At 30.8% G+C, this 57,671-nt stretch carries 61 protein-coding genes, 15 tRNA genes and 1 riboswitch (1 of these 77 running past the window's edge); of the genes, 60 read left to right on the top strand and 16 right to left on the bottom strand.

Annotated elements, in window-relative coordinates; genetic code table 11:
- The 4 genes from ACJDU8_RS01380 to ACJDU8_RS01365 form a co-directional block, all read left to right on the top strand.
- Window positions 1-63, top strand: partial view of a glycyl radical protein gene (locus ACJDU8_RS01380; protein ID WP_406790346.1) — the end only. 2,307 nt of this gene lie to the left of the window's left edge; the window shows 63 of its 2,370 coding nt (coding positions 2,308-2,370); the start codon falls outside the window, past its left edge; its stop codon occupies window positions 61-63.
- A gap of 69 nt (window positions 64-132) precedes the next feature.
- Window positions 133-1,038, top strand: coding sequence for a glycyl-radical enzyme activating protein (locus ACJDU8_RS01375; RefSeq protein WP_406790345.1), 906 nt, complete (start codon window positions 133-135; stop codon window positions 1,036-1,038).
- Between the two features lie 247 nt (window positions 1,039-1,285).
- Window positions 1,286-1,375, top strand: a riboswitch (cyclic di-GMP riboswitch).
- A gap of 105 nt (window positions 1,376-1,480) precedes the next feature.
- Window positions 1,481-1,813 carry a hypothetical protein gene (locus tag ACJDU8_RS01370; RefSeq protein WP_406790344.1) on the top strand — a complete coding sequence of 111 codons (333 nt, stop codon included), beginning with the start codon at window positions 1,481-1,483 and terminating at the stop codon, window positions 1,811-1,813.
- Window positions 1,814-1,872: 59 nt separating this feature from the next.
- On the top strand, window positions 1,873-2,859 hold the full coding sequence (locus ACJDU8_RS01365) for a 3-oxoacyl-[acyl-carrier-protein] synthase III C-terminal domain-containing protein (protein WP_406790343.1): 987 nt from the start codon (window positions 1,873-1,875) through the stop codon (window positions 2,857-2,859).
- 96 nt (window positions 2,860-2,955) lie between these two features.
- Here ACJDU8_RS01365 and ACJDU8_RS01360 read toward each other — a convergent pair whose 3' ends face one another.
- Genes ACJDU8_RS01360 through ACJDU8_RS01345 form a run of 4 tightly spaced genes read right to left on the bottom strand, consistent with a single transcriptional unit; the run spans window position 2,956 to window position 6,708 of the window.
- The gene (locus ACJDU8_RS01360; RefSeq protein ID WP_406790342.1) at window positions 2,956-4,089 is read right to left on the bottom strand and encodes an ABC transporter permease; all 1,134 of its coding nucleotides are present in this window, start codon (window positions 4,087-4,089) and stop codon (window positions 2,956-2,958) included.
- 2 nt (window positions 4,090-4,091) lie between these two features.
- A complete protein-coding gene (locus ACJDU8_RS01355; RefSeq protein ID WP_406790341.1) occupies window positions 4,092-4,883 on the bottom strand; it encodes an ABC transporter ATP-binding protein in 792 nt (263 codons plus the stop codon).
- 12 nt (window positions 4,884-4,895) lie between these two features.
- Window positions 4,896-6,014 (bottom strand): HlyD family secretion protein, encoded by a 1,119-nt coding sequence (locus ACJDU8_RS01350; protein ID WP_406790340.1) that lies wholly within the window; start codon window positions 6,012-6,014, stop codon window positions 4,896-4,898.
- A gap of 16 nt (window positions 6,015-6,030) precedes the next feature.
- Window positions 6,031-6,708 carry a TetR/AcrR family transcriptional regulator gene (locus tag ACJDU8_RS01345; RefSeq protein ID WP_406790339.1) on the bottom strand — a complete coding sequence of 226 codons (678 nt, stop codon included), beginning with the start codon at window positions 6,706-6,708 and terminating at the stop codon, window positions 6,031-6,033.
- 538 nt (window positions 6,709-7,246) lie between these two features.
- Here ACJDU8_RS01345 and ACJDU8_RS01340 point away from each other — a divergent pair.
- Entirely contained in the window at window positions 7,247-7,900 is a 654-nt protein-coding gene (locus tag ACJDU8_RS01340; RefSeq protein ID WP_406790338.1) for a TMEM165/GDT1 family protein, read from the top strand.
- A gap of 191 nt (window positions 7,901-8,091) precedes the next feature.
- Here ACJDU8_RS01340 and ACJDU8_RS01335 read toward each other — a convergent pair whose 3' ends face one another.
- Together ACJDU8_RS01335 and ACJDU8_RS01330 are read right to left on the bottom strand one after the other, a co-directional pair.
- Entirely contained in the window at window positions 8,092-10,188 is a 2,097-nt protein-coding gene (locus ACJDU8_RS01335; RefSeq protein ID WP_406790337.1) for a DUF5301 domain-containing protein, read from the bottom strand.
- A 2-nt stretch (window positions 10,189-10,190) separates the two neighbouring features.
- Window positions 10,191-10,553 carry a BlaI/MecI/CopY family transcriptional regulator gene (locus tag ACJDU8_RS01330; protein WP_406790336.1) on the bottom strand — a complete coding sequence of 121 codons (363 nt, stop codon included), beginning with the start codon at window positions 10,551-10,553 and terminating at the stop codon, window positions 10,191-10,193.
- A gap of 204 nt (window positions 10,554-10,757) precedes the next feature.
- On the opposite strand from ACJDU8_RS01330, the gene ACJDU8_RS01325 reads away from it, so the two are divergent.
- Together ACJDU8_RS01325 and ACJDU8_RS01320 are read left to right on the top strand one after the other, a co-directional pair.
- Entirely contained in the window at window positions 10,758-10,985 is a 228-nt protein-coding gene (locus ACJDU8_RS01325) for a hypothetical protein (RefSeq protein ID WP_406790335.1), read from the top strand.
- A 51-nt stretch (window positions 10,986-11,036) separates the two neighbouring features.
- Complete coding sequence (locus tag ACJDU8_RS01320) at window positions 11,037-11,678, top strand: YidC/Oxa1 family membrane protein insertase (protein WP_406790334.1); 642 nt, start codon at window positions 11,037-11,039, stop codon at window positions 11,676-11,678.
- A gap of 79 nt (window positions 11,679-11,757) precedes the next feature.
- On the opposite strand, the gene ACJDU8_RS01315 is transcribed toward ACJDU8_RS01320, so the two are convergent.
- Window positions 11,758-12,183: a DUF3842 family protein gene (locus ACJDU8_RS01315; RefSeq protein WP_406790333.1), complete on the bottom strand. Its 426-nt coding sequence runs from the start codon at window positions 12,181-12,183 to the stop codon at window positions 11,758-11,760.
- Window positions 12,184-12,527: 344 nt separating this feature from the next.
- On the opposite strand from ACJDU8_RS01315, the gene cbiM reads away from it, so the two are divergent.
- From cbiM to ACJDU8_RS01300, 3 genes are read left to right on the top strand one after another with little or no spacing between them, the layout of a single operon-like run.
- Entirely contained in the window at window positions 12,528-13,526 is a 999-nt protein-coding gene (gene cbiM, locus ACJDU8_RS01310; protein ID WP_406790332.1) for a cobalt transporter CbiM, read from the top strand.
- 26 nt (window positions 13,527-13,552) lie between these two features.
- Entirely contained in the window at window positions 13,553-14,347 is a 795-nt protein-coding gene (locus ACJDU8_RS01305; protein WP_406790331.1) for an energy-coupling factor transporter transmembrane component T family protein, read from the top strand.
- Window positions 14,348-14,351: 4 nt separating this feature from the next.
- Entirely contained in the window at window positions 14,352-15,080 is a 729-nt protein-coding gene (locus ACJDU8_RS01300) for an energy-coupling factor ABC transporter ATP-binding protein (RefSeq protein ID WP_406790330.1), read from the top strand.
- 105 nt (window positions 15,081-15,185) lie between these two features.
- On the opposite strand, the gene ACJDU8_RS01295 is transcribed toward ACJDU8_RS01300, so the two are convergent.
- Window positions 15,186-15,800 (bottom strand): MerR family transcriptional regulator, encoded by a 615-nt coding sequence (locus tag ACJDU8_RS01295; RefSeq protein ID WP_406790329.1) that lies wholly within the window; start codon window positions 15,798-15,800, stop codon window positions 15,186-15,188.
- 209 nt (window positions 15,801-16,009) lie between these two features.
- On the opposite strand from ACJDU8_RS01295, the gene ACJDU8_RS01290 reads away from it, so the two are divergent.
- Complete coding sequence (locus ACJDU8_RS01290) at window positions 16,010-17,362, top strand: glucose-6-phosphate isomerase (RefSeq protein WP_406790328.1); 1,353 nt, start codon at window positions 16,010-16,012, stop codon at window positions 17,360-17,362.
- A 229-nt stretch (window positions 17,363-17,591) separates the two neighbouring features.
- On the top strand, window positions 17,592-18,050 hold the full coding sequence (locus tag ACJDU8_RS01285; protein ID WP_406790364.1) for a YaiI/YqxD family protein: 459 nt from the start codon (window positions 17,592-17,594) through the stop codon (window positions 18,048-18,050).
- Window positions 18,051-18,057: 7 nt separating this feature from the next.
- On the opposite strand, the gene pulA is transcribed toward ACJDU8_RS01285, so the two are convergent.
- A complete protein-coding gene (gene pulA, locus ACJDU8_RS01280) occupies window positions 18,058-20,181 on the bottom strand; it encodes a type I pullulanase (RefSeq protein ID WP_406790327.1) in 2,124 nt (707 codons plus the stop codon).
- A gap of 137 nt (window positions 20,182-20,318) precedes the next feature.
- Here pulA and ACJDU8_RS01275 point away from each other — a divergent pair, with 137 nt between their 5' ends.
- The 10 genes from ACJDU8_RS01275 to gatB all read left to right on the top strand — a co-directional run bounded on the left by ACJDU8_RS01275 (window position 20,319) and on the right by gatB (window position 33,031).
- The gene (locus ACJDU8_RS01275; protein WP_406790326.1) at window positions 20,319-22,325 is read left to right on the top strand and encodes a triple tyrosine motif-containing protein; all 2,007 of its coding nucleotides are present in this window, start codon (window positions 20,319-20,321) and stop codon (window positions 22,323-22,325) included.
- A 71-nt stretch (window positions 22,326-22,396) separates the two neighbouring features.
- A complete protein-coding gene (locus tag ACJDU8_RS01270) occupies window positions 22,397-23,071 on the top strand; it encodes a lytic transglycosylase domain-containing protein (protein WP_406790325.1) in 675 nt (224 codons plus the stop codon).
- Between the two features lie 201 nt (window positions 23,072-23,272).
- A complete protein-coding gene (locus tag ACJDU8_RS01265; protein WP_406790324.1) occupies window positions 23,273-23,989 on the top strand; it encodes a pseudouridine synthase in 717 nt (238 codons plus the stop codon).
- A gap of 422 nt (window positions 23,990-24,411) precedes the next feature.
- Window positions 24,412-24,714: a YerC/YecD family TrpR-related protein gene (locus tag ACJDU8_RS01260; RefSeq protein ID WP_406790323.1), complete on the top strand. Its 303-nt coding sequence runs from the start codon at window positions 24,412-24,414 to the stop codon at window positions 24,712-24,714.
- Window positions 24,715-24,937: 223 nt separating this feature from the next.
- Window positions 24,938-27,175, top strand: a complete 2,238-nt coding sequence (pcrA, locus tag ACJDU8_RS01255; RefSeq protein WP_406790322.1) for a DNA helicase PcrA — start codon at window positions 24,938-24,940, stop codon at window positions 27,173-27,175.
- A 76-nt stretch (window positions 27,176-27,251) separates the two neighbouring features.
- Entirely contained in the window at window positions 27,252-29,243 is a 1,992-nt protein-coding gene (gene ligA / locus ACJDU8_RS01250; RefSeq protein ID WP_406790321.1) for an NAD-dependent DNA ligase LigA, read from the top strand.
- A 225-nt stretch (window positions 29,244-29,468) separates the two neighbouring features.
- Window positions 29,469-29,738: a hypothetical protein gene (locus ACJDU8_RS01245; RefSeq protein ID WP_406790320.1), complete on the top strand. Its 270-nt coding sequence runs from the start codon at window positions 29,469-29,471 to the stop codon at window positions 29,736-29,738.
- A 64-nt stretch (window positions 29,739-29,802) separates the two neighbouring features.
- Entirely contained in the window at window positions 29,803-30,090 is a 288-nt protein-coding gene (gatC, locus tag ACJDU8_RS01240) for an Asp-tRNA(Asn)/Glu-tRNA(Gln) amidotransferase subunit GatC (RefSeq protein WP_406790363.1), read from the top strand.
- Between the two features lie 32 nt (window positions 30,091-30,122).
- Complete coding sequence (gatA, locus tag ACJDU8_RS01235; protein ID WP_406790319.1) at window positions 30,123-31,586, top strand: Asp-tRNA(Asn)/Glu-tRNA(Gln) amidotransferase subunit GatA; 1,464 nt, start codon at window positions 30,123-30,125, stop codon at window positions 31,584-31,586.
- A gap of 14 nt (window positions 31,587-31,600) precedes the next feature.
- Entirely contained in the window at window positions 31,601-33,031 is a 1,431-nt protein-coding gene (gatB, locus tag ACJDU8_RS01230) for an Asp-tRNA(Asn)/Glu-tRNA(Gln) amidotransferase subunit GatB (protein ID WP_406790318.1), read from the top strand.
- 24 nt (window positions 33,032-33,055) lie between these two features.
- Here the strand turns inward: gatB and ACJDU8_RS01225 are convergent, their stop codons facing one another.
- Window positions 33,056-33,262, bottom strand: a complete 207-nt coding sequence (locus ACJDU8_RS01225; RefSeq protein ID WP_406790317.1) for a hypothetical protein — start codon at window positions 33,260-33,262, stop codon at window positions 33,056-33,058.
- A gap of 173 nt (window positions 33,263-33,435) precedes the next feature.
- Here ACJDU8_RS01225 and ACJDU8_RS01220 point away from each other — a divergent pair, with 173 nt between their 5' ends.
- A complete protein-coding gene (locus tag ACJDU8_RS01220) occupies window positions 33,436-35,052 on the top strand; it encodes a peptide ABC transporter substrate-binding protein (RefSeq protein WP_406790316.1) in 1,617 nt (538 codons plus the stop codon).
- Window positions 35,053-35,174: 122 nt separating this feature from the next.
- Here ACJDU8_RS01220 and ACJDU8_RS01215 read toward each other — a convergent pair whose 3' ends face one another.
- Both ACJDU8_RS01215 and ACJDU8_RS01210 read right to left on the bottom strand, forming a co-directional pair.
- On the bottom strand, window positions 35,175-35,333 hold the full coding sequence (locus ACJDU8_RS01215) for a hydroxymyristoyl-ACP dehydratase (protein WP_406790315.1): 159 nt from the start codon (window positions 35,331-35,333) through the stop codon (window positions 35,175-35,177).
- A gap of 181 nt (window positions 35,334-35,514) precedes the next feature.
- Complete coding sequence (locus ACJDU8_RS01210) at window positions 35,515-36,924, bottom strand: hypothetical protein (protein WP_406790314.1); 1,410 nt, start codon at window positions 36,922-36,924, stop codon at window positions 35,515-35,517.
- A 95-nt stretch (window positions 36,925-37,019) separates the two neighbouring features.
- On the opposite strand from ACJDU8_RS01210, the gene ACJDU8_RS01205 reads away from it, so the two are divergent.
- The 19 genes from ACJDU8_RS01205 to ACJDU8_RS01115 all read left to right on the top strand — a co-directional run bounded on the left by ACJDU8_RS01205 (window position 37,020) and on the right by ACJDU8_RS01115 (window position 41,457).
- Window positions 37,020-38,009, top strand: a complete 990-nt coding sequence (locus tag ACJDU8_RS01205) for an AIR synthase family protein (RefSeq protein ID WP_406790313.1) — start codon at window positions 37,020-37,022, stop codon at window positions 38,007-38,009.
- A 52-nt stretch (window positions 38,010-38,061) separates the two neighbouring features.
- The gene (gene rph, locus ACJDU8_RS01200; protein WP_406790312.1) at window positions 38,062-38,808 is read left to right on the top strand and encodes a ribonuclease PH; all 747 of its coding nucleotides are present in this window, start codon (window positions 38,062-38,064) and stop codon (window positions 38,806-38,808) included.
- Window positions 38,808-39,416: an XTP/dITP diphosphatase gene (locus tag ACJDU8_RS01195; RefSeq protein ID WP_406790311.1), complete on the top strand. Its 609-nt coding sequence runs from the start codon at window positions 38,808-38,810 to the stop codon at window positions 39,414-39,416. The genes rph and ACJDU8_RS01195 overlap by 1 nt, the downstream gene beginning before the upstream one ends.
- 3 nt (window positions 39,417-39,419) lie before the next feature.
- Window positions 39,420-39,890, top strand: coding sequence for a metallophosphoesterase (locus tag ACJDU8_RS01190; RefSeq protein ID WP_406790310.1), 471 nt, complete (start codon window positions 39,420-39,422; stop codon window positions 39,888-39,890).
- A gap of 118 nt (window positions 39,891-40,008) precedes the next feature.
- Window positions 40,009-40,084: transfer RNA gene (locus ACJDU8_RS01185), tRNA-Pro, on the top strand.
- A 64-nt stretch (window positions 40,085-40,148) separates the two neighbouring features.
- A tRNA-Gly gene (locus ACJDU8_RS01180) sits at window positions 40,149-40,222 on the top strand.
- Between the two features lie 5 nt (window positions 40,223-40,227).
- Window positions 40,228-40,304 (top strand) — tRNA-Arg (locus ACJDU8_RS01175).
- A gap of 6 nt (window positions 40,305-40,310) precedes the next feature.
- Window positions 40,311-40,386: transfer RNA gene (locus ACJDU8_RS01170), tRNA-Lys, on the top strand.
- Between the two features lie 8 nt (window positions 40,387-40,394).
- A tRNA-His gene (locus tag ACJDU8_RS01165) sits at window positions 40,395-40,470 on the top strand.
- Window positions 40,471-40,479: 9 nt separating this feature from the next.
- Window positions 40,480-40,554: transfer RNA gene (locus ACJDU8_RS01160), tRNA-Gln, on the top strand.
- A gap of 2 nt (window positions 40,555-40,556) precedes the next feature.
- Window positions 40,557-40,632 (top strand) — tRNA-Lys (locus ACJDU8_RS01155).
- Between the two features lie 42 nt (window positions 40,633-40,674).
- Window positions 40,675-40,757 (top strand) — tRNA-Leu (locus ACJDU8_RS01150).
- Between the two features lie 31 nt (window positions 40,758-40,788).
- Window positions 40,789-40,863, top strand: a tRNA-Gly gene (locus ACJDU8_RS01145).
- A gap of 9 nt (window positions 40,864-40,872) precedes the next feature.
- Window positions 40,873-40,946: transfer RNA gene (locus tag ACJDU8_RS01140), tRNA-Gly, on the top strand.
- A gap of 9 nt (window positions 40,947-40,955) precedes the next feature.
- Window positions 40,956-41,032, top strand: a tRNA-Arg gene (locus tag ACJDU8_RS01135).
- 5 nt (window positions 41,033-41,037) lie between these two features.
- Window positions 41,038-41,113 (top strand) — tRNA-Lys (locus ACJDU8_RS01130).
- Window positions 41,114-41,122: 9 nt separating this feature from the next.
- Window positions 41,123-41,198 (top strand) — tRNA-Pro (locus ACJDU8_RS01125).
- Window positions 41,199-41,284: 86 nt separating this feature from the next.
- Window positions 41,285-41,358, top strand: a tRNA-Gly gene (locus ACJDU8_RS01120).
- A gap of 22 nt (window positions 41,359-41,380) precedes the next feature.
- Window positions 41,381-41,457, top strand: a tRNA-Arg gene (locus tag ACJDU8_RS01115).
- Between the two features lie 103 nt (window positions 41,458-41,560).
- On the opposite strand, the gene ACJDU8_RS01110 is transcribed toward ACJDU8_RS01115, so the two are convergent.
- The 3 genes from ACJDU8_RS01110 to ACJDU8_RS01100 form a co-directional block, all read right to left on the bottom strand.
- Window positions 41,561-42,730 carry a tyrosine-type recombinase/integrase gene (locus ACJDU8_RS01110; RefSeq protein ID WP_406790309.1) on the bottom strand — a complete coding sequence of 390 codons (1,170 nt, stop codon included), beginning with the start codon at window positions 42,728-42,730 and terminating at the stop codon, window positions 41,561-41,563.
- 279 nt (window positions 42,731-43,009) lie between these two features.
- Entirely contained in the window at window positions 43,010-43,585 is a 576-nt protein-coding gene (locus ACJDU8_RS01105; RefSeq protein ID WP_406790308.1) for a Uma2 family endonuclease, read from the bottom strand.
- A gap of 76 nt (window positions 43,586-43,661) precedes the next feature.
- A complete protein-coding gene (locus ACJDU8_RS01100) occupies window positions 43,662-44,207 on the bottom strand; it encodes a helix-turn-helix domain-containing protein (RefSeq protein ID WP_406790307.1) in 546 nt (181 codons plus the stop codon).
- A gap of 150 nt (window positions 44,208-44,357) precedes the next feature.
- On the opposite strand from ACJDU8_RS01100, the gene ACJDU8_RS01095 reads away from it, so the two are divergent.
- The 15 genes from ACJDU8_RS01095 (at window position 44,358) to ACJDU8_RS01025 (ending at window position 54,038) form a co-directional block, all read left to right on the top strand.
- A complete protein-coding gene (locus ACJDU8_RS01095) occupies window positions 44,358-44,567 on the top strand; it encodes a helix-turn-helix transcriptional regulator (protein ID WP_406790306.1) in 210 nt (69 codons plus the stop codon).
- 4 nt (window positions 44,568-44,571) lie between these two features.
- Entirely contained in the window at window positions 44,572-45,264 is a 693-nt protein-coding gene (locus tag ACJDU8_RS01090) for a Rha family transcriptional regulator (RefSeq protein ID WP_406790305.1), read from the top strand.
- 27 nt (window positions 45,265-45,291) lie between these two features.
- Window positions 45,292-45,513: a helix-turn-helix domain-containing protein gene (locus ACJDU8_RS01085; protein ID WP_406790304.1), complete on the top strand. Its 222-nt coding sequence runs from the start codon at window positions 45,292-45,294 to the stop codon at window positions 45,511-45,513.
- 15 nt (window positions 45,514-45,528) lie between these two features.
- The gene (locus ACJDU8_RS01080; protein WP_406790303.1) at window positions 45,529-47,934 is read left to right on the top strand and encodes a virulence-associated E family protein; all 2,406 of its coding nucleotides are present in this window, start codon (window positions 45,529-45,531) and stop codon (window positions 47,932-47,934) included.
- 309 nt (window positions 47,935-48,243) lie between these two features.
- Complete coding sequence (locus tag ACJDU8_RS01075; RefSeq protein ID WP_406790302.1) at window positions 48,244-48,576, top strand: hypothetical protein; 333 nt, start codon at window positions 48,244-48,246, stop codon at window positions 48,574-48,576.
- Between the two features lie 36 nt (window positions 48,577-48,612).
- Window positions 48,613-48,789: a hypothetical protein gene (locus ACJDU8_RS01070; protein ID WP_406790301.1), complete on the top strand. Its 177-nt coding sequence runs from the start codon at window positions 48,613-48,615 to the stop codon at window positions 48,787-48,789.
- A 131-nt stretch (window positions 48,790-48,920) separates the two neighbouring features.
- Complete coding sequence (locus ACJDU8_RS01065) at window positions 48,921-49,103, top strand: hypothetical protein (protein ID WP_406790300.1); 183 nt, start codon at window positions 48,921-48,923, stop codon at window positions 49,101-49,103.
- A gap of 220 nt (window positions 49,104-49,323) precedes the next feature.
- Window positions 49,324-49,551 (top strand): hypothetical protein, encoded by a 228-nt coding sequence (locus ACJDU8_RS01060; protein ID WP_406790299.1) that lies wholly within the window; start codon window positions 49,324-49,326, stop codon window positions 49,549-49,551.
- Window positions 49,552-49,903: 352 nt separating this feature from the next.
- Window positions 49,904-50,176, top strand: coding sequence for a hypothetical protein (locus ACJDU8_RS01055; protein ID WP_406790298.1), 273 nt, complete (start codon window positions 49,904-49,906; stop codon window positions 50,174-50,176).
- A gap of 17 nt (window positions 50,177-50,193) precedes the next feature.
- Window positions 50,194-50,427: a hypothetical protein gene (locus ACJDU8_RS01050; protein ID WP_406790297.1), complete on the top strand. Its 234-nt coding sequence runs from the start codon at window positions 50,194-50,196 to the stop codon at window positions 50,425-50,427.
- A gap of 12 nt (window positions 50,428-50,439) precedes the next feature.
- Window positions 50,440-50,568 (top strand): hypothetical protein, encoded by a 129-nt coding sequence (locus ACJDU8_RS01045; protein WP_406790296.1) that lies wholly within the window; start codon window positions 50,440-50,442, stop codon window positions 50,566-50,568.
- A 109-nt stretch (window positions 50,569-50,677) separates the two neighbouring features.
- Window positions 50,678-50,887, top strand: a complete 210-nt coding sequence (locus ACJDU8_RS01040) for a hypothetical protein (RefSeq protein ID WP_406790295.1) — start codon at window positions 50,678-50,680, stop codon at window positions 50,885-50,887.
- 12 nt (window positions 50,888-50,899) lie between these two features.
- Window positions 50,900-51,238, top strand: coding sequence for a hypothetical protein (locus ACJDU8_RS01035; protein WP_406790294.1), 339 nt, complete (start codon window positions 50,900-50,902; stop codon window positions 51,236-51,238).
- Between the two features lie 273 nt (window positions 51,239-51,511).
- Window positions 51,512-51,985: a transposase gene (locus ACJDU8_RS01030; RefSeq protein WP_406790293.1), complete on the top strand. Its 474-nt coding sequence runs from the start codon at window positions 51,512-51,514 to the stop codon at window positions 51,983-51,985.
- A gap of 1,093 nt (window positions 51,986-53,078) precedes the next feature.
- Window positions 53,079-54,038: an HNH endonuclease gene (locus ACJDU8_RS01025; RefSeq protein WP_406790292.1), complete on the top strand. Its 960-nt coding sequence runs from the start codon at window positions 53,079-53,081 to the stop codon at window positions 54,036-54,038.
- A gap of 196 nt (window positions 54,039-54,234) precedes the next feature.
- Here the strand turns inward: ACJDU8_RS01025 and ACJDU8_RS01020 are convergent, their stop codons facing one another.
- Entirely contained in the window at window positions 54,235-55,137 is a 903-nt protein-coding gene (locus ACJDU8_RS01020; RefSeq protein ID WP_406790291.1) for an AbiTii domain-containing protein, read from the bottom strand.
- A 695-nt stretch (window positions 55,138-55,832) separates the two neighbouring features.
- On the opposite strand from ACJDU8_RS01020, the gene ACJDU8_RS01015 reads away from it, so the two are divergent.
- The 3 genes from ACJDU8_RS01015 to ACJDU8_RS01005 are packed head-to-tail and all read left to right on the top strand — an operon-like array spanning window position 55,833 to window position 57,584.
- Entirely contained in the window at window positions 55,833-56,393 is a 561-nt protein-coding gene (locus ACJDU8_RS01015; RefSeq protein ID WP_406790290.1) for a hypothetical protein, read from the top strand.
- Window positions 56,394-56,395: 2 nt separating this feature from the next.
- Entirely contained in the window at window positions 56,396-56,821 is a 426-nt protein-coding gene (locus ACJDU8_RS01010; protein WP_406790289.1) for a hypothetical protein, read from the top strand.
- Window positions 56,822-56,825: 4 nt separating this feature from the next.
- Window positions 56,826-57,584, top strand: coding sequence for a hypothetical protein (locus ACJDU8_RS01005; protein WP_406790288.1), 759 nt, complete (start codon window positions 56,826-56,828; stop codon window positions 57,582-57,584).
- Window positions 57,585-57,671 lie beyond the last annotated feature (87 nt).

Raw genomic sequence — 57,671 nt, 5'->3', positions numbered from 1 at the left:
GTTAATTTATCCAGGTCAATGCAAGATGCAATTATTGCAAGAACAGTTCATGAAAATTATTAGAATTACAATAAAGACATAGTTTTAAGCTGTGTCCCTTTCTAATATTTCATTTTGAGCAAGGAGGAATTTATGAATAGTATAAGTGGGTACTTTATGGAACCTCAGAATTTTTCTGTTAATGATGGGAATGGAATCAGAACGATTATTTTTTTTGCTGGCTGTCCTCTTAGATGCCAATGGTGTTCCAATCCAGAAAGTTGTACAGATTCTAACAAGATTGCATACCATGAAAAGACCTGCATAGGATGTGGAAGGTGTGTTCAAGTATGTCCACATGGAGTAAGTATAAATTTAAACCAGATTGTTCAACGAAAAAAATGCAAATCTTGCGGACTTTGCACAGAGGTATGTCCAACTAATAGTAGAAAAAATTTGATTTATCACTATAATAGTGAACAGATATTAAAAGTAATAGAAAAACAAAGAGTATTTTATAGATATTCAAAGGGTGGAGTTACCTTTTCTGGAGGTGAAGCAACCCTGCAAATAGACATGTTGAGAGAACTTGTAAATAAACTCTATGATAAATCTGTAGATTTAGCTATTGAAACTTCTGGCTACTTTCAATTTGACAACGTGAAAGATATATTGGAAAAATTAAATTTAATATTTATAGATATAAAGCATATGGATAATGATAAACATAGATTCCATACAGGAGTTGGCAATGGAAGGATATTAGAGAATATATCAAGACTTAAAGAATTAAAAGTACCTGTGGTAGTTCGCATACCAGTAATTGATGGAGTAAATTCAAGTATAGAGAATATTAGAAAAACTGCTAAATTTGTTAAAGTTAATATAGATAAATCAAAGTTAGAGCTATTACCATATCACTTATTTGGAAATAGTAAATATGAAGTCCTTGGGTTAAAAAAGCCCTCCAAACAGTTTAAAACTCCATCGAAGGAAGACTTAAGAGAGTTATATAAAATAGTTAAAAATGAGGGTGTTGAGGTAGTAAGTTATAAGTAGGATTAAAGAAGTTATTTGGGTGTGCAGTAGTGCTTATCTCTCACAGTGAATAATATGGCAGTATTAGCTAATTACCCCATTGGAATAAAAAAATTTATAATATGCATACAGATAATATCTTGAGAAAATTGCTTGCCACTTCTAATATTTCTTTTTACAAATCTACAAAAAATGAAAAATTAAGGTAAACTTTATATATTATTCTTGAAAATTGTAAAATTTAGATGTAAAATTATGAATAAATATATATTGACAATGGCACACTTATCGAAAGGTAAGGTCGCAAAGCTATGGGTCTAAAGAAAATTTATTTTTCTATGATTGCCAGGTTGCCAAAATTATAATTATAAGAATTAATATATTATGTTTACATTTTGGTGCCTATAGCTATATAGGCACCTTTTAATTTTTAAATAAATGAAAGGATAGGTGTATTAAAGATATGAAAAAACATGAGATGGCTTTGAATAAGGCCAAAAAAGAGTTCAATGTAAAAATATGGGGTATGTATGAAGCAAGTGATGCTAAGAGTTTCATTGAGGAATTTAAAAAAATAGTATCAACTATACAAACTGCTGATTATATTTTGTGTTTTGATTCCCAAGAATTAAAAGTTTCTACTCGAGATATGGTGCCAATGCTGGAAAGTTGTTTTAAAATGTATAAAGATTTAAATTTTAAGAAAGTTATAATGAAAGCGGGAAATAATGCAACTTTAAAAATGCAGTTAACAAGAATAGGTAGAAATGTAGGGCTTAATGTTGAAGTAATTTAACAACTTACATATGAAGGTTTAGATTGAATTTTATCATTTATTATTCAAGGAGGCTAACAATGGGCGTAAAATTAAGTTGTATTGATATTTGTCATGGTTCTAAGGTTGTTTCAAATGATTTTTATTTAAAGCACTTTGAGAAGCAAGGCAAAAACGTAGAGCATTTGTTAATAGATATAATGGGTAGAGATAAAAGATTTATGTTTGATGATAATGAGACAACTCTATCTTTAGCGTTAAAAGTATCAAAATCTGCATTAGCTAAGGCCAACTTCACAGGTAATGATATAGACATAATAATATATTCTTCTATATTATCGGAATATATTTCACCATCTATGGCAATTTTGTTACATAAGGAGTTAAATGCGGGAAGAAATGTAATGTGTTTTGATATGAATGCTAATTGTGCTGGTATGACTGTTGCTTTAGAATGTGCCTCAAATTATTTGATGACATCAAATCGAGCAAAAAAAGCTCTAATTGTTGGTTGTGATGATTTGAATTCTTTACTTGATCCCAATAATGAACTTTGTTATGGTAATTATGGACATGCTGCTTGTGCAATAGTTTTGGAGAAGGTAAGTGAGGATTGCGGGGTATTGGATACAGAGTATTATATAAATACAGAAGAGAGTGAGAATGCTATGTGTCCAAGTTCAGGATTTTCCAGTTTCTTTAAATCACGAGATGTAGATGAATTTTATTTGAAGTGGATTCCATTTGATGGAGGGGCTTGCGTTTACCCTGCCGTGGACATTATAACCAGCATGTTAAACCAGAAAGGGTTAACCAAAGATAATGTTAGTATGTTTTGTTTTTCACAGTTTGCATTTGTAAATATAAAGACTATAAGAGAACTTATGGACATAGATGAAGACAAGAGTATTTATATAGGTGATAAGTATGGATATACTAGTACAAGCAGTCCTTTTATAGCATTATATGAAGCTATAGAACAAGGCAAAGTTAAAAGAGGAGATTATATAGTATTTTGGACTATTGGCACAGGATCTGAAAGTATAGTAATGCTTTATAAATATTAAGGCATTCAAAAATTTTGATCAAGCTATTCTAAGGCTCAGGTGGAGTTTGCTCATAAGGAATGTCTTTCTTCATCTGAACCTTAGAAAAATTTGATATTAGTCCAATGTTTTGCTGAATTTAACCATTGTTAAGCCTACAATAATAACAATTGATATACTTAAGGATAATATAGGACCTATAATATATGATACACCTACGCCTTTTACTATTATTGCTCTTAGAATTTGCAGAAAATAGGTTAGCGGCAAAGCACAGCTTATAAGATAGATTATTTTAGGCATGGCCTCTCTTGGGAACATAAATCCTGACAGAAGTACACTGGGGAGTAAAAGTGCTAGAGAAGCCTGCATTGCCTGCAGCTGGGTTTTGGCCACAGTGGAGATAAGCATACCTATAGCCAGGGAGCATATGAGAAATAAAGTTCCAAGTGTTATAAAAAGTGCCACACTTCCCTTTACCACTATACCAAATAATAAATTTCCAAGAATCAATACAGTTATCATATTGAGAAAGCCAATTATTGTGTAGGGTATCAATTTTCCCACTACAAGTTCAAAGGAACTAATGGGTGTCATAATAAGCTGCTCCATGGTTCCCTTCTCTCTTTCCCTTACCATTGCAAAAGAAGTTAATATAACAGTAATATTTTGAAGGATGAGTCCCATAACACCGGGTACATTAAACTTACTGCTTTCCAATGTAGGATTGTATAGTACAAGAGGCTTTATGCTTGTCCCTATGCTTGAGGACATATTACGTCCTGATTTTTTGACTTCCACCTCCTGCATTTTAGCTGAATAGTTATTTCCTATAAGCATGGAGTAAGACATGGCAGTTCTTGCTATAGTGGGGTCAGAACCATCCACTAGAACCTGAACTTTTGCCGTTTCATTCCTATCCAATGTTCTCGCATAGTCAGGTGGTATTACAATTCCTACTTTTACTTTTCCCATGTCAATATACTTCTCTACTTCATTAGGGGAATCAGCTGAGCCGTAAAGTTTAAAATAGTATGAGTTTATAAATGCATTTACAAGTTGTCTGCTTTCTACAGTTTTGCTGCCGTCGTACACCATCAGGTTCACGTCATTTACATCTGTATTTGCTGCAAATCCAAATAAAAGCAGCATCATTATGGGCATCACAAGAGCTATAACCAGGCTCGGTTTATCTCTTTTTATGTGAATAAATTCCTTCTTTGTAACTGTAAGTAATCTTTTGAGCTTCACTTTTAAACACCTCCCTTTTCATTTCTTATTTGTTTCAATTCATTAAAGGAAGATACTACTTCTCTATTTGAAAGCTCTTTAACATATTTAATGAATATATCCTCAAGATTTTCCGTACCATTTTTTTTGTATAGATTTTCAGGGGAATCTATTATTATCAGCTTGCTGTTAAATATAAAACCAATTATATCACAAATAGATGCCTCATCCATGTAATGGGTAGTCACAAGTACAGTAATTCCATCTGATACCAGAGTACTTATTGTATACCAGAACTCTCTTCTTGATACTGGGTCTACTCCTGCAGTGGGTTCATCAAGAATCAATAGGCTGGGATTGTGTATTAGAGAACATCCAAGGGCTAGTCTCTGTTTCCATCCCCCAGAAAGTGTTCCAGCCAGACTTTTTTCTTTTCCCTTAAGATTGGCCATGTCAATAAGTTCTTTTTTTCTTAGCTCAAGCCTTTCTTTTGGGAGCATATATATATTGCCATAGAAATTTAAGTTTTCTTCTACAGTGAGATCCTCGTAAAGGCTGAATTTTTGAGACATATATCCAATATTTTGCTTTATCTTTTCAGAATCTTTAAGGAGATCATATCCTAAAACAGAGCCTTCACCTGAGGTAGGCTTCAGTACTCCACATATCATCCTTATGGTAGTAGATTTTCCTGAACCATTTGGGCCTAAGAAACCAAATATTTTTCCTTTAGGAATGCGGAAAGAAAGGTTATCTACAGCTGTAAAATCTCCAAATTTTTTTGTAAGATTATTGATGGAAATTGCATACTCCATAGTAATTCTCCTTTACTTTAGGTTAACATCTAAAAGCATGCCGGATTTCACAGCTTCAAGATTATCTAGTATTTTTATTTTTACTTCATATACGAGCTTCGTCCTATCTTCCTTGGTTACAATATTCATAGGTGTAAATTCTGCTGATGGTGATATATAAGATATTTTTCCTTTTATCACCTTATTTTTTATAAAATCGCTCTTCATATTTACTTCTTTATTAAGCTTTATATATGGAAGTATTTTTTCTGGAACATATATTTTTATATACATATTATTACTATCAAGAAGAGTTACAATTGGAGAACCTTGAGATACATATTCTCCTTTTTTAAAATTAACTGTTTCAACAATTCCGTCTGCTGCAGCTTTTATGCTGCTTTTATCTAAAGCAATTTTAGATAAATCTAAGTTCTGCTGGGCCTGGTCAATACCATATTGGGCTGTAGCTTTGTCCCTGTCTGTAGCGCTATTAACTAAAAGATTAAGTTTATCAGTAGCGGCTCCCAGCTGAGCCTTATAATTATCTATTTGTGCATTTGCAGATGTCAGGGCACTTTTTGCATTATTTAAAGCTGTTTGGGCATTGTCTAAATTGTTTTTTGTTGTATCGAAATTTTCATTGGACTCATAGCCTTTTTGATTAAGAACTAATTCATTGTCGTATATTTTTTTTCTATAATCGTAATTAGTTTGGGCATTATCCAGATTGTTCTGTGCGGTTTCTAACCCAGCTTCACCCTGATTCACCAGTGCCTCACTCTGTTTAACTAACTCTTTTTGTGCGTTTATATCTTCAGCTCTGCTGCCATCGGTAATTTTCCCCAATTCATTTTCTGCATTTTGAACTGAGGTGTTTGCCTGATCCACATTAATTGTGTTTTCGTTCGAATCAAGAATGGCCACTATGTCCCCAATCTTAACTTTAGTACCTTCTTCCACTTTAACATCCTTTATTCTTCCTGATATTTCACTGGTTGCGTTTAATTCATCAGCTTCAACGGTACCGGAGAATTGAAATTCATCAAAATTTTTATCCATGGTGTTTTTAATGATAAAAAATGTTGATAAGCTTATTAAAATTACAGCAAAAATAATAACTGGTCTCATGTTCTTTAATTTATTATTCACAAGCCTCTCTCCTTTATTATTTTTTCTTAATACCATTAAGTAAAATATCTACCAATTTATCTACTTCCTTTTTGTCTCCATCTCCAGCGAAATATTCAGGGAAAACACTGCTTAAAAATATATAACCTCCTATGGTGCTTATTATACTTCTTAATATAAAAGAAGGCTCCATATCTCTTATTTCACTTTTGGCAACATAATCACCTATAAATTTTTTTATTACTGGAAAGGCTTTAGATATTATCTCTTCTTTAAGTATATTTAAAAGTTCTGGTTGGTAAGATGCCTCTACCAGTACGGTCTTGATTAACGGAAGGTTTTTTCGCACAAGGTCTATTCTATCAGCTATAAGTTCTCTGAGTACTTCATCTATAGTTTTGTTTTCACTGTTTTCCATTATTTTTATGGCAGACTCTAGTACAAAGGGTCTCATAAATCTTGTTGCAAAAGGAATTATAAGTCCCATAAGTAAATCTTTCTTTGTCTTATAATATCTAAATATTGTTCCTTCAGCTACATCGGCTTCTTTTGCAATTTCGCTGGTTCTGCTGCTTCCATAACCGTTTTGAGAAAAAACTTTAATGGCTGCATTTAGAATTTGCCACTGTCTTTCTGTAAATTCATTATCATCCAGATTGCTATCCCTTAAAAAGTTTTGAAAAATTTCTTCATAATTATTATCTTGAAAATCCATATAATTCCTCCTTGCCAATGAATGAGTAATCACTCATTTTAAATTTACTACTTTTTAATGCAGTTGTCAATAAAAAGTGTTGAGGTTAGCATTTTATATTGATTATTTGCAAATTTTATGATAACATTACTATTAATATAAATAATAGAAAATTAGAAGTTAAAAGGGAGTAGCTGCCTATAATGGTGGTAAAGTCAACATGCTGACTTTTTAGTCTGGCTTTACCGTGGCTGTTTCAGTCAAGTGAGACTTTTAACACAATGGTTTTATCATTGTGCTTGAAGTCTTTTTTAGTGTAATTATTTATCCGAACGCTACCATTGCTAACCCCCCCCATCTTTCTCAAAGTGGGGGGATAAGCACTGCTTATGCGCCTGGATAAGTTCTTCTAAGGTTCAGATGGAGAAAAGTATTTCTCATAAGCAAACTCCACCTGAACCTAAGAATCACTTTATTCTAAAAAGGATTTTGCACAGGGTAGGATTTTATTGTGTGAAAAGTCTTTTTTATTTACTAATTTTTAAAGGGAGGTCATCAAATGACAGTAATTATTAAAGCATTATTACTTGTAGTTGTAGCAGAAATGGGTGATAAAACTCAACTGCTTGCTATGGCTATGGCCAGTAAGTACAAAGTAAAGCAGGTATTAATAGGTGTGCTTGTGGCTACAATTTTCAATCATGCCATTGCAGTAGCAGTAGGAAGTTATTTGAGCTCAGTTATACCAATGAATATAGTAAAGATTGTAGCTGCAATATCTTTTCTAGTCTTTGGACTTTGGACCTTAAGGGGAGATAAAATTGATGAAGAAAGTGAAAAGAAACATAAATTTGGACCAATTATTACAGTGGCTGCAGCTTTTTTTCTGGCAGAGATGGGTGATAAGACACAACTTATGACAATAGCAATATCGGCGCAAAGTCATCAACCAATTTTTATATTAATCGGGACAACAGTTGGTATGTTAATTGCTGATGGCATAGGTATCATAGGTGGTGCATGGATGGGCAGACATATACCTGAAATATACATAAAATGGGTGGCAGGAGTTATATTTATGTTTTTTGGAACCATTACTATGTATAATGTCCTTCCTTTATGGTTAATTAATCCTGTATATATAATTCCATATTTCTTAGTACTGGGAATATTGATATATATATTTGGAGTTAAGCTTGCATACCACAGTTAATTTTGGACAACTACTAATATGCTTCCTTTAGAATATAAGGTTAAAGTAATAAAGCTGTTTATCTAAAGGGAGCATTTTTATCCGAAGGCTGCAATTAGCTAATACTTCCATCTTCTTCAAAGTGGGAGATAAGTACTGCAAACTAAAAAGCACTTGATGCCATAAAAAAGTAAATAGAATCTGGGGTTTGTTTATTTTTGGATAGCATAGAGAAAATATGAATCTACCCAATTGTTAGAATTTTTAGAGAGCAGGCTTTTATCTATATCATTAAAGGTTACTTTGTTATCTTCTAATAAATATACAAATTTGTATATTGACATATCAAAGGTTTTAATATACTTAAATCTGAATTTATAATAAAAGCCAGGAGTTCCTGAATAATAAGCTGTCGGAATATATTTAACCCCATAATAGTTTTCCCCGTCATACATTACCTCCGTTATATCCAGAATCTCTTTCGAATAACTATCTGGCATTTGGTGAATAATCTTGATGGAGGATTTTTTCCCTTTCTCAGTGTCAGATATAAATTTGTTTGCCAATTCACTGCCCTTGTTTACTAAACCATCCCCGTCTAGAATACAGGAGTTGTCGATGGTATTTTGTAGAAAATATTTTTTTGAATCTAATGATAGTTGATTTTTTATATTTTCATAATAATTTTCAGATACAATCAGTGTATGAAGCTTTTCATAGGTTTCTTTTGTAATTTCATGGATAAACTCATAGGGGCTTTCTACATAATATTTTCTATTCTTTTCATATATATAATAAGTTTTATTATTATTTTTTATCTTATCGTAATTAGCTACTAAAGGTACATCATTTACGCTCTGAGTATTAGTTTTTTTACCTTCTTCAAGTAATATAGGAAGAGAATAAGTGGTTACAAATTTAGTCATAATTTCTTTATATATTGTATCAAATCTTTCAAAGTTAATAGAACTTTTCCATAAATCTTTGCCCAGAGTATTGTTTAACAAGGCTCTGTTTATCTTAATTGTTCTATCTGGTAGACCTTTTGCTTCTGATGTTAATACGAAATTAATGTAGTCGGCATTACCTACCAAAGAAAATATTATGGCGGCATTTTCATCAAAAATCAGTTGATTTTCTTTTCTTAGGAAGGATTCTTTAATATCATTTGTAGTTTCATAAGTTATTTGAATTCCATAGGGTTCTTTATCCGTAAAAAGCTTTATCTTTGCATGGTGTAGGGTTTCTGGTGCAGGAAGAGAATTTATTATATTAAGTACCTTGCTGTTATCCCCTACATAGGGAGTTCTATATTTGTATATTTTTTCTGTAAAGTCGTTTTTCTCTGATTTTAAGGAGCCTGAAGGGTTAGTAATAAGTCCAATGCTAATAAGTATAAGAGCTATTATGGAGGCTGCTATTACCCAAAAAACGGGTCTTTTATAATTAAGTATATTTTTAATTCTTGTCTTTGTGTTGTTTTCACCAAAGGCTAGAGGGTTTCCCTTTATGGTATTTTTGTTTACTGAAAGGGATAATAAAGATGTACTGTAGTCCTTTTTTATTTGTATTCCAAATTCTTTTAATACTCTTTCATCACAGGACATTTCCATATCCTTGCTCATAAGCATAAAACTAATCCATACAAGAGGATTGAACCAGTGAAGGCATAAAGCCAAAAATGCAGTGGGCTTTATTAGGTAATCAAATCGTTTTATATGGATTTGCTCATGCTTTAAAATGTAATTCTGTTCTGTTTTTTTAAGTCCTATGGGAAGATAAATTTTAGGTTTTATAAATCCTAGTACAAAAGGAGAAGAGATATTTTCACACTGAAAAATATTATCTTTTACAATTACAGAAGTACAAACTTTATGTTTTAAGATTAAATAGGATATTATGCTATAAACTATCAGAGAAATAAATCCTAAAACCCAAATTATAGATAAAATACCATATATGGAGTTATTACCAGCGTGACTTGTTAAACCTAGCAGTGAAGTATTTACAGATGAGTTAACATCATACCCTCCAGTGTTGATTCCAGGTTGTGATATTAGCTTTACACTGGAGGGTATGTATTCAATTTTGTTTGAGTGTGAACTAGGTATTTTTAAAAAGCTGAAGGCAGAGGAGAAAGAAAAAGGACATATAAGTCTAAATAATACAACAGCCCACAGGTTGTACGAAAAAATTTTAGGAACTTTTTTAAAAAATAGTCGCACCACGAGAACAAATAGAATTGCATAGCTTGCTGTAATGCTCATGTTTATTACATTAATGAATAATTTACATAGAAAAAGCTTCATTTTTACTCCTCCTCATAGCTGTCGATTAACTTCTTCAGTTCTTCAGCCTCTTGTTTGCTTAGTTTTTTATCATTCATAAATGCTGTTATAAACTGAGGCAGCGAACCATTAAAGGTCTGATTGATAAATTGTTGGCTTTTAAATTTCTGTATTTGCTGCTGGTTTATAAGTGATGTTACAATTGAGTTGTCATTTTTTAGTATTCCACGTTGGCACAATTTTTTCAAAACGGTGTAAGTTGTAGACTTTTTCCAGCCAAGAGTTTGCTCACAAAGTTTTACAAGTTCACCAGAACCAAGAGGCTCGTATTCCCAAACAATACTTGCAAAATGGTATTCACTTTCACAGAGTTTCAGTTGTTCCATTACATATGTCCTCCCTTTGGTCTATAATAATAGACTCATTATATTTTTAGTCTATCATTATAGACCAAGTGTGTCAAGATAATAAATGGAATAATTTGTAAGTGAAATTGTATTTGTGTTAAAATGGTGATATTCTATATGATATGTAGAGAATAAAGAAAGTGCAGAAATGAAAATCTGTGTTTAGAGGTAAGAGGTAGTTTAATGAAAATAGATACTGTATTAATAATACAAATTATTATGATTTTTTTATGTGTTGCAAGTATTATGGTCTATGTTAGAATCATCTATAGAAAGACTGTAAGTTATTTTTATGATGAATATGGAAGATCTAGCCTAATACAAATACTACAGTATCTAAAAAAATTACAGCCTAAAGACTATTTAGTTTATGAAAAATATAAAATATGGTGGTATTATGTATATTTTTAGATAAGATGATGTTTAAAGTAAATCTAAATATTGAATAAGGAGAGGATTTATATGAACATTATTTTAGATATACTAAATACTGCATTAAGTTATTTCTTTAATATAACAGGAGATTATGGCATAAGTATAATTTTACTTACTGTACTAGTAAGGATTATTCTTCTGCCAATGTCCTTAAAACAAAGGAAAAGTATTTACCAGCAGCAGGTTCTATCTAAAAAAATAGAAAAGTTGAGAATAAAATATAAACATAATAAAGATAAATTTCAACAGGAAATGGAAAAACATTATAAACAAAATACCAAAAATATGTTTGGATGTCTTGTTACTTTACTGCAATTACCTGTAATATCTTCATTGTTTATTGTTTTCAATAAAATGCCGGCACAGTTTGGAACTGTTATTGTTCCTTGGATAGCAAATATGAAAATGCCAGATAACTATTTTATTATTCCAATTATTTATACTTTTATTTCGTTAAGCCCAAACTTTATAGCATATATACCATTTTTGAGAATAGTTAAAGAAGTACAGGTACAAAAAATAAATCTTGTTGTTACAAGTATTATAAGTATATTAATAACAGTTAAAGCGCCAATAACTATAGGAATTTACTTAATCACCACAGGTTTATTTTCATTGTTTGAAGAAATAATATACAGACTATATATGAAGAATAGATGTTTGAATTAGGGTATGTTTTAATATGGTGTTGATATTTAAGCACTTTTTAAGGGAAGTTATTAAACTTCCCTTATTGAACATTAGTTAGCTATGTATTACATGATATGGTATTTTTTATATCAAGTACAATTTCTTCAATTATATCTTTAATCTGCAGATTTCTTGTACCTGGTATATAAATACCATGTTTTTGTAATGGCAGTATATATTTGGTGCAATTTATAGTAAATATTGATTTAGAAATCATAGGTGTAATCTCTCCATTTATGCCACCGCTGCAAATTATTCCAATTGGACCTATTATGCTGTCAATTTTATTTGTTTTAAAAAATGAGCAAATTGCTCTTTCTCCACTTATGCCAGTATCGGCACCTGCTTTTGTCATATTTGAGGTGGCAAATGTATTTGTACCAAGTGCAATTATGTAGACTTTATTGGATAATTCTTTACGGATTTTTTTTATTATTGTTTGTCCAAGACCTGCTCCTTGTGCGTCTATTACAGCGATTCTCATAATAATGCCTCCTAAAAATCAATTATGATACAATAGACATTGATTTTATATTCTAAATATTATTATATAATAAAATATAATTATGTTCTATTTTAACTGAAGTTCTATTTGGGAGTATTAGCCAATTACCGCGTTGGGATAAAAACAAGAATTGAAAAATGAAGTGAATATTTACAAATTCCAAATCATATAGTATCATAAAAGTGTATACTACGAGGGTATATAATTATTTGAAAATTTATAAATGTAGGATTTTGATTAATAGCCACGAAGGTTGATTGCTGTAGAGCAGTTGTCAATTTTGGTGGTTTTGTTTTTTGTTAAGTTTTTAAGGAGGGATCAAAATGCATATTCCGGACAATTATTTAAGTCCATCCACCTGTGTTTTCATGGGAACTATAATGATTCCAATTTGGGCAAGGGCAGTAAAAAAGGTGAAAAGTGAGCTGGATAAAAAGAAAATGCCACTTATGGGTATAGGTGCCTCACTTTCGTTTTTAACAATGATGTTTAATGTTCCGCTGCCAGGGGGAACTACTGGACATGCAGTAGGTGGAACCTTACTAGCTATTTTACTGGGGCCGGAATCGGCGTGTATTTCTATAACTATAGCACTCTTAATTCAAGCATTGCTATTTGGTGACGGCGGCGTTTTAGCATTTGGGGCAAATTGCTTTAATATGGCATTTGTTATTCCATATGTAGGATATTATATTTATAAGTTTTTGAAAGAAAAATCCAAAACAGAAAAAGGAGAATACATTGCAATTATGGCTGCTTCATACATAGGTATAAATGCTGCAGCCTTATGTGCTGCAATAGAGTTTGGTATACAACCGCTATTTTTTAAAGATACTGCCGGTATGCCATTATATTGTCCCTATCCTCTATCAATTACTATACCGTCAATGCTAATTCCCCACCTTGCAGTTGCAGGGGTATTGGAAGCAATTATAACCATTGGAGTATTAAGTTTCATTAAAAAAGTTTCACCAGATATTATATACCAGGGTTCTAGTACGAAAATGAACCCTATATATGGGCTGATAATAGTATTGATATGTTTATCACCCCTAGGATTATTGGCAGCAGGTACGGCCTGGGGGGAATGGGGCAGCAGTGAGATAAGTTCTGTAGTAGTGGGTGGCAAGCCATTAGGTTTTATACCAAAAGGCATGGAAAATGGATTCAGCTTTAGTGCATTAATGAAAGATTATTCTGTTAAGGGACTTCCAGATGGGGCAGGATATATCTTATCAGCAGTTGCAGCAGTTGCAATATTTTTGATAATATTTAGAGTAATAACAAGTGTGAGGAAAGAGAATAAGAGTTCAAGTAGGTAAATATTGTTTAAGAGAGGAAATTATAAATGCCAGAGTGGCTTCTAAAAAAAGATAACTATATACCTCTAAAGGATAAGGATTCTTTTGTAAATAAGAGCATTCTATCTATATTAGAGGTTCTTACAAAATTTAGGCATCAAACTGAATATGGAAAGAATAGATTTGGGATTAATGCTTTAATTAAATTTATTTCAACACTTATATTAATTATTTTTGTTTCCTTGAGCAAAAGTTTTACGTTCATTTTAATTACTAATATATTTATGCTTGTGTTAATTAATTTTTTAGGTATTAATGAAATAAAGTATATCTTAAAAGTGAGTTTGGTGGTGGCAATATTTACTTTTATTATCTTTTTGCCATCAATTTTCTTAGGATATGGCCATAATGCTTTAATGGTTACATTAAAGGTCTTAGTTTCTGTTGCTTTTGTTAATATATTAGCCTGTACTACCCAATGGAACCATCTAATAGGAGTTTTAAGAGTATTTAGGATACCTAATATGTTTATCTTTGTACTTGATATCACCATAAAATATATTATAGTTTTAGGTGAGTTTTGTCTAAATATGGTTTATACGCTGAAATTAAGATCTGTAGGAAGGAATAACAATAAAAGAAGATCTCTTTCTGGAATTGTAGGAACCATGTTTATAAAATCTAAAGAAATGGCTGAGGAAATGTATGGTGCTATGGAATGTAGGGGTTTTACAGGAGAATATAAGATATATAGGAAGTTTAAATTTAAATTGGCAGATTATATTTGTATTATGCTTAATATAGCTTTTGTACTAATATATTTTTACTTTGATAGGTTGTGATTTCATGATTAATATAGAGAATGTTTTTTATTCATATAATGCTAAGGTGGAGGCACTAAAAAATATAAATTTGCATGTTAAAGAGGGAGAAGCTGTTGCTTTAGTGGGGGTAAATGGAAGTGGAAAGTCTACATTAATGAAATTGATTAATGGATTAATATTTCCCCAGCGTGGAAAATATTTTTTTCAAGGTGAAGAAATTAACTATAAGAGGTTGCAGACTGAAAAATTTCTGAAAACTTTCCATAAAAAAATAGGCTTTGTATTTCAGAATCCGGAGGTACAGCTCTTTTGTTCAAATGTTTATGATGAAATTGCATTTGGGCCAAGACAAATTTTCATGGATGAGGAAGAAATAAAAAAAAGAGTAGATGATACTTTAAAACTATTGAAAATTGAGGAGTTAAAGGATAGAACTCCATATCATTTAAGTGGAGGAGAAAAGAAAAAGGTATCTATTGCATCTGTGGTAGTTTTAAATCCAGATGTCTATGTATTTGATGAACCTATGAATGGCCTTGATCCTAAGACTAAAAGATTTCTGAAAGAATTTATGATAGCTATAAATAATGCAGGAAAAACAATTTTATGTTCTACACATGATTTCCAATATGTAAAAGGAATCTTTAAGAGGGCAGTTGTTTTTTCAAGTCACCATACAATCATTAGAGATGGTGCCTATGATGAAATAATGAATGATACAGCATTCTTATATGCTAATAATATTATATAAGATAATTGTTTATTAAAAAATAATCAAAAAACGGTATAGTATCTTAAATACTATACTGATTTTTGATTTTAAAATACTTTCTTGAATTTTAAGAGGGGATTTAGATTATTTTTCTTTTTTACTGGATAGTTTAAATAGATTATTATACCACTTGTTTTTTTGTTTTCTTCGGTCCACTCTGCTTAGATATTGATTTTGATTATTTTCAATTTGCTTAATTAAATTTTTAGTATGGCCCATAGAGTTAATTAAAGAATCGTTAGTACGTAATATTTTATTTATACCTCCAGTTATTTCTGTTCTATTAATTTTAATATCATTTCTAATATTATTACTGTGTTCCTCCATAGTAGTATTAATAGAGCTTTTAATAGTGTTTTCTATCTCGGGTTTAATTAAGGTATATATTGTTTCTGCTATAAATTCTAGTTCTTTTTTACTACTGAGTGAAGTAGAATTATTATATAAGAAATATTCTATAATTTGTTCAGGCTTATAATGTTTTTGTTTTGATAGATATTGTATCATTTTTAATTTATTAATATCATCCCCTGTGAAATCACCTCGTCTACCAGAAACGTTGCTGCCATCTAATATTTTTCTAAAGGTTGTACAATAACTTTTGATTGTTTGGGTATTAGTATTTAACATTTTAGCAACTTCTCTAGTTTTATAGGTAATATCTTTAAAATCACTTATGTTAATTGCATTATTTTCCATAGTTACCACCTCCTTGAAATATTATACAATTAATTGAGAATAATATCAATATAATTTATAATGTAAATAGATATAATCACATAAGATTCACATAAACTTTTGATATTTGCACAATAAATGGTACATATAATTATTAATAATACATAGTATATGGTTATATGAAATTTAAATTAAATTAGAACAAATTTACTGGAGGTGCAAGTAAAGCGATGTTGGAAAAAGGTATAAGTTTGGATTTAAGTAAGATTTACTCCTGTGTTAGTCAGAATGATATAGATAATTTACAGCCCTTTGTATCTGTTGCTCACAATATGATAGAAAGTAAAACAGGTGCAGGAAGTGATTTTTTAGGATGGGTAGATTTACCCGTAAGTTATGATAAAGAAGAATTTAACAGAGTAAAAGTGGCAGCTGAAAAAATCAGGCATACTTCAGATGTATTTGTAATTATGGGAATAGGCGGTTCTTATCTGGGAGCTAGGGCTGCTATTGAAATGCTTTCACATACATTTAGTAACATTTTATCTAAAGATAAAAGGCAGGGACCTATTGTACTTTATGCAGGAAATAATATGAGTTCAACTTATATGAAAGATTTGCTGGAAGCCGTAGAAGGTATGGACATATCTATAAATGTTATTTCCAAATCAGGTACTACCACAGAGCCCTCTATTGCATTTAGGACATTTAAAAACTTATTAGAAAAAAAATATGGTAAAGAAGAGGCAAGGCATAGAATATATGCTACTACGGATAAGAAAAGAGGGGCTTTAAAGACACTAGCAGATATAGAGGGATATGAAACTTTTGTTATTCCAGACAACATAGGGGGAAGATATTCTGTATTAACTGCAGTAGGGTTACTTCCTATAGCAGTAGCAGGAATTAATATAGACGATATTATGCAAGGTGCAGCAGATGCCAGGGAAGCCTATAGTAGTGAATACTTAGATAAAAATGCAGCGTACAGGTATGCTGCAGTTAGGAATGTATTATTTCAAAAGGGTAAGACTACTGAAATGATTGTGAATTTTGAGCCTTGTCTTCATTATTTTGGAGAATGGTGGAAACAACTTTTTGGAGAAAGTGAGGGAAAGGACAATAAAGGTATATTTCCTGCAGCAGCGGATTTCTCAACGGACTTACATTCCATGGGACAATATATACAACAGGGGCTTAGGATATTATTTGAAACTTTTATAAATGTAACGAAATCCAGAAAAGAAGTAATTATAGAAGAAGACAAGGACAATTTAGATGGATTAAACTTTATTGCAGGTAAATCAATGAGTTTTATAAATTACCAGGCTTTGAAGGGGACAGTGCTAGCCCATAGTGATGGAGATGTTCCAGTAATGATTGTAAATATACCTGAACTTACCTCTTATTATTTTGGATATATGGTATACTTTTTCGAAAAAGCTTGCGCAATCAGTGGATATTTGATGGGAATAAATCCATTTGATCAGCCTGGAGTTGAGGCCTATAAAAATAATATGTTTGCCCTTCTTAAAAAACCGGGATACGGTAATGTGGAATTACAATTAGGAGGAAAAGTGTAGGTAAGGATTTTTAAAAATTAATCAGCATAGTTTATTTTACATAATGCTGAATTAACAGGTTTCTACTATAACTATAATATTGTAGAAACCTGTTTCTTTATTTTAGTCAATTAGAAACTGACAGATGATAATTTTATTATAGTGGTGTATAATTTAGATATGATGTTTACAAAAGCTTACAATGAAAAAGGTTTATTAAGTAGTGGAAGGAGAAATAGGTAAAATTTTAATGAGAATATTAGTAGATGGAGATGCTTGTCCTGGAAAGCATATAATAGAAAATACAGCAAGAGAAAATGGTATAGAGGTAGTAATATATTGTGATACAAATCACATTTTAAACAGTAATTATAGTACTGTAATTACTGTTGATAGCGGTTTTCAAAGTGTAGATATGATGATTGTAAATAAAGTCACAAGTGGAGATATAGTGGTAAGTCAAGATTATGGGGTTGCAGCTATGGCATTAGGTAAAAAAGCTTATGCAATAAATCCTAAAGGGTATATATATCATGATGGTAACATGGATAAACTTTTATTTGAAAGGTATATATCTTCAAAAGTCAGAAGAACAGGTGGAAAAACTTCAAGTCCTAAAAAAAGGACAAAAGAAGATGATAAAAGACTTAGAAAGAATTTACTTCAATTAATTTCAGATGGGAAAATTTATAAAGGGGAGGATTGGTAGCATTTTACTAATCCTCCTGGTAATATAATATATAAGAAGACAGGCCTTTTACTAAAAGTTTATCTTTTAAAAGTATATTTTCGTTTTTATCGTATTTGTCATAGTTACTGTCTAAAACTAATTTCCATTGTATTTCAGGAATATCTATGTACATATCTTTTTTTCCTGCATTAATTGCAATGAGAACTTGTTTCCACTTATCCTTTCCTGTGCTGTCTTTTAATATAAAAGCAAGAATATCTTTAGAGGTATTTTTTATAAAGGTTAAATTATTTAATAAGGTTTCCATGGAATGTAATTTAAATAGCTTGTGAGATTTTCTTATGTGGATTAACTTTTTATAATGATTAAATACATCTATGAATTCAGCTTTTTTATCCCAATCCATAGAATTTATATAGTCTGGTTTGTTAAAGCTGTTGGACTCTCCTTGCTTGCTTCTGCAAAATTCTTCCCCCGAATATATAAACGGAATACCAGGACAAGTTAAAATTATAGTTGAGCACAATTTTACTCTTTTCTTTTTTTCTTCTACTGTCTCACCTATACAGCTTAAATTTATTCTGTCCCATAAAGTATGGTTATCGTGACAGCTGGCGTAGTTCACAGATTGTATGGGAGAAATATATTGTGACATTATACACTCTTTTAATATATCTTTTTTGGAGCTATCCCCCATTATAAATCCTCTGTCACTTAAATCAAAAACATTACCTTTCAGGCAGTCCCTAATTTTATCGTTAAAAAAGCCTATATTACATAAGTATTTTGAGTTATTAAGAGTAGACTTATTGTGTCCTGGAAGGCAGGTATTTAAGTCCCAGCCTTCACCATAAATCATCATGGATTTATTTATTTTATGAAGTTCGTATTCTATTAATTTCATAGTATTTATATCTATGAGTCCCATAAGATCAAATCTGAAACCATCTATATGATATTCCTTAGCCCAGAATATTACAGAATCTACTATGAATTTTCTAACCATCAAATTTTCAGAAGCCAGATCATTTCCACAGCCACTCCCATTACAAAGTATTTCTGCTTGTGAGAACCTAAAATAGTAATCCGGGAATATATTTTGAAAGTTATTGGCACAGCCATGATAAATGTGATTATAAACTACGTCCATAGTTATTCCTAGATTATTTTTATGGAGAAAGTGAATCATGTTTTTAAGTTCTATTATTCTGCACATGGGGTTATAGGCATTTGTAGCATAACTTCCTTCAGGTGCGTTGTAGTTTTGGGGGTCGTATCCCCAATTATAATTTTTATCACTATACCTTTCGTCTACACTTTCGCAGCTGAAATCAAATATAGGCATTAATTGAATGTGAGTAACACCTAACTCTAGTATATGGTCTAAGCAAGTGCTTAAACCTTGAGGAGATTTGGCCTCTTTTTCTGTTAATGATAAAAATTTTTTTCTATTTAGAACTCCGCTGCTGGAGTGGGAGGATAAATCCCTTAAACTTACCTCATATATTATGGCATCAGTATATTTTTCAATAGCAGGGTAGATGTCACTGTGCCACATAGCAGGATCTGTTCTTTTTAAGTCCAATACAACACCCGTTAATCCATTTATACTTACTGCACTAGCATAAGGATCAACTACTATATTGCATTTATCACATAAAGTCACTTGGTAATTGTAATATGTTTCATGTAAATCCCCTTTTACAGAAGTATACCAAAGCCCCAGGTGCTCTTTCATATCTACCATATATTTAACATTAAACTGGTCAGAAGAGGGTTTTTCATAAATTATGAGTTTTACACAAGTAGCTGGGGGAGACCAGAGCTTAAAAGTAGTTTTTTCCTTATTGTAGATGGCACCTAAAGCTGTATTGTGAAAAAATCTTTTATTAAATTCTTCTGTAGAATAAAGGGGATAGTACCAGACTTTATATATAGTATCTTCATATTCCACAAAACAATGGTATTTTATATCTATATTCCTGTTTAAATTTAAAAGTATAGTAGTATCAACTATAGAATAGCTAGTTATAGATATGGTTTCTCTACCATTTTTTATATTTAGCTTATAGGATTTAAATTTGCATATTTCATCTGATGCTAGGACTATTTTATTAAAAGAATTAATATAAATATTTGTTATTTTCATATATACTCACCCACTTAATATTATAGTAAAATATAATATTAATATACAAAAAATACTATTACAAAATATGGTATTATAGTATAATATATTTTAAGGGAAATAGTATTTATAAGATTTTTACATGGGGGATGATGTAGATGAATGAACTGGCTATAAGCTGTGACTTAAAAAGTCCACAAGAGAGAAAATCAAAAATTATTATAAATATAGATAATAATTTGAAGGAGAAGCTTCTATATAAGTATATGGTAGGATATAATGGAATATGGAATACCATAAAAGACTTTACGGAAAAAGAAAAGATTGAATGGGCTCCAATACAAGATGGGAAGTATGTATTAATGGTACAAGCTAAAAAGCCAGATAGTAATAAAAGTTTCGATTATGTATCTAGAATGGACTATGTAATAGGAAAAGTTGAAGAAAAGTTAATAAGTAATGTGTATATAGATAAAGATAAATTGGTATTAGGTGATAAACTGACTGTAACAGTAGATACAAATAAGTTTCCGCTTATGTTTAGATATTGGATAAGAATAGAAAATGAATGGGAAATGGTAAAAGATTATTCTATGGATAATATGCTTTCCTGGGCAGTTAAAAGTGAAGGAAAAGGTGAAATATTAGTAGAATGTAAAAATGTTGACTCGAAAAATGACTTCGATGATTTTAGAAAGGTGAAATTTGAGGTGGTACCTTTAAAAGAGGTAAAAATAACAGATTTTAAATGTTTGGCTTATGAGCTTTTAGAAAATTCTGAATTAATTTTTCAAGTGGATTCTCAGCATGATACTGACAGAACTATTCTTTATAAATTTTTTAAGGTAAATTCTAATAGGGAAGTAGAATGTATACAAAATTATTCTACAAAGAGAATAGTAAGTTATGTTGAAACTAGAAGCGGAGATTATAAGCTTTTGTGTATGGCTAAGGATATGTATTCTATTAATAAATTTGATGATAGGGCAGTATTAAATTTTAAGGTAAAAAAATATAGTAAAATTTACATAAAAAATTTCACTACAGATATTAATTATCCTCAGTTATGCGGTACAAAGGTTACTTTAATGGCAGATACTATAGGTGGAAGGGAGCTTTTATATAGGTATATAATTGAGGGGAATTACAGCAGAGAAGATTCAGGATATACTATTTGCAACAGTTATGTATGGGAAAGTAAAATGGCGGGAAATTATACTATAACTTTAATGGTTAAGGATAAGTCTTTTTCAGGGGATTATGAAGCCATAGAACACTTAAATTATGTTATAGATGAAAAAAGTAAAGAACCAGTTAAGATTCAAAGAGTTATGTTGGATAAAGATAAAGGCATATTAAGAAATCAAAATATTAATGTGAAAGTAAGTGCTTCTGGGGGAGTGGATATCAGATATTCCTTTATAATAAAAAGAAATGGAACTGAGATAAAGATCATAGAATATAGTAGAAACAGTTTTATGAGATTTATTCCAGAGGAAAATGGAAATTATGAACTGGAAGTTAGGGTAAAAGATAAATACTCTGATAGAGAATACGATTGCCACTCAACAGTGAAATTAGATGTGTTTGACTATATACCTGCATCTATTGACTATGTACTTTATCCTATGAGAGAGCATTATTTAGTAGGTGATAGGGTTGTTATAAATTGTATAACTCAAGATACTAAAAATGTTATTATGAAATATATATTAAATATAAATAATCGTAAGGTGGAAGAGACAAATTTTGTTGCGGAAAAATCATATGCCTTTGTACCTAAATATAGCGGTAAGTATAAGGTGGAAATTTTAGCCAAAAATATTAAAAGTGACAAGCAATTCGATTGTAAAAGAGAAGTAAGTATTGTAATCAATGAAGCACTGCCGGTAACAAATACAAAAATAACCTGTGATAATGCAAATTTTTTCTGTAATGAACCAGTTGTGTTTACTGCCCATAGTGAGGGCGGCAAAGACGTATTGTATGAATTCTACGTAATGGAAAAAGGAGATTGGAATTTAGTTCAAAGCTATAGTAAAAAAAATTATTATACTTTTATTCCTTTTTATAAGGATAAATATAAGGTACTGGTCTTATGCAAGAGCCAATATAATAGGGACTTTTATGAAGACTATAATATATTTTTATTTAAAGCCCAGTAAAATTAAATTTTATAAAGTAAATACATTTTACTACGATAAAAATTATAGTGTATTTTTGGGCAGGTGAAAAAATGAGTATAAACAGTACAAGTAATGAAAATCAAGATAAAGCTTTGGAGAAAGTTTTACAGTTTCAGATGATGACACAAATGTTTCAGGAGGCATTTGGAGATTCAGATTCTTTTCAGATTGTTATGGAAAGTTTGTTAAATGCAGTATCCGACAGTAATGGTAATGTAGATATATCCAAGCTTCCACTGGGAGAAGAAGATTTAAGTAAATTAGGATATGGCGGAGGACAGAGATTAAGCACAGCTTATAACAGTGTAAAAGATTATTTGAAAAGTGGAGTTTCAGACATTGATGAGGCAGTTGAAAAAGCATCCAGAAAGTATGGTGTGGATAAAGATTTGATAATGGCAGTTATAAAGCAAGAGTCTAATTTTAATCCAGAAGCTACGTCTCCTGTAGGAGCCATGGGACTTATGCAGCTTATGCCAGGAACTGCCAGCGGGTTAGGGGTAACCAATGCCTATGATATAGATCAAAATGTAGAGGCAGGCACTGAGTATTTAAGAAGTATGTTGAATATGTATGGGAATTCCAAAGAATTAGCACTAGCTGCGTACAATGCAGGACCGGGGACTTTACAATATAAAGGTGTAACAAATAGTTCAGATATTTCTAAATTGTCTTATGAAACTAGAAATTATGTACAGAAGGTTATGGGGTATTATGGAAAGTAAAAAAATGGGATTTATCATTTATAAGTATAGCCAAGTGTTATATTTAAATTATATAAAATCATTTTTTATTATACAGAGTATTAACTTTACAGCTTAATATTCTGTATTTTTTTGTATTTAAAATATCTCTAAGTAAGGTATGTGAAAAATAAATAACTAATGACTATAAAAGGTTATAATATTAACAAGGAGTGATAGATTATGGATAGATTAGATAAAATTTTGGCAAATTTAGGATATGGAACTAGAAAAGAGATAAAAGCTATGGTAAAAAGAGGCGCAGTAAAAATAGAAGGGGTAGTAGTAAAAGATAATTCTATGAAAGTAGATCCTGATAATTGTAAAATAGAAATAGATGGAAGTATTGTGGAATATAAAAAGTACATATATATTTTAATGAATAAACCTGAAGGAGTAGTATCTGCAACAATGGATAATTATGATGAAACTGTTATAGATATTTTGATACCAGAATATCAGGCACTTAAACCTTTTCCAGTAGGAAGGCTGGATAAAGATACCAAGGGATTGCTTCTTATTACAAATGATGGGGAGTTAAACCATAGGTTAATATCTCCTAAAAATCATGTGGATAAAGTTTATTATGCAGAAATAGATAGACCAGTTGATATATCTGATGTTGAGAAATTTGAAAAGGGTATAGTATTGAAGGATGGATATAACTGCCTGCCGGCTAAATTAAAGATTATAGAATCTGATGGAAATGGTTCTATAGTTGAAGTAACTGTTCAAGAGGGGAAATTTCATCAAATTAAAAGAATGTTTAATGTTTTGGGAAAAAATGTAGTTTATTTGAAGAGGATAAAATTTGGCCCTATAAACTTGGATGAAGATTTGCTGGAAGGAGAATATAGAGAATTATATAGAGAAGAGATTGAAAGTGTGAAGGGAATTTGAATCTGTTAAAATCATATATTAATATAGTTTGCAATTACAGTGTCATGAAATATATGTAAAATAAGTAAAATGCATGACAGTAGTACTTGATATTTTAGTTATATTTTACTATAATTAAAATATAAGAATAAATATAAAGGAATAATAGCCCCCTTTTTATTTATGATTAAACAGCCTATACCCCAGTAGGCTGTTTTTTATTTTTTGAAATTTTTATTTTTTTATATTTGTGAATTATTGTGATAATGAAAGAATAAATTTAATGTACTATATAAGTAGAATTTATTCTTTTAAGTAGAAAATGTGGATTTATAAGTTCTATCAATATAATATATTACAAAATTATTTATAATTTTATGGATTAATGTTTTAATACATGATAGAATTAAAGAAAAAATGTACATGAATAAGGAGTGGCGTTCATGGGAGATTATGAATCTAAGTTAAAGAGTAAGGCAATGGACTATTTGTGCGAGGCAGTATTGTGTCTTGAGACAAAAGAAGAATGCTATAGGTTTTTTGATGATATATGTACTATAAATGAAATAAAAGCATTGGAACAAAGACTTCAAGTAGCTAAGATGTTGAAAAACAAAAAAACATATTTAGATATTGCATCTGCAACTGGAGCTAGTACTGCCACTATAAGTAGAGTGAATAGATGTTTGAATTACGGAAGCGATGGTTATAAAATAGTTTTAGACAGATTAAATAACAATGTTTAATTAGTATTGTTAGGTTTAGGTGTGTTGATAGATATCAGCACATTTTTTATAGCTTTAAGATATTTTCAAATACCTAAATGATTAAATAATTATTAAGGTGATATAATATTAAATATGCTTTAACCTATTATTTTCTTTAACATGATTTAAGTGGAACTTAATAAGGCTTTAAGAATGAAAAATTGTAATAATAAAAGTGTATATAAAAACAGGAGTGAATTTTATGGATTTAAAAAATCTTTTAAATAAAGAACAATATGAAGCGGTAACAACCATAGATGGCCCATTATTAATTCTAGCTGGAGCAGGTTCTGGTAAGACAAGAGTTCTGACCTATCGAATAGCACATATGATTAAAGATTTAGATATATATCCTTCTAAAATATTAGCTATAACTTTCACTAATAAGGCTGCAGGAGAAATGAGAGATAGAATAAGAAAGTTAGTTGGAAACGAAGTGGACAGTATGTGGGTATCTACATTTCATTCCAGTTGTGTAAGGATATTAAGAAGAGAAATAGATAAGCTCGGATATAATAGAAATTTTGCTATATATGATGGCTATGACCAAAAAGTACTTATAAAACAGTGTATGAAAGAGTTAAACATAGATGACAGCATAACTGATAAGGAAGTAATAAATAAAATTAGCAGACAAAAGGATAATCTCATATCTCCAGACAAGTTTAAAAAAGAAAATGAAAATAATTTTAGAATGAATAAAATTGCGGATGTATATGTGCTGTATCAAAAGAAGCTTAAGGAAAACAATGCCCTGGATTTTGACGATCTTATATGTAAAACAGTACAGCTTTTTAAAGACCATTCAGATGTACTTGAATTTTATCAGAGAAAATTTAAATATATAATGGTAGATGAATATCAAGATACTAATAAATCACAGTATGAACTTGTTAGATTATTAGCCCAAGCAGAGAAAAACATATGTGTAGTAGGAGACGATGACCAGTGTATTTATGCTTGGAGAGGAGCAGATATAGAAAATATCTTAAACTTTGAGAATGATTATACAAATGCAAAGGTAATAAAATTAGAACAAAACTATAGATCCAAGGCAAATATATTAAAAGCCGCAAATGATGTTATAAGTAATAATTCCCATAGAAAACAAAAAATACTTAAAACTAAAAATGATAATGGAGATAAGATAAAGTTATACAGAGCTAATTCGGATATGGACGAAGGCAGATATATAGTATCTCGAATTAAGGAAATTCTGGATGCTGATAAAGATAAACATTATAGGGACTTTGCAATACTTTACAGAAATAATGTTCAGTCCCGTATTTTTGAAGATGTTTTTATGAAATCTAATATACCTTATAGAATTATTGGTGGGTTGAAATTTTACGACAGAAAAGAAATAAAGGATATTTTAGCATATTTAAAGTTTATAAATAATCCCTTAGATAATGTAAGCTTAAGAAGAATAATAAATGTACCTAAAAGAAATATAGGAGAGACTACAGTACAAAAAATACAAAGTTTTGCTGATTCCATGGATGAATCAATGTATAACGCACTTTTAGGCATAGATAGAAGCTTGAATTTGACACAAAGAAGCGTTAACTCTATAAAAAAATTTGTAAGTCTTATAAATAGCCTTATTAAAAGTAGGGACAAAATTTCTGTATCTAATTTGATAAAAGAAGTACTTTATACTACTGGATATTTAGAAGAATTAAAAGCTTCTAAAGAGCCTGATAGCATAAGTAGAATAGAAAATCTTGAGGAACTTGTATCTGCTGCTGTAGAGTTTGAATCTACTTCAGAGGACACATCACTGTCTGAATTTTTGGAGAAAGTAACTCTGGTTTCTGATATAGATAATTTTGATAATAATGCAGATTCAGTGGTTATGATGACAGTACATAGTGCAAAAGGATTAGAATTTCCTGTAGTTTTTATGGTGGGAATGGAAAATGGCATATTTCCAGGAATGCAGTCGTTAGATAATTTTAAAGAAATGGAAGAGTCAAGAAGGCTCTGTTATGTGGCAATAACAAGGGCAAAAGAAAAAATTTATATTACATCTGCAGATACCAGAAGGGTATTTGGAAAGATGGTATCCTATGAACAGTCTAGTTTTATAGATGAGATATCCAGTGAATTGAAGGAATATGATAGTTTGAAAAAATCAGATGTTAATAGCTTCATAAATAAATCTCTAAGTAAAAATATTTTTTCTTCTACAAAAAGAATGAATTTTAACAATATATCCTATAAGACGGAAGCTTTATCTATAAGTGATATTCCCCAGGGCAATTATTTAAAACCAGAAAATATAAAGGAAGGAATAAAAGTAAAGCATAAGAAATTTGGAATAGGAACTATTGTTAGCATAGCTAAAAAAGGTGATGATATAAAGCTTACTATAGTTTTTGATAATATGGGAATAAAAAATTTAATGTATGGAGTGGTTCCTTTAGAGGCTGTATAGTATATACAGTATATTTAAGTTCTAAATTAAACTTTAAGTTGTCAATTAATAAATCAGACATAAAGGGGAATAATTTGTGGATATTAAAAGTAAAATGGAAGAGTTGCGTAAAATAATAGAATATCATAATGATAAATATTACAATGAAGATGAACCAGAAATTACAGATTATGAATATGACAAGCTATCTCTTGAATTAAGAAAACTTGAAAAAGATAATCCAGAATATATGGTTAGTAGTTCACCTACACAGAAGGTAGGAGGAACAACAAAACGAGAGTTAAGAAAAGTAAGCCATGATATTCCTGTTATAAGTTTGCAAGATGTTTTCTCAAAAGAGGAAGTTTACAACTTTGTTTATAAAATGGAAAAAGAACTTAATAATCCAGCATTTGTGGTTGAGAAAAAAATTGATGGACTTTCAGTTGTATTAAGATATTATAATGGTGAATTTAAAGAAGGTATAACCAGAGGAGATGGAGCAGTAGGTGAATCAGTGTATGAAAATCTTTTACAAATTGAAAGTGTTCCCCAAACCATTTCTGAAAAAATACCATACTTAGAAGTGCGTGGAGAAGTATATATGTCAAATGATTCCTTTATAAAAGTTAATGAGAAACAGGAAGAATTGGGAATCAAGAAATATCAGACTGCCAGAAATTTAGCAGCAGGAACCTTGAGACAATTAGATTCAAGTATTGTTAAAGACAGAAATCTTGATATATTTATTTTTAATCTGGAAATTTCACAGGGCAAACAGTTTAAGTATCATTCGGAATCGTTGACATGGCTTTCACAGCAGGGGTTTAAAGTTAGTCCGGATTTTGTCCTTTGTAAAACAGTGGATGAGGTTTGGAATAGCATATGCGAAATTGATAGTACAAGGTGGGAATTGCCATTTCAGATTGATGGGGCTGTAATAAAAATTGACAGTTTGGAAGATAGAAAATTATTAGGAACTACAAGCAAAATACCAAAGTGGGCAGTGGCATATAAGTATCCACCAGAGCAAAAAGAAACTGTTGTAGAAAATATAATTGTACAAATAGGTCGTACAGGAAAATTGACACCTTTGGCAGTTTTAAGGCCAGTCACATTGGCAGGAACTACGGTATCTAAGGCTACGCTGCACAATCAGGATTTTATAGATTCAAAGGATATACAAATTGGAGATACTGTAATAATACAAAAGGCAGGAGATATTATTCCAGAGGTAATAAAAAGTATTCCAGAGAAGAGACCTAAAGATTCTAAAAAATATACCATACCAGATAAATGTCCCATATGTGGTTCTGAAACAGTAAAAGAACCAAAGGGATCAGATATCCGTTGTAGTAATTCCATGTGTTATGCACAGGTAACTAGAGGTATAGAATATTTTGTATCAAAAGATGCTATGAATATAGAAGGATTTGGACCAAGTTCTGTGGAAGCTTTAATGAAGGAAGGATATATTAAAGATGTGGCAGATATATATTATTTAAAAAATTATAGAGAAGAGCTTATAGAGAAAGGTATAATAGGCAAAGAGAAATCAGTTGATAATCTTATTATTGCCATAGAAAAATCTAAGGAAAATGATATAGATAGATTAATTACAGGATTAGGAATTAGAAATGTTGGAAAGCAGTCTGCAAAGGTATTAGCAGCAAATTTTTCAAACATTGAAGATATTGCTAATGCTTCATATGATGAGTTAATTGGTTTAAAGGATTTCGGAGATACTATTGTAAAAGACATAATTAACTTTTTTAAAGGGGAAAAATTTAGTTCAATTATTTCAAGGCTTAAAGAAGTAGGAGTTAATACTGTTTCCAAAACTTCTTATAATAAAAAGGATAATAGATTTCAAGGCAAGACATTTGTAATAACTGGTACATTACCTACATTGAAGAGATCTGAAGCTTCAGAGTTTATTCAAAATTACGGAGGAAAGGTTTCAAGTAGTGTATCTAAAAAAACAGCTTATGTGCTTACAGGTCAGGAGGCAGGAAGTAAGTTAGACAAAGCTCAAAGTTTAGGTATAAATATAATAGATGAGGAAGAATTTATGAATATGATTAAATAGGGGAAACTTTGATGAAGCCATAAATCAGGATAATTATTAAATATTAGAATTAAACTTTATTTTGGAGGATATAATATATATAGTTTGAAATTATAGAAGGTAGTTAAAGTCTAAATAAAAATATAAAACTATATTATTTACAAAATAAGAAAAAAGGATTATTATAAAAATAGTTTAATTTTTAATTTACAGTTAAACTTTGGTATAAGGCTTCGGAGGAGAAAGATGAAAAATACAATAAATTTATTAGGATGGATAGGCGTTATAGTTACTATTCTTGCACTAATATTAACACTCCTTACTACATATCAGTTCATGTATGTAAGTTATTTTAGTGACTATCATACACTGCAGTGGAGTATATTTGTTACAATGATAATCTGGGCTATAAATATGGTAGTGTTTAGATCTAGTTTTAAAAATGTAATATACCCATTGACTTGTGTATTAATAGCTTGTGCCACTATGTTTTTTATGTACATGAAAGTTTACTAAAAATAAGAGACAATCTAAAAGAGATTGTCTCGTTTTTTATATAAAATAAAAGGGGGTTATTGATATTTCAATTACAAAAAAAGATGTAGAATATATATCGTGGCTTGCCAGATTAGAGTTTAAAGAAGAAGAAAAGGCAGGGTTGATTAAAGAATTAAATGCAATACTAAAATATATGGAAAAACTAGATGAATTAGATACGGAAGAGGAGGACATAATTATAAATCCTTATTATATAGAAAATAAATTCAGAGAAGATATCTTAGAAAGCTCTTTAGATATAAAACAGGTATTAGACAACTCCCCTGAAAATTTTCAAGAATATATAGTAGTACCTAAAGTACTAGAATAGTTTCATATAGTCACTACTTATTGAAATTTTATATGGGAGGTTGTAAAGTGAGGCTAACTGCACATAAATTGAAAGATATGCTGATAAGCAGAGAAATAAGTGTACAAGAAATCATAAAATTTCATCTAGATAGAATAGATAAGATTGATTCTAAGCTGGGAGCTTATCTATATGTGGCATCAGAAGAGTCATTACAAAGGGCAAAATATTTGGATGATAAAATTATTAAAGGAGAAAAATTGAAGGGGCTTTTTGGAATACCTGTTTCTGTAAAGGATAATATAAGTGTTAAAGGTATGCAAAATACATGTGCTTCTGAGATACTGAATGACTACATAGCACCTTATGATGCCCATGTGGTGGAAAGGATAAAAGCCCAAGATGGAATAATACTCGGTAAATTAAATATGGATGAATTCGCCATGGGTTCTTCCACGGAAAATAGTTCTGTAAAATTAGCCGCAAATCCCTGGAATTTAGATAGGGTACCGGGAGGTTCTTCTGGAGGTTCTGCAATTTCAGTTGCAGCAGGTGAAACTGTATTATCACTTGGAACAGATACAGGGGGATCTATAAGGCAGCCTGCATCCTTTTGCGGAGTGGTAGGATTAAAGCCAACCTACGGAAGAATTTCAAGATATGGAGCTGTGGCCTTTGGATCAACACTAGATCAAATAGGACCTATAGCAGCGGATGTGGAAGATTGTGCACTTTTAACTCAGTGTATATCGGGAATTGATGAAAAGGATTTTACCACAGCAGATATAGAAGTACCAGAGTATAGTAAAAATTTAAGTAAAAATATTAAGGGAGTAAAAATAGGTATACCTAAGGAGTATTTTGGAGAAGGATTAAATGACAAGGTTAGAAAATCTGTAGAAGAAGCAATTGTTGTACTTAAAGAAAATGGAGCAGAAGTGAAGGAATGTTCTATTCCGTTAACACAGTATGCACTGGCAACTTACTATATAATTGCAAGTGCGGAAGCTTCTTCTAACCTTGCTAGATTTGATGGGATAAGGTATGGTTACAGGTCAAAAGATTTCAAAGATGCAGTGGACATATATTTTAAATCAAGAAGCCAGGCATTGGGAAGTGAGGTAAAAAGAAGGATAATGCTTGGAACCTATGTACTTTCTGCGGGATATTATGATGATTATTATAAAAAGGCACTTAAAGTTAGAAATCTTATGAGAAACCAATTTAAAGACATTATGAAAGAATTTCATGCCCTTATATGCCCAACATCTCCTACTACTGCATTTAAAATAGGTGAGAAAAAAGAGGATGTAATGGCTATGTATCTGTCAGATATATATACTGTACCTGTTAATATAACAGGCATACCTGCTATATCAGTACCTTGTGGTATGATAGACGGGCTTCCGGTAGGGCTCCAAATTATGTCTGACTATTACAGGGAAGATATACTTTTTAATATAGCCTATAGTTTTGAACAATCTACTAACTGGCATAATATTAGTCCCAATATATAAGGAGGTGTATACATATGGAATTTGAAGCTGTTATTGGCCTGGAAGTTCATGCCGAACTTTCAACAAAAACTAAAATATATTGTGGGTGCAGCACTGAATTTGGAGATCAACCTAATAGTCATGTCTGTCCTATATGCTTCGGACTTCCGGGAGCACTTCCCAGGCTAAATAAAAAAGTGGTGGAATATGCAATAAAAGCAGGACTTGCTTTTAATTGTTCTATAAATAATAAAAGCAGAATGGATAGGAAGAATTATTTTTATGCTGATTGTCCTAAAAATTATCAAATTACTCAGCATGAATGTCCTATCTGTAAGGATGGATTTATTGAAATAGAGGATTGTCTCGGGGAAAGGAAAGAAATAGGTATTGAAAGAATACATATAGAAGAGGATGCTGGAAAGCTTATACATAGAGATGAAGGTACATTAGTTGACTATAACAGGGCAGGAGTACCACTTATAGAAATAGTATCTAAGCCGGACATTAGAACCTCACAAGAAGCTATTTTATATCTTCAAAAGTTAAGAAATATACTTAAATTCATAGGAGTATCAGATTGTAAAATGGAACAAGGTTCCCTTAGGTGTGATTGCAATATATCTGTAAAACCCCAACATAAATCAGAGCTTGGGGTAAGAACAGAGATAAAGAATATGAACTCTTTTAAGGCTATTGAAAAGGCTCTTGAATATGAATATAAAAGACAAATTAATGTAATAACATCTGGAGAAAAAGTAATACAGGAAACTAGAAGATGGAATGATTCTAAAAATATTACTGAAGTTATGAGAAATAAAGAATATGCTAATGATTATAGGTATTTTCCGGAAGGAGATTTGGTAACTATAAATATTTCAGATACTTGGATAGATGGTATAAGAAAAACTATTTTAGAACTTCCTTACCAGAAAATAGATAGGTTTATTAAAGAATTTAAAATTTCCAAGAAAGATGTAGAAATTTTAGTATTAAATATGGGTATGGGAGACTTCTTTGAAAATACTGCTAAGTTAAGTGGAGATGCAAAGTCTGCTTGCAATTGGCTTATGGGAGATGTAGCACGGCTTATGAACGAAGAGGATCTGCCTTTGCATAAACTGAAGTTTGCTGAAAAAGATTTAGCCAATTTAATTAAATTTATAAACTCTGGTACTATTTCTAAGAACATAGCAAAAAAAGTAATTGAACAAATGTTTTATGAAGGAAAAAGTCCTGAAAAAATAATAGAAGAAAAAGAATTTATTCAAAATAATAGTGAAGCTGAGATTTTAGAAATTGTAAAAAAAGTTATACAGGAAAATCCAAAATCTGTTGAAGATTATAAAAAAGGCAAGAAAAGGGCAGTAAAATTCATAATAGGTATAGTTATGAAGAAAACTGGAGGTAATGCAAATCCTAAAATTGTAAATGAATTGGTAAATGAGGAGATAAATAAATATTAAACTTTATAAATAAGAGACTTGTTTTTAAGTTCTCTTATTTTTTTCCTCTTGTTCTAATATAATATCTTCTTTCTTTATAAGCATGTGTATATATTCAGTTATTTTTTCTAATAGGTAATTTTTATATTTTATTTGTGATAATGTTTGTTTAACAATTATAAGGCCCCAAATTAGCACAAATATTATAGTGCACATAGTTAAAATACCTAATATTTCTATTGTAAGTATCATTTTATACTCCTCCATAATAATTAATTTTAAGGATATAAAAGCCATTTAAATACACGTGAACATTATATCATAAAAAATTAATATTAAAAATATTATAATAGAATTTGTTTATTTTTATAGTTAAGTGACAATAATTTAGATACTATCCCATAGGCAAAATGAGGAGATATATTATGAAAAAGCTTATTTACATCATACTAATTGTGCTGATAATTTCTGTAATTTCCATAACCCTAAGCGGAGGTGCATTGGAAAAGAGAGCTAAAGAAACTCAAACTAATAGCTATAAAAATAGTTTAGTATATAATTTAGGTGAATTGCCAGATAATCTGATAATGATGGATTCAGATAATATAAGACAAAAAGATATACTTGCCAATACTTTTGAGGGATTGGTAAGCAGTGACGAAAAGGGAAGTATAATTCCAGCTTTAGCAGAAAGCTGGAGCATAAGTGAGGAAGGAACCAGCTATACTTTTAAAATAAGAAAAAATGCAAAGTGGAGTAATGGAACTAATATAAATGCATATGATTTTGTAAACTTTTTTTCTGAAATATTGAAGCCAGGTGTAAAAAATATATATGCAGATCAATTAGATTGTGTATTTGGGGTTGAAGATTATAGAAAAGGCAAATGTAATTTTAAAGATGTAGCTATTACTGCATTAGATAGCCACACGTTATGTATAAGATTAAATTATCCTTGTAATTATCTTTTGAATATACTCTCACAACCTATATATGGACTTAGAAATATTGACTATAAATTAATAGATTGGAAGAAAGATTATAAGTCAATATTATATTCCGGAAGTTTTACCATATCTAATTTATCTGAGGATCAGGAGATCACTCTGAAGAAGAATGCAAACTATTGGAATAAAATTGGGATAAAAAGTAGTAATATAGTAATAACCTCTTTAAAAACTAGTGAAAGTGCACTGGCAGCATTTGAGAATTACAAGATAAATGTATTTACAGATCCTCCTTTAGGAGAAATTAAAAACATCAAAAATCAGGGGCAATATGTAACCGCTACTGAATTAGAAGGTACAGGAATAGTTTTTAATTTAAAAAAGGAAGGCATTACAAGGCAGGCTAATTTTAGAAAAGCAGTATCTCTCTCCATTGATAGGGATGACATAGTTAAAAATATATTGAAAGGTACTTCAACTTTGGCAAGTTCTTATATACCTGATTATGTGGGCAATGGATTAGATGGAAATTTTATAAATAAATCTTTTTTTGCAGCTAATGCACAGGGAGAAGCAGTTTCAAATATAATGAAAAATTTAAATTATGATGGTGAGAAAAAATCTTTACAACTTATATATGTAAACACAGTTGAAAATAAAAAGGTATGTGATGAGATAGCAAACAACTTAAAAAAATATATGGATATAAATGTAAAATGTGTAGGATATGAATTGAACTCATTTAACAATGAAATAAAAAATGGCAATTACGATATGGCTCAAATAGATTATAGAGGGTATTATAGTTATCCACTGCCATTTTTTAAAATGTGGCAATCCTCTTCTACAGACAATTTATACGGATATAGTAATATTGAAATTGATAATAAACTTACCAGTGTAATTTTTGAAAAAGATGCAGCTAAGAAAATAGAAATATTTAAGGATATAGAAAACATATTACTTGAAGATATGCCTATAATACCTTTATATTTTAACAACACAGTTATTACCACAAGAAATTATGTAAAAGGTATTTATACCAATAAAATGGGTAATGTAAAATTAGATAAGGCTTATTTATCAAATAATTAGGTTAGAAGCTGTTTTTGTGAAAATGCTTAATAAAAGGTAGGGATCTCATATATTTATGAGATCCTTAATATTGTGTTAAGTTAGAAATATAAATCCATTTGAAATAAATTATTGAGCTTATCTTAAGGCTGATAAGATTCATTATTAGATTTTTTCTTAGGAGTAAAATATATACAGTTTGTTTCTAAAGATGAAAGATTTGTAATAGGAGTAATGTAATTTAGAGTACATTTTCCATTTTCTGCATACAGGCAATTTTCAGAACAGTTAATATCCATCATTAGTTATCACCTTCCTTATAGAAGCTGTATGAATTTAGAAAGTTGTAAGGTATCTTCTAAATATAAATTGTCTAAAACATTTTTACTTGTTAGTTATTTTAAGATACCTAAAATGCTTGTACTTTAGGTTGTATTATTATGTCCCAAAACTATAAAATTTATTTGTAAAAATATTTTTACTTTAGAATTTTGAAGGTGATTCAGGTTTTAAAAGATGTATTATAAGGAAAAATATGAACATATTTTTGTACGTATCGAAAGAAGCTTTTATAGATTTAAAACCTTCTTTTTTTCTGCTGTAACTTACATATTTAGCAAAAACAGGTGCTACTTCACAGGATTCTGGTGAAGGAATTGAAGCTGGCCTAAAATTTTGTTCCTCAATTAAATCTTCAGGTTTAAGAGAAAGGTTTTTATATCTTTCTGCATCATTTAAATTAGGGGGTTCAGGCCAACTTAAAATTACACCTGAATCTATTAACTGGCGTTTAAAAATATCCAATACCACTAAGTTATTTTTATTCCCATCTTTACACAGGTTTGTATCTATCATAAAAACCATAAGATAAAGTATAATTTCCAAGGATGTAAACTCTATATTTTTTTTGGATGTATTTTTCATAAACAATCCTTTTTCCGCATCATAGAGTTTTAAAAGTCTTTCGCATATAAATTTTGCATTATCTTTAGATTTTATGATATTAGTGTATTTATATATTAAAGTGTAGTTTATATAGTTTAATGCATCATTTTCTACATCTGTATTTTTTAATATACCGGATTGGGAATTTTCTTTATAATATTTTTCAAATAAAAGTTCTGATATATCTAATATCAAATCTTTACATTCACTATCTTTTGAGTAGCTGTAAAATATATTTAATGCGAAACATAATCTTGTAAGTTCCTCAAAACCTAGCTCATATAATTCTTCTTTTAGCTCAATAAGCATTTTTAAAATGTCAAAAGCAAAGTTTTGGAATTCTTCCTTTTCTTCATTTTCCAGTAAAAGAGCACATTTATAATAAGCAGCCATTAAAAGGGCTTGAGATGAAAACTTAAATTTTTTATTTTTTTCTACAAAGTCTAGTTCTTCTTGTGATGAATTACTTTCATATTTTTTGTCAATAAATATACCATCTATGTTTCTAAAATATAAAGCGTAGAATTCTAATTGCTTTTTACATATAAAACTGTAAAGTGTTTTAAAATCATATTTATGTTTATTTATGTTATAAAAAGAGTTATAGTAATCCGAAAGTTCCAACAAGCATAAGGTCATAAATGCATTGCTGTCTATGTTTATTTCTTTTTTAAATTTGTCCTCATTCCAGCATAGTTTGTTATCCATGTTTATAAGAACAGGATTTGCCTTTCTATATATACATAGAAGTGGAGAAACATCTTTAAATGTGTTAATATCAAAGTTAGATATATTTTTTGCATTTAGTTCTTTAATTGAGGTGGAAATTCCACATTTTGAGTGTAGTACAATTTCCTTTAGAGATTCTTTTGAGAAATGAAATAGTTGATGTTTAATATCATGGGGTTTTATTTTATTAATTCTCAAAAAAGGTCCTATATATTTCAAAATATTTACACCTACCATAAATTAATCCTTATATAAATAATATGAAATAGGATGAAAAATAGTTCTTATTTATTTTTTAGAAGGGAAGAATTTTTATGAAAGCTGGAAAGTTAGACTGGGAAGATTTAAGAAATATAATAGATAAAAATAGATCTGTTAAAAGAAATGATGTTAGAATAAGAAGTGGTATAGGGGAAGATTGCAGTGTAATAAATTTTGGAGATAAAGAATGTGTTGTTTCTACAGATCCTATTACTGGAGCCAGTATAAATAGTGGAAGACTTGCTGTACATATAAACTGTAATGATATAGCATCTTGTGGAATTGAACCTGTAGGACTTTTGGTTACAATTTTAGTTCCTGAAAATGCTTCTTTAAATGATATAAATACAATCATGAGAGAAATTAGTGAGGAAGCTAAAAAATTAAATGTAGAAATTTTAGGAGGACATACTGAAGTAACAAGTTCTGTAAACAAAATAGTTATATCCTGTACCGCAATAGGAAAAGGAGATAGAGGAAAAGCTGTATCAACTTCAGGGGCGAAAGAAAATGATGATGTAGTGGTAACTAAATATTTATGTCTGGAGGGAACTAATATTGTAGTAAATGACTATGAAGATAAATTAAGGGGTATACTAACCCCTCAGGAGATAAGTGAAGCTAAAGATTACATAAAACAAATAAGTGTGGTTAAAGAAGGTGTATTATCAGGAATATTTGGAGTAAATTCTATGCATGATATAACTGAAGGTGGAGTCTTAGGAGCTCTCTGGGAGGTTGCTAGGGCAAGTGACGTTGGATTTAAGGTTTATAAGGATAAAATGCCGTTAACCAAAATAACAAAAAAAATATGCTGCCAATATTCAGTGGACCCTTTAAAATTTATTTCATCAGGAAGTATGCTTATTACAACTCCAAGAGGTGAAGAACTAGTTCATATGTTGGAAACTGAAGGTATTAAAGCTTGTATTATAGGGAAAATTACTAGAAAAGGATATATACTAGTTTGTGATACCGATGAGGAGGGGATAGTTGCCCCCAAAAGAGATGAATTATTTATACTAGGGGAAAAATTAAAGTAGTTGAGGTATAATTTTATTAAACAAAATATAGTTTTTATTTCGGAGGTAGAATATGAGAATTGATGGTAGAAAATGCAATCAAATTAGACATGTAAAAATAACCAGAAACTATACAAAGTATGCAGAAGGTTCTGTATTAATAGAGAATGGAGATACAAAGGTAATATGCACTGCTTCTATAGAGGATAAGGTACCTCCTTTTTTAAAGGGAAAAGGAGAAGGATGGATTACCTGTGAATATAATATGATACCTAGAGCTACTCAAGTTAGAAAGACCAGAGATATAAGTAGAGGTAAGATTGATGGAAGGACCATGGAAATACAGAGAATAATAGGTAGGGCCCTTAGATCTGTAGTGGATTTAAAAGCTATTGGAGAAAAAACCATATGGGTTGATTGTGATGTGATTCAGGCAGACGGGGGAACTAGAACTGCATCTATATCTGGAGCCTTTGTAGCCTTGGTTGATGCTGTAAATAAACTTCATAAACAAACTCCTTTTTCTGTGTATCCCATAAGAGATTTTGTAAGTGCTATAAGTGTAGGGATAGTAAATGATATAAGGATGCTGGATTTGTGTTATTTAGAGGATTGTAAGGCTAAAGTAGATATGAATGTAGTAATGACAGATTCCGGAGAGTTTGTTGAAATACAGGGCACAGGAGAACAGAATCCCTTTAGTCGTGAAGATTTAGAAGAACTTTTAATTTTAGCAGAAAAGGGAATAACGTGTATGATTAATGCACAAAAAGATAGTTTGAAAATGGATTCTTTATGGATAGGGACAGGTGGCCAATAATGAAAGAATTAATAGTGGCAAGTAATAATTGGAATAAAATAAAAGAAATAAAAAAGATACTTTCTAAATATCCAATAAAAGTTATATCAATGAAAGAAGCTAATATAAATATTGATATTGTAGAAGACGGAACTACATTTCGAGAAAATGCTTATAAAAAAGCTAAAACCATATATGATCTGTTAAAAGGTCAATGTATGGTACTTGGAGATGATTCAGGACTTGTAGTAAGGGGATTGAATGGAAGACCAGGGGTGTACTCTGCAAGATTTGCCGGAGAACATGGAAATGACAAAAAAAATAATGAAAAACTTTTGAAACTTTTAGAAGGTAAAGATTATGAAGATAGAAAAGCTAAATTTGTATGTGCAATGACATTGATAATAGATGAGAATAAGATGCTGGAAGTTGAAGGGGAAATAGAAGGTATGATATGCGATGAGGAAAGGGGAGAGAATAAATTTGGATATGATCCTTTGTTTTATGTCCCTGAGTATAACATAACTTTTGGAGAAATGGATCCTACACTGAAAAATTGTATAAGTCACAGGTCTATGGCGCTAAAAAAATTAGAAAAAGGAATGAAATATTTTGTAGAGGAGGTTTAAGTTTTGCAGATAGGAGTAGTAAGTGATACTCACAGGTATAAAAAATTTATGAATAAAGTTGTAGAGGCACTGTGTAATACAGAGTTAGTTATTCACTTAGGAGATAATGTTCAGGATGTTCAGGAAATAAAAAAAATTTATACTGGACCTGTTATCAGTGTGAAGGGCAACTGTGATTTTAATGTAGATGTTCCTGGTGAAAAATTAGAAGTTATAAATGGTAAAAGATTTTTCATAACTCACGGACATAGATATGATGTTAAATATAGCTTATCTAGGTTAAAATATAGAGCTATGGAAGAAAAAGCGGACATAGTTTTATTTGGACATACTCATATATCCCAAATATTTCATGAAGAGGGCATGTGGTTTATTAATCCGGGCAGCCCATCCGTGCCTAGGGATGGGTTTAATAGTATAGTAATTATAGATATAGACAAGGGAATTATAAGTCCAAGCATTAAAGGTATTTAAAGAAAAATAAAAAAAACTAGAAAATAAGTATTGACGAATTAATATATATCGTGTAGAATAATTAATGTCGTCAAGAGTTTCAGATGATTTTTGTTTGAATTAAGAGAGCTTTTAATGTCGGGGTGTGGCGCAGATGGGAGCGCGCGTGGTTTGGGACCATGAGGTCGCAGGTTCAATCCCTGTCACCCCGACCATTTAATTCTAACTAAATAACCTAAGTGTGTTATCTGGATGAAATTTGTTTGATGAATAAGTTGTGCGGGTGTAACTCAATGGTAGAGTGCTAGCCTTCCAAGCTAGTTATGAGGGTTCGATTCCCTTCACCCGCTCCAAGCGTGCGTCTTTAGCTCAGTTGGATAGAGCAACGGCCTTCTAAGCCGTGTGCCGGGGGTTCGAATCCCTTAAGACGCACCAGAGTATGCGCCATTAGCTCAGTTGGTAGAGCATCTGACTCTTAATCAGGTTGCCCGGGGTTCGAGTCCCCGATGGCGTACCAAAAATATGGTGGGCGTAGTTCAGTTGGTAGAGCGCCAGATTGTGGTTCTGGTTGTCGTGGGTTCGAATCCCATCGTTCACCCCAATTTAATGATGGGATGTAGCCAAGTGGTAAGGCAGTGGACTTTGACTCCACCATTCGTAGGTTCAAATCCTGCCATCCCAGCCAATGGTTTACTAGCTCAGTTGGTAGAGCACATGACTTTTAATCATGGTGTCCGGGGTTCGATTCCCCGGTAAGCCACCAATTGGTACATTAAGTTATTTGATTTATTTACATTTTTTAAATGCAGGTGTGGCGGAATTGGCAGACGCACTAGACTTAGGATCTAGCGCCTTGGCGTGGGGGTTCGACTCCCTTCACCTGCACCAATTAGGAATACATTCATAATTTATATATACTGCGGGAGTGGCTCAGTGGTAGAGCGTCACCTTGCCAAGGTGAACGTCGCGGGTTCGAATCCCGTCTTCCGCTCCAAGTAATTGTGCGGGTGTAACTCAATGGTAGAGTGCTAGCCTTCCAAGCTAGTTATGAGGGTTCGATTCCCTTCACCCGCTCCATGTAGATATGCGTCTTTAGCTCAGTTGGATAGAGCAACGGCCTTCTAAGCCGTGTGCCGGGGGTTCGAATCCCTTAAGACGCACCAGATATGCGTTATTAGCTCAGCTGGTAGAGCATCTGACTCTTAATCAGGTTGCCCGGGGTTCGAGTCCCCGATAGCGTACCAGTTTTGTGACGGGGTGTGGCGCAGATGGGAGCGCGCGTGGTTTGGGACCATGAGGTCGCAGGTTCAATCCCTGTCACCCCGACCATTTGAGCCAAATAGAACAACTATGAGATTTATTGCTGTTTCTTTTCTATAGGGTTGTTTTAGAGGGAAAGTTATTTATTAAGTTATGCGGGTGTAACTCAATGGTAGAGTGCTAGCCTTCCAAGCTAGTTATGAGGGTTCGATTCCCTTCACCCGCTCCATTTGCATTTTTAAAATAAATAAGCACCCATAGCTCAGTTGGATAGAGTGATGGACTTCGAATCCAGAGGCCGCAGGTTCGAGCCCTGCTGGGTGCGCCATCAAACGTTGATAACACTGAATTTCGGTGTTTTTTATTTTACCCTAAGTAAAAATTTACCCCTCTTTTTACCCCTTATAGATTTTTATAAAAGAAAAGGAGGATTATTTTACCCTCATATTTTCATATAAGTCATTTAATTTTGAAGCTGCTTTTTTCTTCATACCTTCCAATACGTGAGTATATATGTCTAGGGTGGTAGATATATTACTATGCCCCAGTAGTTCCTGAACTGTCTTCGGTTCCTCACCTAATTCGAATAATCTAGTAGCGAAAGTGTGCCTTAAATCATGAAATTTTCTATCTGGGAAGCCAATATTATTGAGTACTCTTTTAAATCTTTTGCGCACATTGCTTCCATCTAAATATCTACCATATATATTGCAGAAAACTAGATTATTATCCTCATATAAATTAGCCATTTTCAATTTCAATTCTCTTTGGTGAAGTTCATATTGTTGTAATCTTTTAGTTAAAAAAGTGGGTATGGTTACTCTCCTATTGCTATTTTCACTTTTAGGTGTCTGTAATGCTATGTGGCAGTTTTCACGACCATTTTTACTAACGTCACTTGTATATTTTACTGTTTTATTGACACGTATAATGTCATTTTCAAAATCAATATCATTCCAGGTTAGAGCTAATAATTCACCTTGCCTTAGTCCTGAATTGAGAGCGGTTAAAAACAATACTTCTAAATCGTGCCCTTTAATAGCTTGGATAAATTTTTCTTGCTCCAATAAATTAAATGGCTTTACATCATTAATCTTACTTAACTTTTTTTCTTCATTATCTTTAGGAACTACTAGTGCCCTGGAGAAATCTTTTATAATCATATTGCTATCATAGGCGTATCTAATGGCAGGAGCTATTAACTTGTGTAGATTCTTTATGCAATTAACGGACTTGCCTTTTTTTATTAATTTATTGTAATAGTCTTGTATATCTTTAGATGTAATATCCTTTAATTTGATACCGGATATGTCACTGTTCTTAATATAGTTTCTATAGATACCTTCATATCTTTCTTTAGTGGATGGTTTAATATCTCCATAATGGACATCAAAAAGCCAATCGCATAAAAAGTTTCCAAATAGTTCTTTATTATTTACACCGTAATCAAGCTCATTTACAGCACTCTTTATTTTAGCATCAAGCTCTTTGACGGTGGACCCATACATGTCTTTAGGCTTTTTCAAATTTTTATGTCTTAACCTGTAAAAATAGTATTCTCTATCATTAATCTTTCTTTTCCTGTATGTAGTTTTAGCCATAGTCTTACTCCTTTCAAAAATAAATTATGTGCAAGTGTGCAATATGTGCATATGTATTTTTTTATTTTATATTTTTTATCTGTACCATATGTACCATCTGTACTTATTAAGTAATTTCAAGAATTTGAATAGGGTACAGATGTATCTTCAATGGGTACACATTCTGTACCCCGATTTATTTATTATTACTAGAATGAATGTTTTAAGGGCAAGTATGTATTATATTTTATCCATAGGTGTGTATAATTTCAGTGGTTACTATGAAATATTACAAAGTACCTACACACCTAAAATGTTAAAATCAATTTCTAAACTGTCATATATCCCCACTTTTATTGTATCTGTAAATGTGTAAAATTTAGGGGCGGAATAATGCATGGTATCATCAAGCTTATAAACAACAATTGTTTTCTCCATCGGATTCACTATCCAATATTCTTTTACTCCAAATTGTTCGTATAGCCCTAATTTCCTTACATAGTCATTGGATGGATTATAAGGTGACACTATTTCAATTATCATATCAGGAGCACCAATACAGCCCTTATCATTTAATTTATTCCTATCACATATTATAGATATATCAGGCTGGACAATATTCTTACAGTTATCAAGGTTTTCACCATTAGTAAGAAATACATCAAAAGGTGAAGGATATACCTTGCAATTACCGTTGTTGGATTTAATATAATTATTAAATATGGTTATTAATTCAGAAATTAATTCTTGATGTATTCTTGATGGAGCTGGAGACATAGCATATAGTTTACCTTCTATAAGCTCAATACGTTCATTTTCAGGGTAATTCATGTAGTCAACATAAGTGTAGGTTTTGTTTTTAGCTGTGTTATCCATAGAATTTTACCTCCCTTTTAAAATATTTATAATAACCGCTTATTTTGAATTTAAGTTCATAAATAAAAGTGGTATCTTATTCTTCATCTTTAAGTTCTTTTAAAAAGTATAAGACTCTCATTTCTCTATATTTTTTTATGTCGTCAAGCATTTTCTCTCCAAACTCTATATATATATTCTGACCTATGGTAACAACATCTTCCATATCTTTATCAGTTATGGTTACTGATATTCCATCACCATTATCTTCAGTTTGTATTTCATATTCTGGAGAATCATAATCGAATTCGCTTAGAAGATTATTTATTTTATAATATAATCGTTCATATTCTTTATTAGCTTCCAACTCCTTATTCTGGACATATTCGGCATATTCATCCATCATTTCTAATTTAGCTTTTATTCTATCAGGATCGTATAATAGATCGAATTCAGAAACACCTAAAACTGTGGCTATTTTTTGTAATATGGTATTATTCGGTTCTCTAGTATTGCTTTCATAGTTAGCGTATGTAGATCTTGGTATTCCTAATTTTTCAGCCATTTCTGCTTGTGTTATGTTTAATTTTTTTCTATATATTTTTATTCTATCTCCAATTTTAATCAACTCATTTAGTCCCATATAGTTACCTCCTAAATATAATATTAATATTATTTCTTCAAAAAAGCAACAAAAAGGCAAAATGGTATTGGCTTACTCAAATATGAAGATATATAATATAAATACAAAACTATTCTTCATATTTGAGGAATAAGAGTGGAGGGAGTAACAATGAAATATAAATTAGCAGCTAAAAGAGTTGAGAAGGGCATTAAATCAGGTAAATTTGCTAAGAAATTAAATATTACTCCTCAATATTTAAGATTAATAGAAAAAGGAACAGTCGAGCCTAGAGTAAAATTAGCATTAAAAATTTGTGATTTACTTGATGCGGACCCAAGAGAACTATTTTTCAATGATGCAAATGAAAAGGAGGGATAAATAAATGCTAAATTTAAATGCTCTGATACCAGAAAAAATTACTTTAAGCAGCAGAGAAGTTGCTCTAATGGTTGATAAAAGACATGACCATTTAATTAGAGATATTGAAACTTATATGAAGCAGATGGAAGAAGCTAATAAAACACTCACCCCAAATTTGGGGGCAGTAAATGAGGAGCCCTCAATTTTGAGGAATCATATAAATCCTAAAGGTTACTTTATTAAAAGCAGTTATAAAGATAGTACCGGTAAGAAAAACAGGTGTTACAAAATAACCAAAATGGGTTGTGACTTTATTGCCCATAAGATGACTGGTGTTAAGGGTACCGCTTTTACAGCTGGCTATATAAAGAAATTCTATGAGATGGAGAGTAAGCTAAAGCTGGAACTTCAAACTAAAGAAGATTTTAAGGAAATGACAGCTGCGATTAAACAAGTTAAGGAAAATCCAAAACCATACAATTTTAGTAATGAAGTAAACATGATAAATAAAATAGCACTAGGACGCACTTCAAAACAATTTAAAATTCAAAATAATATCCTGGAAAAGGACAATATAGGAAAGTATCTATCTTATGAACAATTACAGCTAATCGATATATTGCAAAAACTTAATGCCTCAATGATATTACTGCAGATGGATTATGAGGAGAGAAAAGCTAGATTACAGGATTATAGATTAAAACTAGCGGCTTAATTTCAAGAAGGAGGAGGATTCAGACTAATGGAAGAACGTAAAATCACAGAGGGATTAAAGCATGATAAGAAAAAGACTATATTAATTAGTCCAATAGAAGCTATGGAACTCCTGGGAGTTGGTAGAAACACAATGTATGAGAATTTATTAAAGAGGGATGATTTTCCGGCATTTAAACTAGGCTCACGCTATTTCGTAAGTCTTGAATTACTTCAAGAATGGGCGAATAAGGAATGCAGTAAAAAATAAAGTTGGTGATGATATATGCTGATTAATGATAGGCAGGTAATGATATCAGTTGCAAGTAATAGAAAATCTACTCGTTTAACTCCATTAAAAATTTTTGTTTCAGAATATTATGAGAAGTTTCGAACTCCAGCAAAAAGTTTGGAGACATTACAAGAATATAAATCCATGAATAAAAGCAAACAGGATGAACTGAAGGACATAGGTGCTACTGTAGCAGGTACTTTTAGGAACAATATTAGAAGAGCTAATTGCGTCATAGGTCGTGATGTTATTACGCTGGACCTTGATAATATTCAACCTGGGGGAACTAATAATACTATTTTAAAGGTGGGTAGTCTAGGCTGTTCTTATGCAATCCATTCTACTAGAAAACATGAGGAGAGTAAACCAAGGTTAAGAGTACTTATACCAACTAATAGAACAGTTACTAGTGAAGAATATGAGCCTATAGCAAGAAAAATTGCTAGTTTGATTGGTATAGATTTGTGTGATCCATCAACGTTTCAGGCTTCCCGGCTTATGTATAATCCTAGTTGCTGCAGTGATAGTCAATACATTTACACTTATGGAGACAAGCCGTTTATTGATGCTGATGGAGTACTTGCAATGTATTCTGATTGGCGCAATATAGCAGAGTGGCCAGAAGTGCCAAAAGCACAGGTGAATTATGCAAAGCTCGCATCTAAGCAGAGAAATCCTACTGAAAAATCTGGAGTAGTTGGGGCGTTCTGTAGAACCTATGATGTGTATAAGGCTATGGAAACATTTCTTCCTGGTGTATATGAGCCATATGGTAATAGCTCTGATAGATTCACTTTTGCACAAGGTTCTACAACCGGAGGAGCTGTAGTTTATGAAAATGGTAATTTTCTATATTCAAATCATGCTACTGATCCAGCAAGCGGAAAATTATGTAATGCCTTTGACCTAGTAAGATTGCACAAATTTAGTGAGTTAGATAATAACTCTCTTCCTAACACTTCTATAAACTCATTGCCTTCATATAAGGCAATGTATGAGTTAGCTGTGAGTGATACACAGGTTGTAGCACTTATAAATCAGGAACGATATGAGAAAGCAAAGGAAAGTTTTAGCGTTGAATTAGAAGATGATTTTGAATGGACTAAAAAGCTAGATTTAAACTCTAAGGGCATTATGAAAAATACCTACTCAAATATAAAAATAATTATTGAAAATGACCCTAATATAAAGGGAAAAATAGTATTTGATGAATTTAGTAATAGAGCTAATATAGTTGGCAATTTACCCTGGAATAGATCAAGCACTAAAAATTATTTAATAGATTCAGATATCATAAATATGTGTGAGTATATAGAAAAGACTAGAGGAATTACAATAAGTGATGATAGACTCAGAAAAGTATTAAAGGCAAGCATAGAGGGAAATCCGGTTAATCCACCTAAAGAATATCTAAATTCACTTAAATGGGATGGTATTAAAAGAATAGATACGTTGTTAGTAGACTATTTTGGTGCAGAAGATACTGAATACACAAGAATTGTAACGCGTAAGTGGTTATGCGGCGCTGTGGCAAGAATATTTGTGCCGGGAATTAAATTTGATTATATGCTAGTGCTTATTGGGGATCAAGGAGTGGGAAAAAGTACTTTCTTTCAAAAGCTAGGCAAGAATTGGTTTACAGATTCTATTCAGGATGTTGAAGGAAATCAGGCAATAGAAAAAATATTAGGTTCATGGATTATAGAATTTGGAGAATTGCAGGCCTTTAATAGGGCTGAATCCAGAGCTTTGAAAAGATTTATTGCGGCTACAGAAGATAAAACGAGATTAGCTTTTGCAAGAAATACTGAATATTTCAAAAGGCAATGTGTATTTGCGGGAACAACAAACGAAGAAGAATTTTTGAAAGATGATACAGGGAATAGAAGATATTGGCCCGTTAATTTTAAGGGTAAACATATAACTAAAATTCTAGATAGTAATGATTTTGAAAATTCAATAGATCAAATATGGGCAGAAGCAGTTTATAGATGGAAGCAATTAAAGGAACCTATATTTTTAACGAAAGAGCAGGAGAAATTAGCTTTAGAACAACAAAAAAAACATACTTTAACTGATGAAAGAAAAGGCATAATTGTAGAGTATCTTGACAAACTTTTGCCTAGTAATTGGAAAGAGCTTCCTATATATCAAAGAGTAAATTTTATAAATGATGATTTTTTTCCTCAGGGAGAGGTGTTAAGAAATAAGGTTTGTATTCTTGAAATATGGGTAGAGTGTTTTTGTAAAAATAAAAATGATATTAGGAGAATTGATTCTAATGCTATAGCTTCAATTATGAATAGTTTAGAAGAATGGGAAAAGGCGGGTTATACTTTAAGATTTGGTCCTTATGGAAAACAAAAAGGGTATAAAAGAAAGGAATTAGAAAACAGTTGACATGTAGTTGTAAATGGGTTGTCGGTCTGGTTGCCCTTACCAATCTTGTGATACTGAGGGTTTACCCCTATATGACAACTATACAACTAAAAATAATTAATAGTAAATATATATTTATCTCTTTTGCAAAAATATATATCTAAATAATTACATACGACACCCATTGTAATGAAAAAAATTGGTTGTCTGGTTGTTGAGTAGACCTAAAGCCTTGTATTCCAATGCTTTAGGTGAGCAACCGATATTTTATGTGTATAAAGCGGGTTGTCAGTATAAAAAGAATAATGATAAAAGGGAGTAGTTTTATAAATGGATACTCTTAATCAAGTATGGAAAAGTTTTAATAATAAAGTGCTAGCTGAATTTTCAAGAAATAATCCTGAACCATTTAAAAAAGTGTTCAAAGATGCGAAGGAAATATCTCATGATATGTGGATATCTGTAATGGAAGATGGAGCACTCGATTATCATCCAACAAAATCATATATAGGGAATGGTGAATATGGTAATTGCATTTTAATAATTTTCGAATTTAAATACAAGTTTCAAGAAATCGCAGAAAACAGAAGAAGATTGTATCTTCAGTGGACTTATCAGTATAAAGGGAGTTTATGTACTAAGTATTATGCAGTAAAAAGATAACTCCATAAAAATTTAATGAAAGGTAGGTGTTCAATTATGCCAGATACAAAAATGTCTAGTGGAATTTCTAAGTATTTTTATACAGATGCCGCTAAGAAAAGACTCATGGATGAAGGTCTGAAGGCAACTAATGCTAAATTGACTAGGAGTCAAAGAAGAAAATTTAAAAGAGAACTTGCTAAGTATATGTTAAAGAATAAAAGAGAGTTATAGAAGCTTATAACATAAAATCAGTCAGCATCACAAAGGCATCTGTAAGTTGGGGATACCTTCAAAGCTAGAGATTATTAATCCTAAAGGGAACGATAAGTTGTAGCCCCTTGTATGAGAGGGCAAAACTTGCATTGAGGCTGGAGCCTATTATACAAGAAAAGGCTAAGGAAAATCAAAGTAGATTTAAAAGGAATCAATATACAGGTGCAGTTTGTCAGAAATCTGACAAAGACCAAAAGCCAATTGACACCAAAAAAGAACTAGCCCAAATAGCTGGAGCCTATTATACAAGAAAAGGCTTAAGGAGAATCTAAAACATCAGCGGGTGGCAAAAATCCTCAGCCTTGTCAGAAATCTGACAAGGTCGAGAGAAAAAAGGTTCGCAGAAATCTGCTAACCTTAAACAAATAGATACACAAAAAGAACTAGCCAAAATAGCTTGAGCCCATTATACAGGAAAAGGCTAAGGGAAATAAAATTGAAGCTATTGAAATTGCAAGAAAAAATAATCCTAAAAATAAAAGCGAACTGTTTTTGACGAAATTATCAAAAACAGTTGAAAGTAAGCAGTCTATAAATACAAGAAAAGAAATAGCAGATATAGCCGGAGTATCTGAAGATACCATTCACAAGGTTAAAGTTATTGAAGATAAGGGAAGTGAAGAACTCAAAGAGCAGCTGAAAAATAAAAAAGCAAAATCGGGTTGTCAGATTTCTGACAAGGCGATTGACACCAAAAAAGAATTAGCACAAATAGCTTGAGCCTATTATTCAGTAACTTCAAAAGAAAATCAGGGTGGATTTAAAGGAAATCAATACGCAAGTGCAGTTAACCAGAAATCTGGTAAATACCAAAATCCCATAATCACTGGCAGAGAACTAGCCCAAATAGCTGGAGTATCAAATAATACTATCCATAAAGTTAAGGTTAAGGAAAAGCAGAGAGCCCATGCGGGAACGGTTCCATGGAAAAAAAGGTTGTCAGAAATCTGACAAGGTTTTTGTTCGAATAGACACTAAAAAAGGACTAGCCAAAATAGCAGGGGTATCACATAACACTATTCACAAGGTTAAGGTTATTGAAGATAAGGGAAGCGAGTAAAGGAGTGTTTTCATGAAAGCAATTAGTAATGAAATGATAAAAGATACAGTTGACCAGGCATTCGTTGAAAAGATAGTATCTTTTAGTGAAATTGACATATATAAAGCTACTTCTGGAATGCCAAAAGAAGGAGTGAGACTTTTAGTTTTCATTAATCATTTAATCTTAGAATGGATTAAAGAAGTTGTAAATGGAGAACAGGAGCTTGTCACACCGGAGACTAAAATCAGAATTATCGAAGAGATATTCAATGCTATGGATAAATACATGGATGGAGAATCATAAATCAGGAGGGGTTATTGGTGGGAAAAATTACATGTAAATCTTTTAGATACAAGGGTAAAAGAATTATACTTCTAGAAGATGAACTAGGCTCTCTATCAGGATTTAGATTAAAAGAGTATGGAACTATAGTTATATTTATAAATAAGAATTTATCAGGTAACAATAGGAGCTTAGAATTTCATAGATTTATTACTGGCAAAGGGTTAAGAAATATTAAGTTTCAAGAAAGAAAAATAGAATTAGATATGTAGGGGTTATAAACTGTGATTAAATTAAAAGCTTCACATTATACAGAGCAGGAAAAGGACAAGTTATTATTACTTATAAAAAGTGCTTTTGGTTTAAGAAAGAACCGAAAATATATAAAAAAGAAGGTCCACATAAATACATAAAAATGGACCTGTTAAATAAATAATAATTTGCTTACCAAAGGAAGTAAGCCTTAACTCGCAACTAAAGTTTACTTCCTAAATAAGCTGTATGTCAAGGGAGGTTATTGAATTGAATAAAAAATATGAAAAGGCAATAAGTAAACAAGAATATTATTTCGAGTACATTGGTGATTTAGTTGCTATAATTCAGAAATCCCAGCCAGAACATTTTGGAGTTTCTTCTTTAGTTATAAATTGCTTTAATTATGGAGTTATGATAGGTAAAAGCCTGGAAAGAAAAAGACGTAGAATGGGAAAAGTTAAATACAACCATAGGTAGGGTGATATTATAATGAGTAATAAAGTAGGACGCCCACGTAAGATTAGTGATAGCCTTTTTAAAAGGTATCAAATGATATATCCTGATATAAAAACTAGAAGGGGCATATTAAACAAGCACTATGAAGTCACAGCTTATGCAGTAGTTAAAGAAATGGAAGATGTTAAGTTTCTTGTAGATTCTGATGGGCAGATACTGAAAGAGACAATTTTAATTGAACTTGGAAGGATTGAAAATGAGGAAGACATAAAAATTATAGCCAGGTATATATGTGATACCGCTAAAAGTAGGAGATTAACAGCCCACCAATGGGTAAATTTTATAAGACTTGTAAGGCTCTCAAAAAAATGAATTTAAGAAACGGTTTCCTAAATTATTATATATTTAAATAATGATTGAAGCATTAATATTATTAGATTTATAGAAGCAGTTTTATGGTATAATAAAGCTAAAGATAAATATTGAAAGTAGCTTGCATTCCATGTGTAGAAGCTGATATTTAGGTATGGAGAGATTAATGAATCCATTATTGGATTGCTTTCCATGCTTTTTATTTTTAATTCTTTCGCGATAAACTATTAGATTGAATATTAAGGATTAGTACTGAAGGCAGGTGATGAGTTCATGAGAAAGTCAAAATGGGATACCGTAAAAGATAAATTGATATTAGTTGAAGGCTGGTCCAGAGATGGACTCACTGATGAACAAATAGCAAAGAATTTAGGTATTCATGCTGCTACATTATATGAATATAAAAAGAGGTATTCCGAGTTTTCCGAGGCCTTAAAAAAGGGCAAAGAGGTAATTGACTTTGAAGTTGAAAATGCTCTCTTAAAAAGAGCTTTAGGATACTCATACACAGAAGTTATTAGAGAAAGAGTAATAAGAAAAGATAAAAATGGAAAGGTATTAACTGATATACACGGCTTTCCAGCTTATGATATGGTGATAACAAAAGAAGTTAAAAAAGAAATTGCGCCGGATACTACAGCTCTAATATTTTGGTTAAAAAATAGAAAACCTGATAAGTGGAGAGATAAGCAGGACATAGAGCATACTGGAAACATAGGCATAAAAAGACTTGAAGATTTCTTTTAAATGAGAAAGTTTATTTTTCATAAATTCATGAGGGGTGTTCATTTTACTACATTTACGTAAGCTTGTGTAGTTATAAATGGCAACGGTGGTTCTAAGGAGGATATTGATTTTACTACATACGGACAAGCTAGGACGATTGTAAATGACGTTGGCGATTCCAAGAAAAATATTTTTAATTTGTCACTTCACATTTCTGTGAAATGACACAGTATAAATAAATATAGTAACTGCATGAAGCGAATATTTTAGAGATATCTTATTATTTCAAAAGGTAAATACAATGACAACTGGAATAATACGGTATTAAATATATGATGTGATACAATATTTAATATTGGCTTGCATATTCAAACAGTATTTTATAGGAGATAATTTAAATTAATTTTAGACATAAAAAATAAGTGCCTCATGACAAGCACCTATTTTTTCATATTGGTTTTCATAAATATTTTCTTATGGGGGAATGTTTTGTTATTTTACATTGTATTTATCTTTTGTATTATTAACTAATATCAATAGTATTATGCAAATACTCGGTTTAATTTTTTATAACAAAAGGCACCTAGCTTTTAACTAGATGCTTTGCACAACATATAATACTAATTTTATTTGCAGTTTCCCTTATTGGAGCCTCATTTACAGGTGTTCATATATATATTATATACTTAAAAGGAGTATTAAAGGAGTATTTGGAATGAGATACTTTATACATATATAATCGTGCCTATTTTTAAAAAGTTTCACCAGTAATTTTATCCAATTCATAACACAGATGATGGTATTATACTTGTAAATGTCCACGAAATCACATATTCAAATGTCACGAGCACTTATCTTATCAAATTAAACCTATTTATCAGTAGTTATTTATTCTTTTTAGTGTTTGTTAAATCAAATGGTTTATGGACACTGTATTTTTACTTCACTTAATAAATGAAAAAATCATAAATATAATAAATTATTCTTTGGAGATTGAATAATATGGTGTATCATATAATTAATGTTAATCAATACGACATGGTAAATTGTCATGAAGAGTTATATAGGTGAATATTAAAACACTGTGATTAAATTTAGTATGAGGTGGGAGTTTATGAAGTGCATAATATGCAAAAATGAAAGGACTGTTGACATATTCTCTGAAGAACACGTTTTCCCTGATTCTATTGGAGGAACATTGATAATTAAATGCGTCTGCAAAGAATGTAATGATAAGTTAGGCAGTAGTGTCGATAACCATTTGGTTAATCATTTTCTTATTCAAGCTCAACGGCAACTTTTAAAAATTCGTGGAAAGACAGGAAAAATTCCTAATCCACTAGAGAAAGCGAGGTTATCTAGTGATCTAAGCCAAGAAGTAAGATATTATTTCGATAAAACCGGAGTACCAAAAGGGTTATATATTGTTCCAAAAATTAGAAGGACTATTAATGATGATGGAATGGAGTCAGTAAACATTAAGATTGACAAAAAAGATAAGGATAAGTTGCCTAGTATTATAAATAAAATGCGCCAGAGAAAAGGGTTACCTAAGTTAACAAGGGATGAAATTGAGAAGCAAATTCAAGAAGGGTTTGATCCTTCCCCTAGAATTACTTTAAAGCATGAAATAGATATAATACAGTTCAGACGTGCGATTTTAAAAATAGCATATGAATTGGCATACTATTGGCTAGGACAAGGTTATCTAGAGGATAAGGATGGAGAAATGATCAGAAAATGCATGTTAGACAATAATTTGCAAGATGAATTTTATTTACAGTATCCAATAAAAGGTTCAATTGATGTTATTGGAAAGCGAAGCAGATACCCAATGTGGGATAACGAGCCTTACTGTCATATTGCATTCCTAATGAAAGTTGATGAAAAAATTTGGTGCTATGTTAGAGTTTTTCATACATTTGAGGGACTAATAGAGGTAAGTAATAATGCATCAAGGTATCTAAATTATTGTGATAAATTTATAAGTATTAATCCTTTAACGGGAACAAAGAGAGAGTCCGATTTAAGTGAAGAATTTTATAGAATTTATAGAAACGAAAAGAAAATTTGAGGTCAAGTTGTAACATTTTAGAATGTTATACGTATTTTAATATATTTTCAATTATTCTAAAGTAGTATCCTGTAGAAAATAAAAAATGTATCATAAATAATCGTTTTTGATACATTTTTCGATATGAAGTTTATAAAAACATATTTAAATATTATGGATACCGTATTTTTACAAAAGATCATTTACAACAAAGAATTTACTTTTGTATAAATAATCCAAGCTCATATATAAGCCCTGAAGCAAATATACCACCAGCAACACCTTCAAGAATATTTCTTACTGTTCTTAGGCATTCAAAAATAATTGCTTTATTTGGGTTTGGTAATTTAGCTTGTTCTTCAACTGTCTGAATTTGAGTTTCTATTTCTTTTTTATCTAAGGGTTGCAACTTAACTTGTCCGATATTTTCTTTAAACATCTGTATCAACTCATTTAATTTTTCTATGTTCATATCTTGATTATTCATTACTTGTGTTGAATGTTGAGAATTCTGCTGAAATTGAGAACTTATTACGGGACCATGAAAATGATTCTCCGTATAATTTTTTTTCCGTGCTATGCTCTTTTCTTTATCATTGAAAGTCATCCCTTCACCCATAATACCATCCTCCTCTAACTTTAATGACCAATTAAGTACAATATTTCTAACTGATTCAATAATTGATTCTAATTGTGTCCTACTTATAAATAATTCATACTTTGTATCGAAACCAAACCAATCTGATAATAATTTTCTACGTTCATTATTAATTCTCAATGTTATATATTGCGAATGTGCTTTTGATAAATTTTCTAAATTTGTTATTGGATCACGAATTTTTTGAATATTAATTAGTTCTGCAATTTGTGTATTATCCATAATTGTTGGTATCCATCCTCTAAATGGGTTAAATGCTTTTAATTCACACGTAATTTGTCGATAATCAGGAATTTCTTCATCCCTACAATTATATCCGTTCATTTCAGAATTAAGCCATTTTTCAAATTCACAAATTTGTAGTTTTTTTGCAACTACATAAGATTTCCTTATCAGTGTTGAAATACTTGACTTATCATTATAAGCTTCTTTTTGAAGTTCTAGAACAATTGAATTTTTCATTTTCAACCTCCTCATTCTATAGAATAATGTCTGCTTTAATTGTCATAAAAGTATATAAGCATATTTTTTCATACAATCTATATGGAATATTGTAACATATTTAAGTATTTAAAACATTTTATAAATTATATAATTGGTTTGCTTATAGTCAAAAGATACACCACTAAATAAGGATTGCATATCACATTATGTATTTTTTTCATAACAGGATACTGTATAACTGGCGAGAGTGAAAAACGACTTCCACCTGCCCATTCTTTTGCACTATAAAATAGTAATTGAATCCTTTTAGTCATAATCGGCTTGCTTATAGCTTTGAGAGGACATTTTACCTCTTTTTTATTTTTTAAACTAAATACCGTTAGCGTAGTTCAAATGTGGATATGTTATTGTTTTTCATAGGGAAGACTATAAAATTATGATGTGAATAACATAAGTAAAGTTTAGAACAGTAAATTTGGTTCAAGTTTTATTTCTTTAACTTGTATCATTTTATAAATAAATATAGTAGAAAATCACACACAAATTATATGAAATGATCTCACTCTTAGGTAATTGATAGCAAAATAGATACAATAGAGTATTTCAAAGTATTTTAATATATGTTAAAATATGTTAATAGGTGAAAATAGACAATAAGGGTGGGGTATGTTAATATGTATACAAATAAATATATTTTTTTCATAGGTGATTTTATGATAACAAAAACATTGATTAATCCAATAGTAATAGAACAACAGTGTGTTAATGAAGAACGTGATCAAATAAAAAAATTTTATAGATGGTTTGATAAAGAGTACAATGATGATTTTAAGGAAGTAGAAATTAAAAATTTTGAAAACTTAATGTATGAATATAGCAGAGTATTTGAAGAAAAAGAGGAATATAAAAAAAGTATTTATAATATGTTATTAAAAATTATTTTAGACAAACTACATAGAGAAAAGTTAGAAGTATATTTAACTTCTACAAAGAAGCAACATAATATTTTATCACAAAAAGATGAGGAAAATACAGAAGAACAAGAATTGATTTTTTATGATGATATGTTAGGGTGGTATGAAGGTATCTCACCAGAATTAATGGATGCAATCGATTCTTTGTACAAGCATCAAAAGCAAGAAAGGGAAAGAAAATATAAGACCGATATAATAGTAGAAAACTATGAAATAAAATTGGAGCAAGGAGTTGATTATAAGGTGGATATTATCCTTAGATATTATACTGAAAAAGATGTAATAGACAGGAGAGATTAAATATGAGCAAGAGTGTTAATAATGTATTTAAAGTAGAAGGCCTAAATTTAAAGGATTTAGAAGTACATAGTTATTTTGATGAAATTAAAAAAGAAAAGATGGTATTATCTCTAAAATTGGGTATAGATATAGATGAAAATAAAATTAAAAAAAAGTATTATAAAAGTTATAAGATAAAGTTTACTTTAGACATTCTTTGTGGTGGCAAAGAAGATGAAAAGGAAAGTTTTAAAGAAAGTTTTATAGAGATTAATGCTATATATGATATGAATTTGGTTCAAATAGATAAAGAATACGCATTTCAAGTAAATGATGATAAAAAATTAAAAGGTTTTGTTCAAATGGTTGTATGGCCTTATTTTAGAGAAATAACATCTAATGTAACATCAAGAATGGGAATTCCTTCCATAGAGATTCCTATAAGGTAAGTTTATGAGTATTATTATAAGTGGAGACAAGCTAAATGAGCCCAAATGTTCATGTGATGCAACAGTTTGTGAACTTTTTAATTTAATAATGCAAAATTATAATTTAATTGGAATAATAGTTGATATGATTTCTAGTAAAAGAAAGAAAATGGAATTGGATGAAAATAAACGTTATTTAGATGTAACTATAGAAAAATTAGTCTCTATATTTAAAATAACCCATGAAGAAGCTTCAGAATTTAAAAAGTTATGGAATAATTTTTATGAAAAATGCAAAACTGGGAAGGTTGAAACAGGTATTTTACTTGAGATGGTGATTGATAAGATAGGACCATTTTATTATAAATCGTATAAATACATAAATAAGTGTATAGATGCAATGGTATATTATGATGATGGAGAATATCTCATGAAATTAGATGGAAAAAACTTTGATATAGTTTTTTTTGATGACTATTGTTTAAAAGATAATGACAATCTTGTAGAGATCAAAGAGGCAGAAATGCATGAATGTAAACATGATGTATCATCTTTTTTACCGGAAGAAAATATACCCCCCAAGACTCTTAAGAAATTAGATTTTATTAGAAAAGTTTATAATACAATTGATGATGATACAATAAAATTTTTTATTCCAACATTTATGAAAGGAACATATCAAGAACAAAATATTCTTAATAATAAAGAATTACAATTCATTAAAATAATTAATGGAAATGAAATAATATCTCATATAAGAAGAATGAAAATTCATAAAAAATAATTATATGGGTAGGGGTATATAAAAAGGCTAAATGTGCCTTTTAAAAAAGGTTTCTAAAGCTCACCTCTACAGGCATTAGAAATAAAG

This window comes from Candidatus Clostridium eludens (genome assembly GCF_045310515.1).
GTDB classification, from domain to species: Bacteria; Bacillota; Clostridia; order Clostridiales; family Clostridiaceae; genus Clostridium_B; species Clostridium_B eludens.
Note: the sequence above shows the minus strand (reverse complement) of the source record. Positions and strands in the feature narration are given on the sequence as shown.

Bases quoted from the DNA above. Each gene is read 5' to 3' on its own strand.
- ACJDU8_RS01265 (WP_406790324.1), top strand. From the start codon at position 23,273: ATGGATAGATTAGATAAAATTTTGGCAAATTTAGGATATGGAACTAGA.
- ACJDU8_RS01270 (WP_406790325.1), top strand. From the start codon at position 22,397: ATGAGTATAAACAGTACAAGTAATGAAAATCAAGATAAAGCTTTGGAG.
- ACJDU8_RS01375 (WP_406790345.1), top strand. From the start codon at position 133: ATGAATAGTATAAGTGGGTACTTTATGGAACCTCAGAATTTTTCTGTT.
- ACJDU8_RS01260 (WP_406790323.1), top strand. From the start codon at position 24,412: ATGGGAGATTATGAATCTAAGTTAAAGAGTAAGGCAATGGACTATTTG.
- ACJDU8_RS01325 (WP_406790335.1), top strand. From the start codon at position 10,758: ATGAAAATAGATACTGTATTAATAATACAAATTATTATGATTTTTTTA.
- ACJDU8_RS01340 (WP_406790338.1), top strand. From the start codon at position 7,247: ATGACAGTAATTATTAAAGCATTATTACTTGTAGTTGTAGCAGAAATG.
- ACJDU8_RS01010 (WP_406790289.1), top strand. From the start codon at position 56,396: ATGAGCAAGAGTGTTAATAATGTATTTAAAGTAGAAGGCCTAAATTTA.
- ACJDU8_RS01030 (WP_406790293.1), top strand. From the start codon at position 51,512: ATGAGAAAGTCAAAATGGGATACCGTAAAAGATAAATTGATATTAGTT.
- ACJDU8_RS01305 (WP_406790331.1), top strand. From the start codon at position 13,553: ATGCCAGAGTGGCTTCTAAAAAAAGATAACTATATACCTCTAAAGGAT.
- ACJDU8_RS01100 (WP_406790307.1), bottom strand. From the start codon at position 44,207: ATGGGACTAAATGAGTTGATTAAAATTGGAGATAGAATAAAAATATAT.
- ACJDU8_RS01005 (WP_406790288.1), top strand. From the start codon at position 56,826: ATGAGTATTATTATAAGTGGAGACAAGCTAAATGAGCCCAAATGTTCA.
- gatB (WP_406790318.1), top strand. From the start codon at position 31,601: ATGGAATTTGAAGCTGTTATTGGCCTGGAAGTTCATGCCGAACTTTCA.
- ACJDU8_RS01095 (WP_406790306.1), top strand. From the start codon at position 44,358: ATGAAATATAAATTAGCAGCTAAAAGAGTTGAGAAGGGCATTAAATCA.
- ACJDU8_RS01225 (WP_406790317.1), bottom strand. From the start codon at position 33,262: ATGATACTTACAATAGAAATATTAGGTATTTTAACTATGTGCACTATA.
- ACJDU8_RS01290 (WP_406790328.1), top strand. From the start codon at position 16,010: ATGTTGGAAAAAGGTATAAGTTTGGATTTAAGTAAGATTTACTCCTGT.
- ACJDU8_RS01215 (WP_406790315.1), bottom strand. From the start codon at position 35,333: ATGATGGATATTAACTGTTCTGAAAATTGCCTGTATGCAGAAAATGGA.
- ACJDU8_RS01335 (WP_406790337.1), bottom strand. From the start codon at position 10,188: ATGAAGCTTTTTCTATGTAAATTATTCATTAATGTAATAAACATGAGC.
- ACJDU8_RS01355 (WP_406790341.1), bottom strand. From the start codon at position 4,883: ATGGAGTATGCAATTTCCATCAATAATCTTACAAAAAAATTTGGAGAT.
- ACJDU8_RS01195 (WP_406790311.1), top strand. From the start codon at position 38,808: ATGAAAGAATTAATAGTGGCAAGTAATAATTGGAATAAAATAAAAGAA.
- ACJDU8_RS01080 (WP_406790303.1), top strand. From the start codon at position 45,529: ATGCTGATTAATGATAGGCAGGTAATGATATCAGTTGCAAGTAATAGA.
- ACJDU8_RS01015 (WP_406790290.1), top strand. From the start codon at position 55,833: ATGATAACAAAAACATTGATTAATCCAATAGTAATAGAACAACAGTGT.
- ACJDU8_RS01285 (WP_406790364.1), top strand. From the start codon at position 17,592: ATGAGAATATTAGTAGATGGAGATGCTTGTCCTGGAAAGCATATAATA.
- pcrA (WP_406790322.1), top strand. From the start codon at position 24,938: ATGGATTTAAAAAATCTTTTAAATAAAGAACAATATGAAGCGGTAACA.
- ACJDU8_RS01205 (WP_406790313.1), top strand. From the start codon at position 37,020: ATGAAAGCTGGAAAGTTAGACTGGGAAGATTTAAGAAATATAATAGAT.
- ACJDU8_RS01110 (WP_406790309.1), bottom strand. From the start codon at position 42,730: ATGGCTAAAACTACATACAGGAAAAGAAAGATTAATGATAGAGAATAC.
- ACJDU8_RS01070 (WP_406790301.1), top strand. From the start codon at position 48,613: ATGCCAGATACAAAAATGTCTAGTGGAATTTCTAAGTATTTTTATACA.
- ACJDU8_RS01245 (WP_406790320.1), top strand. From the start codon at position 29,469: ATGAAAAATACAATAAATTTATTAGGATGGATAGGCGTTATAGTTACT.
- rph (WP_406790312.1), top strand. From the start codon at position 38,062: ATGAGAATTGATGGTAGAAAATGCAATCAAATTAGACATGTAAAAATA.
- ACJDU8_RS01315 (WP_406790333.1), bottom strand. From the start codon at position 12,183: ATGAGAATCGCTGTAATAGACGCACAAGGAGCAGGTCTTGGACAAACA.
- ACJDU8_RS01025 (WP_406790292.1), top strand. From the start codon at position 53,079: ATGAAGTGCATAATATGCAAAAATGAAAGGACTGTTGACATATTCTCT.
- ACJDU8_RS01320 (WP_406790334.1), top strand. From the start codon at position 11,037: ATGAACATTATTTTAGATATACTAAATACTGCATTAAGTTATTTCTTT.
- cbiM (WP_406790332.1), top strand. From the start codon at position 12,528: ATGCATATTCCGGACAATTATTTAAGTCCATCCACCTGTGTTTTCATG.
- pulA (WP_406790327.1), bottom strand. From the start codon at position 20,181: ATGAAAATAACAAATATTTATATTAATTCTTTTAATAAAATAGTCCTA.
- ACJDU8_RS01055 (WP_406790298.1), top strand. From the start codon at position 49,904: ATGAAAGCAATTAGTAATGAAATGATAAAAGATACAGTTGACCAGGCA.
- ACJDU8_RS01085 (WP_406790304.1), top strand. From the start codon at position 45,292: ATGGAAGAACGTAAAATCACAGAGGGATTAAAGCATGATAAGAAAAAG.
- ACJDU8_RS01105 (WP_406790308.1), bottom strand. From the start codon at position 43,585: ATGGATAACACAGCTAAAAACAAAACCTACACTTATGTTGACTACATG.
- ACJDU8_RS01295 (WP_406790329.1), bottom strand. From the start codon at position 15,800: ATGGAAAATAATGCAATTAACATAAGTGATTTTAAAGATATTACCTAT.
- ACJDU8_RS01300 (WP_406790330.1), top strand. From the start codon at position 14,352: ATGATTAATATAGAGAATGTTTTTTATTCATATAATGCTAAGGTGGAG.
- ACJDU8_RS01365 (WP_406790343.1), top strand. From the start codon at position 1,873: ATGGGCGTAAAATTAAGTTGTATTGATATTTGTCATGGTTCTAAGGTT.
- ACJDU8_RS01220 (WP_406790316.1), top strand. From the start codon at position 33,436: ATGAAAAAGCTTATTTACATCATACTAATTGTGCTGATAATTTCTGTA.
- ACJDU8_RS01035 (WP_406790294.1), top strand. From the start codon at position 50,900: ATGAGTAATAAAGTAGGACGCCCACGTAAGATTAGTGATAGCCTTTTT.
- gatA (WP_406790319.1), top strand. From the start codon at position 30,123: ATGGGAGGTTGTAAAGTGAGGCTAACTGCACATAAATTGAAAGATATG.
- ACJDU8_RS01330 (WP_406790336.1), bottom strand. From the start codon at position 10,553: ATGGAACAACTGAAACTCTGTGAAAGTGAATACCATTTTGCAAGTATT.
- ACJDU8_RS01090 (WP_406790305.1), top strand. From the start codon at position 44,572: ATGCTAAATTTAAATGCTCTGATACCAGAAAAAATTACTTTAAGCAGC.
- ACJDU8_RS01075 (WP_406790302.1), top strand. From the start codon at position 48,244: ATGGATACTCTTAATCAAGTATGGAAAAGTTTTAATAATAAAGTGCTA.
- ACJDU8_RS01345 (WP_406790339.1), bottom strand. From the start codon at position 6,708: ATGGATTTTCAAGATAATAATTATGAAGAAATTTTTCAAAACTTTTTA.
- ACJDU8_RS01370 (WP_406790344.1), top strand. From the start codon at position 1,481: ATGAAAAAACATGAGATGGCTTTGAATAAGGCCAAAAAAGAGTTCAAT.
- ACJDU8_RS01275 (WP_406790326.1), top strand. From the start codon at position 20,319: ATGAATGAACTGGCTATAAGCTGTGACTTAAAAAGTCCACAAGAGAGA.
- ACJDU8_RS01020 (WP_406790291.1), bottom strand. From the start codon at position 55,137: ATGAAAAATTCAATTGTTCTAGAACTTCAAAAAGAAGCTTATAATGAT.